Annotated in this window: 55 protein-coding genes and 2 tRNA genes (1 of these 57 cut by a window edge); 45 read left to right on the plus strand and 12 right to left on the minus strand. The window is 58.3% G+C overall.

The window, feature by feature from the left end; translation table 11 throughout:
• The first annotated feature begins 467 nt into the window (after nt 1-467).
• The 16 genes from AC3WP4_RS22375 to AC3WP4_RS22450 all read left to right on the plus strand — a co-directional run bounded on the left by AC3WP4_RS22375 (nt 468) and on the right by AC3WP4_RS22450 (nt 20,408).
• On the plus strand, nt 468-977 hold the full coding sequence (locus AC3WP4_RS22375) for a sigma-70 family RNA polymerase sigma factor (protein WP_008145604.1): 510 nt from the start codon (nt 468-470) through the stop codon (nt 975-977).
• Nucleotides 974-1,924 (plus strand): FecR domain-containing protein, encoded by a 951-nt coding sequence (locus AC3WP4_RS22380; protein ID WP_102615218.1) that lies wholly within the window; start codon nt 974-976, stop codon nt 1,922-1,924. Before AC3WP4_RS22375 ends, AC3WP4_RS22380 begins: the two co-directional genes overlap by 4 nt.
• Nucleotides 1,925-1,991: 67 nt before the next feature.
• Complete coding sequence (locus tag AC3WP4_RS22385) at nt 1,992-4,415, plus strand: TonB-dependent receptor (RefSeq protein WP_102615217.1); 2,424 nt, start codon at nt 1,992-1,994, stop codon at nt 4,413-4,415.
• A 352-nt stretch (nt 4,416-4,767) separates the two neighbouring features.
• Entirely contained in the window at nt 4,768-6,144 is a 1,377-nt protein-coding gene (locus tag AC3WP4_RS22390) for a diaminobutyrate--2-oxoglutarate transaminase (RefSeq protein ID WP_102615251.1), read from the plus strand.
• A 212-nt stretch (nt 6,145-6,356) separates the two neighbouring features.
• Nucleotides 6,357-8,141 (plus strand): IucA/IucC family protein, encoded by a 1,785-nt coding sequence (locus AC3WP4_RS22395; RefSeq protein ID WP_074875257.1) that lies wholly within the window; start codon nt 6,357-6,359, stop codon nt 8,139-8,141.
• Complete coding sequence (locus AC3WP4_RS22400; RefSeq protein WP_102615216.1) at nt 8,134-9,345, plus strand: type III PLP-dependent enzyme; 1,212 nt, start codon at nt 8,134-8,136, stop codon at nt 9,343-9,345. Before AC3WP4_RS22395 ends, AC3WP4_RS22400 begins: the two co-directional genes overlap by 8 nt.
• Nucleotides 9,342-10,769: a DHA2 family efflux MFS transporter permease subunit gene (locus AC3WP4_RS22405; protein ID WP_074880586.1), complete on the plus strand. Its 1,428-nt coding sequence runs from the start codon at nt 9,342-9,344 to the stop codon at nt 10,767-10,769. Before AC3WP4_RS22400 ends, AC3WP4_RS22405 begins: the two co-directional genes overlap by 4 nt.
• 25 nt (nt 10,770-10,794) lie before the next feature.
• Nucleotides 10,795-12,660, plus strand: coding sequence for an IucA/IucC family protein (locus tag AC3WP4_RS22410; protein ID WP_371916939.1), 1,866 nt, complete (start codon nt 10,795-10,797; stop codon nt 12,658-12,660).
• The gene (locus AC3WP4_RS22415; protein WP_173860488.1) at nt 12,654-13,427 is read left to right on the plus strand and encodes an HpcH/HpaI aldolase family protein; all 774 of its coding nucleotides are present in this window, start codon (nt 12,654-12,656) and stop codon (nt 13,425-13,427) included. The genes AC3WP4_RS22410 and AC3WP4_RS22415 overlap by 7 nt, the downstream gene beginning before the upstream one ends.
• A 4-nt stretch (nt 13,428-13,431) precedes the next feature.
• A complete protein-coding gene (locus AC3WP4_RS22420; protein ID WP_102615214.1) occupies nt 13,432-15,279 on the plus strand; it encodes an IucA/IucC family protein in 1,848 nt (615 codons plus the stop codon).
• Entirely contained in the window at nt 15,272-16,192 is a 921-nt protein-coding gene (locus AC3WP4_RS22425) for an ABC transporter substrate-binding protein (protein ID WP_102615213.1), read from the plus strand. Before AC3WP4_RS22420 ends, AC3WP4_RS22425 begins: the two co-directional genes overlap by 8 nt.
• Entirely contained in the window at nt 16,189-17,178 is a 990-nt protein-coding gene (locus AC3WP4_RS22430) for a FecCD family ABC transporter permease (protein WP_102615212.1), read from the plus strand. Before AC3WP4_RS22425 ends, AC3WP4_RS22430 begins: the two co-directional genes overlap by 4 nt.
• Complete coding sequence (locus AC3WP4_RS22435; protein WP_102615211.1) at nt 17,171-18,202, plus strand: FecCD family ABC transporter permease; 1,032 nt, start codon at nt 17,171-17,173, stop codon at nt 18,200-18,202. The genes AC3WP4_RS22430 and AC3WP4_RS22435 overlap by 8 nt, the downstream gene beginning before the upstream one ends.
• A gap of 12 nt (nt 18,203-18,214) precedes the next feature.
• Nucleotides 18,215-19,006 carry an ABC transporter ATP-binding protein gene (locus AC3WP4_RS22440; RefSeq protein WP_074875273.1) on the plus strand — a complete coding sequence of 264 codons (792 nt, stop codon included), beginning with the start codon at nt 18,215-18,217 and terminating at the stop codon, nt 19,004-19,006.
• Nucleotides 19,003-19,785 (plus strand): IucA/IucC family C-terminal-domain containing protein, encoded by a 783-nt coding sequence (locus AC3WP4_RS22445; protein WP_102615210.1) that lies wholly within the window; start codon nt 19,003-19,005, stop codon nt 19,783-19,785. The genes AC3WP4_RS22440 and AC3WP4_RS22445 overlap by 4 nt, the downstream gene beginning before the upstream one ends.
• The gene (locus tag AC3WP4_RS22450) at nt 19,776-20,408 is read left to right on the plus strand and encodes an RraA family protein (protein ID WP_102615209.1); all 633 of its coding nucleotides are present in this window, start codon (nt 19,776-19,778) and stop codon (nt 20,406-20,408) included. Before AC3WP4_RS22445 ends, AC3WP4_RS22450 begins: the two co-directional genes overlap by 10 nt.
• A gap of 60 nt (nt 20,409-20,468) precedes the next feature.
• On the opposite strand, the gene AC3WP4_RS22455 is transcribed toward AC3WP4_RS22450, so the two are convergent.
• A complete protein-coding gene (locus AC3WP4_RS22455) occupies nt 20,469-21,752 on the minus strand; it encodes an NAD(P)/FAD-dependent oxidoreductase (protein ID WP_102615208.1) in 1,284 nt (427 codons plus the stop codon).
• 184 nt (nt 21,753-21,936) lie between these two features.
• On the opposite strand from AC3WP4_RS22455, the gene AC3WP4_RS22460 reads away from it, so the two are divergent.
• The 3 genes from AC3WP4_RS22460 (at nt 21,937) to AC3WP4_RS22470 (ending at nt 22,784) form a co-directional block, all read left to right on the plus strand.
• Nucleotides 21,937-22,013 (plus strand) — tRNA-Val (locus AC3WP4_RS22460).
• Nucleotides 22,014-22,221: 208 nt separating this feature from the next.
• The gene (locus tag AC3WP4_RS22465; RefSeq protein WP_076030438.1) at nt 22,222-22,464 is read left to right on the plus strand and encodes a hypothetical protein; all 243 of its coding nucleotides are present in this window, start codon (nt 22,222-22,224) and stop codon (nt 22,462-22,464) included.
• A 125-nt stretch (nt 22,465-22,589) separates the two neighbouring features.
• A complete protein-coding gene (locus tag AC3WP4_RS22470) occupies nt 22,590-22,784 on the plus strand; it encodes a hypothetical protein (protein WP_074875283.1) in 195 nt (64 codons plus the stop codon).
• Nucleotides 22,785-22,882: 98 nt separating this feature from the next.
• Here the strand turns inward: AC3WP4_RS22470 and AC3WP4_RS22475 are convergent, their stop codons facing one another.
• Nucleotides 22,883-23,095 (minus strand): hypothetical protein, encoded by a 213-nt coding sequence (locus AC3WP4_RS22475; protein ID WP_074875284.1) that lies wholly within the window; start codon nt 23,093-23,095, stop codon nt 22,883-22,885.
• A gap of 172 nt (nt 23,096-23,267) precedes the next feature.
• Here AC3WP4_RS22475 and AC3WP4_RS22480 point away from each other — a divergent pair, with 172 nt between their 5' ends.
• Nucleotides 23,268-23,723, plus strand: coding sequence for a DUF2214 family protein (locus AC3WP4_RS22480; protein ID WP_102615207.1), 456 nt, complete (start codon nt 23,268-23,270; stop codon nt 23,721-23,723).
• Nucleotides 23,724-23,902: 179 nt separating this feature from the next.
• Here AC3WP4_RS22480 and csrA read toward each other — a convergent pair whose 3' ends face one another.
• Entirely contained in the window at nt 23,903-24,097 is a 195-nt protein-coding gene (gene csrA / locus AC3WP4_RS22485) for a carbon storage regulator CsrA (protein ID WP_007938114.1), read from the minus strand.
• 250 nt (nt 24,098-24,347) lie between these two features.
• On the opposite strand from csrA, the gene AC3WP4_RS22490 reads away from it, so the two are divergent.
• Nucleotides 24,348-24,713, plus strand: coding sequence for a penicillin-binding protein activator LpoB (locus AC3WP4_RS22490; RefSeq protein WP_102615206.1), 366 nt, complete (start codon nt 24,348-24,350; stop codon nt 24,711-24,713).
• A 213-nt stretch (nt 24,714-24,926) separates the two neighbouring features.
• Here the strand turns inward: AC3WP4_RS22490 and AC3WP4_RS22495 are convergent, their stop codons facing one another.
• The 3 genes from AC3WP4_RS22495 to AC3WP4_RS22505 all read right to left on the minus strand — a co-directional run bounded on the left by AC3WP4_RS22495 (nt 24,927) and on the right by AC3WP4_RS22505 (nt 27,171).
• Entirely contained in the window at nt 24,927-25,616 is a 690-nt protein-coding gene (locus AC3WP4_RS22495) for an endonuclease (RefSeq protein WP_074875290.1), read from the minus strand.
• Between the two features lie 4 nt (nt 25,617-25,620).
• Nucleotides 25,621-25,911: a DUF1654 domain-containing protein gene (locus tag AC3WP4_RS22500; protein WP_074875292.1), complete on the minus strand. Its 291-nt coding sequence runs from the start codon at nt 25,909-25,911 to the stop codon at nt 25,621-25,623.
• A gap of 171 nt (nt 25,912-26,082) precedes the next feature.
• The gene (locus tag AC3WP4_RS22505) at nt 26,083-27,171 is read right to left on the minus strand and encodes an asparaginase (RefSeq protein ID WP_074875294.1); all 1,089 of its coding nucleotides are present in this window, start codon (nt 27,169-27,171) and stop codon (nt 26,083-26,085) included.
• Between the two features lie 349 nt (nt 27,172-27,520).
• On the opposite strand from AC3WP4_RS22505, the gene AC3WP4_RS22510 reads away from it, so the two are divergent.
• From AC3WP4_RS22510 to AC3WP4_RS22545, 8 genes are all read left to right on the plus strand, one after another.
• Nucleotides 27,521-27,982 (plus strand): hypothetical protein, encoded by a 462-nt coding sequence (locus tag AC3WP4_RS22510; RefSeq protein WP_074875296.1) that lies wholly within the window; start codon nt 27,521-27,523, stop codon nt 27,980-27,982.
• Between the two features lie 195 nt (nt 27,983-28,177).
• On the plus strand, nt 28,178-29,134 hold the full coding sequence (locus AC3WP4_RS22515; protein ID WP_102615205.1) for a sugar ABC transporter substrate-binding protein: 957 nt from the start codon (nt 28,178-28,180) through the stop codon (nt 29,132-29,134).
• 56 nt (nt 29,135-29,190) lie between these two features.
• Entirely contained in the window at nt 29,191-30,744 is a 1,554-nt protein-coding gene (locus AC3WP4_RS22520) for a sugar ABC transporter ATP-binding protein (protein WP_102615204.1), read from the plus strand.
• A complete protein-coding gene (locus AC3WP4_RS22525; protein ID WP_008145645.1) occupies nt 30,741-31,718 on the plus strand; it encodes an ABC transporter permease in 978 nt (325 codons plus the stop codon). The genes AC3WP4_RS22520 and AC3WP4_RS22525 overlap by 4 nt, the downstream gene beginning before the upstream one ends.
• Before the next feature lie 3 nt (nt 31,719-31,721).
• Entirely contained in the window at nt 31,722-32,741 is a 1,020-nt protein-coding gene (locus tag AC3WP4_RS22530; RefSeq protein ID WP_102615203.1) for a LacI family DNA-binding transcriptional regulator, read from the plus strand.
• 57 nt (nt 32,742-32,798) lie between these two features.
• Nucleotides 32,799-33,716, plus strand: a complete 918-nt coding sequence (gene rbsK / locus AC3WP4_RS22535; RefSeq protein ID WP_074875303.1) for a ribokinase — start codon at nt 32,799-32,801, stop codon at nt 33,714-33,716.
• Entirely contained in the window at nt 33,713-34,117 is a 405-nt protein-coding gene (gene rbsD / locus AC3WP4_RS22540) for a D-ribose pyranase (protein ID WP_074875305.1), read from the plus strand. The genes rbsK and rbsD overlap by 4 nt, the downstream gene beginning before the upstream one ends.
• A 43-nt stretch (nt 34,118-34,160) precedes the next feature.
• A complete protein-coding gene (locus tag AC3WP4_RS22545) occupies nt 34,161-35,189 on the plus strand; it encodes a nucleoside hydrolase (RefSeq protein WP_074875307.1) in 1,029 nt (342 codons plus the stop codon).
• A 38-nt stretch (nt 35,190-35,227) separates the two neighbouring features.
• Here AC3WP4_RS22545 and AC3WP4_RS22550 read toward each other — a convergent pair whose 3' ends face one another.
• Nucleotides 35,228-35,434, minus strand: coding sequence for a hypothetical protein (locus tag AC3WP4_RS22550; protein ID WP_074875309.1), 207 nt, complete (start codon nt 35,432-35,434; stop codon nt 35,228-35,230).
• A gap of 132 nt (nt 35,435-35,566) precedes the next feature.
• On the opposite strand from AC3WP4_RS22550, the gene AC3WP4_RS22555 reads away from it, so the two are divergent.
• Both AC3WP4_RS22555 and AC3WP4_RS22560 read left to right on the plus strand, forming a co-directional pair.
• Entirely contained in the window at nt 35,567-35,872 is a 306-nt protein-coding gene (locus tag AC3WP4_RS22555; protein ID WP_102615202.1) for a hypothetical protein, read from the plus strand.
• Between the two features lie 165 nt (nt 35,873-36,037).
• Complete coding sequence (locus tag AC3WP4_RS22560; protein WP_074875314.1) at nt 36,038-36,358, plus strand: I78 family peptidase inhibitor; 321 nt, start codon at nt 36,038-36,040, stop codon at nt 36,356-36,358.
• A gap of 72 nt (nt 36,359-36,430) precedes the next feature.
• On the opposite strand, the gene AC3WP4_RS22565 is transcribed toward AC3WP4_RS22560, so the two are convergent.
• Entirely contained in the window at nt 36,431-36,643 is a 213-nt protein-coding gene (locus AC3WP4_RS22565) for a cold-shock protein (protein ID WP_003179963.1), read from the minus strand.
• 292 nt (nt 36,644-36,935) lie between these two features.
• Nucleotides 36,936-37,238, minus strand: a complete 303-nt coding sequence (locus AC3WP4_RS22570) for a hypothetical protein (protein ID WP_074875316.1) — start codon at nt 37,236-37,238, stop codon at nt 36,936-36,938.
• A 374-nt stretch (nt 37,239-37,612) separates the two neighbouring features.
• Here AC3WP4_RS22570 and thrS point away from each other — a divergent pair, with 374 nt between their 5' ends.
• The 9 genes from thrS (at nt 37,613) to AC3WP4_RS22615 (ending at nt 45,068) form a co-directional block, all read left to right on the plus strand.
• The gene (gene thrS / locus AC3WP4_RS22575) at nt 37,613-39,535 is read left to right on the plus strand and encodes a threonine--tRNA ligase (RefSeq protein WP_008145656.1); all 1,923 of its coding nucleotides are present in this window, start codon (nt 37,613-37,615) and stop codon (nt 39,533-39,535) included.
• Complete coding sequence (infC, locus tag AC3WP4_RS22580) at nt 39,535-40,086, plus strand: translation initiation factor IF-3 (RefSeq protein ID WP_169857083.1); 552 nt, start codon at nt 39,535-39,537, stop codon at nt 40,084-40,086. Before thrS ends, infC begins: the two co-directional genes overlap by 1 nt.
• 60 nt (nt 40,087-40,146) lie before the next feature.
• Nucleotides 40,147-40,341, plus strand: coding sequence for a 50S ribosomal protein L35 (rpmI, locus tag AC3WP4_RS22585; protein ID WP_008145659.1), 195 nt, complete (start codon nt 40,147-40,149; stop codon nt 40,339-40,341).
• 27 nt (nt 40,342-40,368) lie between these two features.
• A complete protein-coding gene (rplT, locus tag AC3WP4_RS22590; protein ID WP_007905879.1) occupies nt 40,369-40,725 on the plus strand; it encodes a 50S ribosomal protein L20 in 357 nt (118 codons plus the stop codon).
• A 109-nt stretch (nt 40,726-40,834) separates the two neighbouring features.
• Nucleotides 40,835-41,851 (plus strand): phenylalanine--tRNA ligase subunit alpha, encoded by a 1,017-nt coding sequence (gene pheS, locus AC3WP4_RS22595; RefSeq protein ID WP_007905876.1) that lies wholly within the window; start codon nt 40,835-40,837, stop codon nt 41,849-41,851.
• A gap of 26 nt (nt 41,852-41,877) precedes the next feature.
• Nucleotides 41,878-44,259, plus strand: coding sequence for a phenylalanine--tRNA ligase subunit beta (pheT, locus tag AC3WP4_RS22600; RefSeq protein ID WP_102615201.1), 2,382 nt, complete (start codon nt 41,878-41,880; stop codon nt 44,257-44,259).
• A gap of 3 nt (nt 44,260-44,262) precedes the next feature.
• Nucleotides 44,263-44,565 carry an integration host factor subunit alpha gene (gene ihfA / locus AC3WP4_RS22605; protein ID WP_002553164.1) on the plus strand — a complete coding sequence of 101 codons (303 nt, stop codon included), beginning with the start codon at nt 44,263-44,265 and terminating at the stop codon, nt 44,563-44,565.
• Nucleotides 44,546-44,902: a MerR family transcriptional regulator gene (locus tag AC3WP4_RS22610; protein ID WP_003179985.1), complete on the plus strand. Its 357-nt coding sequence runs from the start codon at nt 44,546-44,548 to the stop codon at nt 44,900-44,902. Before ihfA ends, AC3WP4_RS22610 begins: the two co-directional genes overlap by 20 nt.
• Before the next feature lie 89 nt (nt 44,903-44,991).
• A tRNA-Pro gene (locus tag AC3WP4_RS22615) sits at nt 44,992-45,068 on the plus strand.
• A gap of 793 nt (nt 45,069-45,861) precedes the next feature.
• Here AC3WP4_RS22615 and AC3WP4_RS22620 read toward each other — a convergent pair.
• Nucleotides 45,862-46,611, minus strand: coding sequence for an NADPH-dependent F420 reductase (locus tag AC3WP4_RS22620; RefSeq protein WP_074875476.1), 750 nt, complete (start codon nt 46,609-46,611; stop codon nt 45,862-45,864).
• A 101-nt stretch (nt 46,612-46,712) separates the two neighbouring features.
• On the opposite strand from AC3WP4_RS22620, the gene AC3WP4_RS22625 reads away from it, so the two are divergent.
• Both AC3WP4_RS22625 and AC3WP4_RS22630 read left to right on the plus strand, forming a co-directional pair.
• The gene (locus AC3WP4_RS22625) at nt 46,713-47,120 is read left to right on the plus strand and encodes a winged helix-turn-helix transcriptional regulator (protein WP_074875478.1); all 408 of its coding nucleotides are present in this window, start codon (nt 46,713-46,715) and stop codon (nt 47,118-47,120) included.
• A gap of 133 nt (nt 47,121-47,253) precedes the next feature.
• Complete coding sequence (locus tag AC3WP4_RS22630) at nt 47,254-47,874, plus strand: TetR/AcrR family transcriptional regulator (RefSeq protein WP_074875480.1); 621 nt, start codon at nt 47,254-47,256, stop codon at nt 47,872-47,874.
• A gap of 261 nt (nt 47,875-48,135) precedes the next feature.
• Here AC3WP4_RS22630 and AC3WP4_RS22635 read toward each other — a convergent pair whose 3' ends face one another.
• Nucleotides 48,136-49,596, minus strand: coding sequence for an efflux transporter outer membrane subunit (locus tag AC3WP4_RS22635; protein WP_102615200.1), 1,461 nt, complete (start codon nt 49,594-49,596; stop codon nt 48,136-48,138).
• A gap of 220 nt (nt 49,597-49,816) precedes the next feature.
• On the opposite strand from AC3WP4_RS22635, the gene AC3WP4_RS22640 reads away from it, so the two are divergent.
• Genes AC3WP4_RS22640 through fabF form a run of 3 tightly spaced genes read left to right on the plus strand, consistent with a single transcriptional unit; the run spans nt 49,817 to nt 55,417 of the window.
• Nucleotides 49,817-50,926, plus strand: a complete 1,110-nt coding sequence (locus AC3WP4_RS22640; protein WP_102615199.1) for an efflux RND transporter periplasmic adaptor subunit — start codon at nt 49,817-49,819, stop codon at nt 50,924-50,926.
• Entirely contained in the window at nt 50,923-54,072 is a 3,150-nt protein-coding gene (locus AC3WP4_RS22645) for an efflux RND transporter permease subunit (RefSeq protein WP_102615198.1), read from the plus strand. Before AC3WP4_RS22640 ends, AC3WP4_RS22645 begins: the two co-directional genes overlap by 4 nt.
• A gap of 46 nt (nt 54,073-54,118) precedes the next feature.
• Entirely contained in the window at nt 54,119-55,417 is a 1,299-nt protein-coding gene (fabF, locus tag AC3WP4_RS22650) for a beta-ketoacyl-ACP synthase II (protein WP_102615197.1), read from the plus strand.
• Between the two features lie 158 nt (nt 55,418-55,575).
• Here the strand turns inward: fabF and AC3WP4_RS22655 are convergent, their stop codons facing one another.
• On the minus strand, nt 55,576-56,317 hold the 3' portion of the coding sequence (locus AC3WP4_RS22655; RefSeq protein WP_074875490.1) for an AraC family transcriptional regulator. The gene runs 296 nt beyond the window's last position; only the last 742 of its 1,038 coding nucleotides appear in the window; its start codon lies off the right edge, out of view; it ends in the stop codon at nt 55,576-55,578.

Consider the following 56,317-nt stretch of genomic DNA (forward strand, 5'->3'; position numbering starts at 1 on the left):
GCGGTAGTTCAGTCGGTTAGAATACCGGCCTGTCACGCCGGGGGTCGCGGGTTCGAGTCCCGTCCGCTGCGCCATATCTGCCTCAAGGCCCACTGAACGCCTTGGAGCTACGAAGAAAGTTACTGCTAAAGCCAGTGCCTACTTCGAGTCGATAGCAAAGACCCTGGTCGAAAGACCGGGGTTTTTTGTGCCTGCGATTTGGCTTTTCTCCTTGTCTTCGCAACCAAGGGCATTTGCATCTGCCAGCCAAATGCCGCCGCGTGTCTAATTCTTCCTCCTCTCGACGATATCCCGCCATAAACGCCCAGCCCTGACTAGCCGGTGGCTGCGTGGCAGAAACCCCTGTCTTTCATTCGCGTAGTCAAATTTTTCCTGGGGGCAAAACGCATAAAGGGCTTGGTTTGAAGTATCAACACTAATTAGAATGAGTCGCATTTAAAATATTTCTTCGCGCAGGGTTCCTTTAGATGAGTGATGCAGCGATGCCGGCGGCGCAAACCTTTCACGACCTGTACCGCGACCATCGTGGCTGGCTCGAAAGCTGGTTGAGACGACGCATGAGCAATGGCCATGATGCGGCGGACTTGAGCCAGGATACGTTCGTGCGTTTACTCGCCAGCTCCCAGCACATCGCTGACCTGCAAGAACCCCGCGCCTATCTGGCGACCGTCGGCAAGCGACTGCTCACCAACTTCTATAAGCGCCGCAGCCTCGAACAGGCCTACCTCAGTGCGCTGGCGCTGCTGCCTGAGGATTGCGTGCCGTCTCCCGAGCAACGCTGGTTGCTGCTGGAAACCCTGCAAGCCCTGGATGAGTTGCTCGATGGATTGCCGACCGCGGTGCGACGAGCGTTTCTCTGGAGCCAGTTGGAGGGTTTGGGTTATCACGAGATTGCTGAACGCCTGCAAGTCTCGGAGCGCACAATCAAGCGCTACATGGCGCAAGCCTATGAGCATTGCCTGCTGGTGGAATTGTGATCGGTTCGCCACCTTCGGCTGAAGCCCGGCAAGTCGTGCGGGCCGCCGCTCAATGGCTGGCGCTTATGGAGTCAGGCGCCGCCAACGAGCGCGATCGTGCCAATCTGCAGCACTGGCGTGACAGCCACCCTAGTCACGAACAAGCCTGGCAGAAAGCCCAGCTCTTGCGTCAACGCTTTGCCGACCTGCCGTCGGCACTGGCCATGGCCAGCCTGGATCGGCCGCAGACGAGTCGGCGCACGGTGCTCAAGCGCGCCGTGGGGGCGGTGGCGTTTGTGCCAACTGTCTGGCTGATCAGCCGGCAGCTACCTCTGGATGTCTGGCGCGCTGACCTGCGAACCGCGACCGGGGAGGGCAAAAAAGTCCAGTTGGCCGATGGCAGCTCGCTGCAATTGAATACCGCGAGTGCCGTCGATATCGACCTGAAGAATCGGCGACTGACACTCGTGGAAGGCGAAATAGCGCTGAAGGTGCCTGGCACATCGCCACTGACGATCCAGACGCACTTCGGGCAAGTGGTCGTCAGTCAGAGCGAAGTGTGCGTTCGTCAGGGGCAGACGGGGTGCAAGGTTTCAGTGCTTAAAGGTGCGGTGCAATTGCAGCCGTTGCGCGGACCGGTCTTTTCATTGCGTGCAGGTCAGCAAGTCAGCCTTCAGGCGATGGGGGCGGGGCGCACCGAACCTTTCGATGTGCTTGCTCCAGGCTGGCGCGACGGCGTGTTGATGGCGCAGAACCAGCCTCTGGGCGATTTTCTGCGCGAACTCAGCACCCATCGGCCGGGATTGTTGCGCTGGGAACCGGAGCTCGAATCCCTGCGCGTCACCGGCAGTTTCCGTCTGGAAGACACCGATCGCATCCTGACGTTGCTGGCCGCCAGCTTGCCGCTGGAAGTGCAGAGGCGAACCCGTTACTGGGTCACGTTACTGCCGCGTAAAAATAATGTCTGAAGCTTGTCCCCTTTTTTCGCGTCGCTTGTCATTCAAGGCAAGTGAAACGAAATCAGAGAGATTCTCAATGCCCGTAGTGATGCCTTGCAATTCGCGTCTGGGTTCTTCCAGGTTGCGCCCGTTGTTGCACTTGAGTCTGATGCTGAGTCTGAGTGCCTGTCCGTTGTTCATCACTGCCGGTTGGGCCGAAGACGCGCCTCGACGCAGTTACCAGGTGCCGGCAGGAAGCCTCAGTGCAGCGCTGACCCGTTTCGCCGGTCTGGCCGGGGTCAATCTGTCGGTGGACCCGGCGCTGGTGGGCAGTCGCACCAGCCCTGGTCTTTCCGGCGAGTATGCGGTCGAGGAGGGCTTTGCCCGACTCTTGCAGGGTTCCGGTCTGCAACTGCAGCCAGTGGGTGAAGAGGCGTACATCCTGACCCTGGCGCCAGAAGGCGGCAGCCTGCAACTGGGCGCCACCTCGATTGTCGGTGCCACTGACTCGGAGCACGGTGATCCGTATGTCGGCGGCCAGGTCGCGCGTCGCGGGTCGCAAGGCTTGCTGGGCTCGAAAGACTTTATGGAAACGCCGTTCAGCATGACCACCTACACCAGCGAGGTGGTCAAAAACCAGCAGGCGCGTACCTTGGGCGACCTGATCGCCAGCGATCCTTCGGTTCGTGTCACCAACCCGGCGGGTGGGCGCTATGAGCAGTTCACCATTCGAGGGTTGAGCCTGTTCAACAGTGATGTTTCCTACAACGGCCTCTACGGCGTGCTGCCGACCTATACGATCGACATGGAGATGGCTGACCGCGTCGATGTCATCAAGGGCCCGACCCAGCTGATCAACGGCATCTCGCCGCGGGGCAGCGTGGGCGGCGGGATCAACGTGGTGCCCAAGCGCGCGACCGACAAACCTATCACTTCGTTTACCGGTATGTACGCTTCCGACAGCCAGGTCGGTGGTGCCGTGGATGTCGGCCGGCGCTTTGGTGAAGACAACAAGTTCGGTCTTCGTTTCAACGGCGTGAAGCAGTCCGGCGACACCGAATGGGATCACCAGAATGTCGACCGCGAGATGGCCGTGCTGGGCCTGGATTTTCGCGGTGAACGCCTGCGACTCTCGACAGACATTGGGCGCACCGAGCGGGATACCGACGCACCGCAGGAGCGCGTACAGGTTGGCCCTAACGCGCAGGTGCCGCATGCCAGCGATGTGCGACGCAACTATGCGCAGCCCTGGAGCAAGGCGAGCACCAACGACACGTTCGGCACGGTGAACGCTGAATTCGATGTCAACGACTCCGTCATGTTGTACGGCGGCGTGGGCGCGCGCAAAAGTAACCATGAATTCCTCCGACATGCCGTTTCAGTCATCAACGACGCCGGCAATTTCAGCGTTCTACCCCGTGACTTCACCCGTGACGAAAATGTCCGCACGGCCACGGCGGGTGTGCGCAACTGGTTCCGTACCGGCCCGGTAAGCCATGAAGTCAACCTGGCCGCCAGCTATTACTACATGGACTTCGAAAATGGCGGCGCCCGTTATGCCGCGGGCAACAGCAACATTTATAACCCCGTTGAAACACCAACGCCTGGCAGGCCCACGCGACAGGATTCGGAGGTCTATACCGAGAACCGGTCCACCGGCGTGGCGTTGTCCGACACCCTGGGTTTCTTCGATGACCGCTTGCTGCTGACCCTCGGCGCCCGCTGGCAGCGCGTGAAGGTTGACGACTGGACCGATAACGTCAGAGGCGATACCGCTTACGACGAGGAAAAGGTTTCGCCGTCGGGCGGCATCCTGTTCAAGGCAACCGACAAGCTGTCGCTGTATGCCAACTACATGGAAGGCCTGAGCCAAGGCAAGATCGCGCCGTCGACCTCGATTAACGAGGACCAGATCTTCCCGCCGTTCATCAGCCGCCAGGTCGAAGTCGGTGCCAAGTACGACGCCGGTGCGTTCGCCGTCACCGCCGCCGTGTTCCGGATCAAGCAGCCGGCCTACGAGACCAATGCCACGACCCGCGTTTTCGGCCCCAACGGCAAGCGTGAGAACACGGGTGTGGAACTGAGTATGTTCGGTGAGCCACTCGATGGCTTCCGCCTGCTCGGCGGCGTCATGTACATCGACAGCGAGTTGAATGACACCACCAATGGCACCTTCGACGGCAACCGGGCACCGGCCACGCCGAAATACAACGTCAACCTGGGCGCCGAGTGGGACGTGCCGACTGTTCAGGGCCTGACCCTGACCAGTCGCGGCATCTATTCCAGTTCGCAGTACCTGGACCAGTCCAACAACAAGGAAATCGACTCCTGGGAGCGTTTCGACGTGGGCGCACGCTATGCGTTCAAGGTCGAGGAAAAGAACATCACCCTGCGTGCCAATGTCGAGAACGTGGCGGACAAGCGCTACTGGAGTTCGGCCGGAGCCTCAGATGACAGCGAGCCTGGCTTGACGCTGTCGACCCCGCGCACCTACCTGCTTTCGGCGACCGTCGACTTCTGATTCACCCGTGTCATGCGCCCCAGGGAGCGGGGCGCCATTGTTGGATGACCTGATTCGTATAGAGGAAGGACATATGCACACCCTCAGTTAATGAACAATCAAGACACTTGCGTATAAGTCGCTATTTGTCGATAGCCTATATATAAGTTGTCAGTAACATTACAAGATCATGGCCAGACATTGGCACTTCCGGAATTCATACCAGGTTTATTAACTTGGTTTTTTGCGTGCCTGATTATTTTTAAAGTAGTTCAAATCGCTATATGTAAATTTCCAAATCGGTAGTAAGAATTAGTTGCAACAACTCTCAAATGAGAATAAGTTGCATATCGAATTTAACGAGGGTGAAGCGATGTTGAATGATGGCGTATTGCACTCTAATCCTTTGCAAAAGACCAATGCCGACTATTTGGCTCGACAAAGCAAGTTCGAATCTAATGTACGCAGTTATCCACGCAAGTTGCCGCTGGCCATTGCCAAGGCGCACGGGCTCTGGGTGACCGATGTCGAGGGCAATACTTACCTCGACTGCCTGGCCGGCGCCGGCACTTTGGCCCTGGGGCACAATCATCCGGCCGTCATGGCCAGCCTCGACAGCTTCCTCGCCTCAGGCCTGCCGATGCACACGCTGGACCTGACCACCGCGGTCAAGGACGCTTTCAGCGAAACCCTGCTCAGCCTGTTGCCGAACCAGGGCCGCGATTACTGCCTGCAATTTTGCGGGCCGTCCGGGGCGGATGCGGTGGAGGCTGCGCTGAAACTGGCCAAGACCTATACCGGGCGCAACAACATCATCAGTTTCTCCGGGGCCTACCATGGCATGACCCACGGCGCCCTGGCCCTGACCGGCAACACGGCGCCGAAAAATGCCATCGCCAGCCTGATGCCCGGGGTGCAGTTCATGCCGTACCCCCACGAATACCGTTGCCCACTGGGCATTGGCGGTGAGGCCGGGGTCGAGGCCTTGACCCACTATTTCACCCAGTTCATCGAAGACGTTGAAAGCGGCGTGTCACTGCCCGCGGCGGTGATCCTTGAAGCGGTGCAGGGTGAGGGCGGGGTCAACTGTGCCCCGGCGGGCTGGCTGCGGGCGATCCGTGAGGTGACGCGCAAGCACGGCATCCTGCTGATCCTCGACGAAGTGCAGACCGGTTTCGGTCGCACCGGCAAGATGTTTGCCTTCGAACACGCCGGCATCGAGCCGGACCTGATCGTCATGTCGAAAGCGGTCGGTGGCGGTTTGCCCATGGCGGTGCTGGGCATCCGTCGTGAATTCGACGCCTGGGAGCCAGGCAATCACGCCGGGACGTTCCGTGGCAACCAGATGGCCATGGCCGCGGGGCTGGCCACGTTGCAAGTGCTGCAACAGCAAAACCTCGCCGCCCAGGCCGAGCGCCAGGGCCAGTGGCTCAAGGACCGACTGGTCGAGTTGCAGGCGCATTATCCAGCCCTCGGCCAAGTGCGCGGTCGTGGCCTGATGCTGGGCATCGAGATCGTCGATGAGCGCCAGCCGGCTGATCGCCACGGGCATTTCCCGACGGACCCGGCGCTGGCCGTGGCCATTCAGCAACAGTGCTTCAAACAAGGCCTGTTGCTGGAACGCGGCGGTCGCAAGGGCAATGTCATCCGCTTGTTGCCGCCCTTGATTATCGACGATGAACAATGCCAGCAAGTCATCCAGCGTTTTGATAATGCAATGGCGGCAGCGTTATTGCAGTTGCGCCCTTGAATGAGTCAATCGAAGTTGCGCTGGCAGTCTGTCGAATCACTGTTTGATGGCAGTGCTGCGAGTAACTTTGATGTTCATCTGATTGTTTAAAAAGGTTCAATGAAGTGATGTCGTTACGTGGGGTTTCGTCGGCTGTTAAACAGATCGATCAGCAACTAATTTCTTCGCCATATAACGTGTCCAGTGGCCTCGCGGGCTATTGTGGAGCACCCATGAATCATCCAGATCGCAGTGTTTTATCGAATATGGTCAGTGAGTTGGCGACGACGCGCGCGTTGCTTAATTGTTTGATCAAAGAGTTCGCCTTGCCGGAAAACTGCCTCAGTTACAGTTGGCCGACACAGATGCAAGGTATCCCCCCGGGCAGTTACCTCGAGGGCCTGGAATGGAAGGGCATTCCCCTGACCATCAGCCTGCCCAACCAGCAGCAGTTCTTTGTGATGGTGGACCGCCGTGATGGTCTGGGCAGTCACCGTTACCTGTCGGACGTTTATGCCCGGCGTGGCGAGGGCGACTGGTCGTGCCTGAGATTCACCGAATTCGTCGAGCAGTTGCTCGCGGCCTGCGAACACATGACCCGTGCCAGCAATGATGAGTTGCTGGATCAGGTGTTGCAAAGCCAGTTGCTGACCGCGGCCATCGTCGGCCACAACATGGACGGTCAGCACCCGGCACCGCTCAGTGGTTACCTCGCCAGCGAACAGGGCTTGTGGTTCGGTCATCCGAACCACCCGGCACCCAAGGCGCGCCTGTGGCCAGCGCATCTGGCCCAGGAAACCTACGCCCCGGAATTCCAGGCTCGCACGCCGTTGCACCTGTTCGAGGTGCCGCTGGAAGGATTGAACGTCGGGGCCAACGGCCTGAGCAAGGCCCAAGTGCTGGCCGGTTTTGCCGATCAAGCGCAGGCACGGCCAGGGCGCGCGGTTATCTGCATGCATCCGGTGCAGGCGCAGTTGTTCATGCAGGATGGCCGGGTTCAGCGTTTGTTGAAATCCGCGGCCATTGTCGATCTTGGCGCCACAGGGCTGATGGCCAACCCCACGGCGTCCATCCGAACCTGGTACATCGAGGGCCATGAGTTCTTCATCAAGGGCTCGCTGAACGTGCGCATCACCAACTGCGTCAGGAAAAACGCCTGGTACGAACTGGAAAGCGCACTGATGATCGACCGGGTCTTTCGTAACCTCCAATTGACCCAACCCGAAACTCTGGGCGGGCTGTCGGTGGTGGCTGAGCCGGGCAACCTGAGCTGGGCGCCGCAACAGGCCAGCGAAGCCGATAACCACTGGTTCCGCGAACAGACCGGGGCAATCCTGCGGGAAAACTTCTGCCTCGACACCGGCACCGACTGCAGCATCATGGCCGGTACGTTGTTCGCTCGTGGCCTGCATTTGCCGCCGTTGGTGCATGAGTTCCTGAGCCGGTTCAACGGCAATGACATCGACGATCAAACGCTGTTGAGCTGGTTCGACGACTATCAGGCGCTGTTGCTACGGCCGGTGCTGGCACTGTTCTTCAACCACGGCATCGTCATGGAACCGCACTTGCAGAACAGCGTGCTGGTGCATGACAACGGTCGCCCGCAACGCTTGCTGCTGCGGGATTTCGAAGGGGTCAAACTGACCGACGAACTGGGGGCCTCGCGGATCGATGCAGACGTTCACCCACGGGTGCGCGAGTCGCTGCTGTATTCTCGCCAGCAAGGCTGGAATCGCATCGTCTATTGTCTGTTCGTCAACAACTTGTCCGAGGCTGTACTGGCCTTGAGTTGGGAACGTCCGCACCTGGCGCCGCTGATGTGGCAACGGGTGGAGCAGCAATTGGTCAGCATCCGCGCCGAATTGACCCGCGCTGCGCCGGAGCTGGATGCCCTGATCGCCGGTCAGCCGATTGCCTGCAAAACCAACCTGAAAGTCCGCCTCGCAGCCAAGGCCGATCGCCAGGCCAGCTACGTCAGTCTGGTGTCCCCGTGGGGCAAGGAAGCCAAGCATGGATAAGTTGCCCGAAACGGTATTGGCCGCCATCGACGAAGCCCGCGTTCAACACGAAGATCCGCTGGCGCTGTTCATCTATGACCTGGACGCGCTGAAACAGCACGTGACGCAGGTGATGGCGGCGCTGCCCGACGGCGTGGAGCTTTACTACGCGATCAAGGCCAACAGCGAACCGCAAATCCTCGCCGCCGTGGCGCCCTTGGTGCATGGCTTCGAGATCTCTTCCGGCGGCGAGATCGATCGCCTCCAAGCCTGCCCGACGCGCAAGCCATTCATCTTCTCCGGCCCCGGCAAACTGGATTCCGATCTGCGTTCGGCGCTGCAACATCAGGTCGAAGCGATTCACATCGAAAGCCTGAATGAGATCGTCCGCCTGCAACGGTTGGCACTGGAAGCGGGGCGCGTGCAAGACGTCTTGCTGCGGATCAATCCTGAACTGCCGTCACCACTCTCCAGCAAACTGGCGATGGCCGGCACGGCGACACCGTTCGGGATCGATGAGTCGCAACTGGCTCAGGCGGTGAGTTGGGTCGATAACGCCAGCCACCTGCGGCTCAAGGGCTTCCATGTGCATGCGATGTCCCATCAGTCGCTGGTGGAACGCCATGAACAATTGCTCGATCTGTACTTGCAGCGCTGGCCGCAATGGAAGGCGTTGTCGGCCGATCCCGCAGCGGTCACTCACCTCAACGTGGGCGGTGGCATCGGCGTCAATTACCTCGGGCCGCAGCAATTCGACTGGCAGCGCTTGTGTACGCATTTGGCGCAGAGCCTTGCCGCCTGTGCCGATGCGCCCATCGTGCGCTTTGAGCCCGGTCGTTTCATCAGCGCCTTCTGCGGCTATTACGCCATTGAAGTGCTGGACAGGAAAACCAGTCACGGCAAGCACTTCCTGGTCTGTCGGGGCGGCACTCATCAGTTCCGTTTGCCGGTTGCCCAGGGCCATGATCACCCGGTCATTCATCTGCCCCGGCATCGCGTCACGTCAACAGCGCCACAACAGCAGTGGACGGTCGTTGGGCAACTCTGTACGCCCAAGGATGTGCTGAGCCGCGATTGCCCGCTCACGGAGGTGGAGATCGGCGACATGCTGGTACTGCCCCTGGCCGGTGCCTATGGCTACAACATCTCCCACGCCGATTTCCTCTGTCATCCGCGACCACCGCAGGTGTTTGTGCAAGAAGCCGGAGTCGCACCGTGGGATTGACGTTTGCCGTGCCGCGCTGGTTGGTGGTGGTCAACGTGCTGTTGGGCACGTTGACGGTCAGCCTGAACAACAGCTCGCTGAATCCGGCGTTGCCAGCGTTCATGGAGGCCTTTGATATCGGCCCGCTGTTGGCCACCTGGATCGTGGCCGCGTTCATGGTGAGCATGGGCATGACCATGCCGCTCACCAGTTTTCTCAGCCAGCGGGTGGGGCGCAAATCCCTTTATTTGTGGGGCGTGGCGTTGTTTGTCTGCGGTTCGCTGCTAGGGGCGTTGGCCAACTCCATCGCGCTGGTGATTGCCGCGCGCGTGGTGCAAGGCATTGCCAGCGGGCTGATGATTCCGCTGTCGCTGGCGATCATTTTTTCGGTGTATGCCAAGGGCGAGCGGGGCAGGGTCACCGGCCTGTGGGGGGCGGCGGTCATGTTGGCGCCGGCGTTGGGGCCCTTGTGCGGGAGCCTGATGCTGGAGTGGTTCAGTTGGCGCTCGCTGTTCCTGATGAATGTGCCGATTGGCCTGTTGGCGCTGATCCTTGGCGTCGGCGTGCTGCCGGCTTGCGAAGCATTGGAACGCAAACCTTTCGACCTGGCGGGTTACCTGTTGATCGCGACGGGCATCGGCCTGCTGATGATTGCCGTTGGCCGCCTGCGCCATGCCGAGGCCCTCACTGATCCGCTCAACCTCGGCATGCTGCTGACAGCCATTGTGTGTCTGGTCGCGTTTGTTCGACTGGAACTGAACCGGACTTCGCCGCTGCTCAACCTGCGCATCTTTGCCCTGCGCGGTTATCGCTTGAGCGTGATCATCGCCGTGGTGCAGTCGGTCGGCATGTTCGAATGCCTGGTGCTGCTGCCGCTGCTGGTGCAAGTGGTGATGGGCTACAGCGCTATCTGGACCGGCCTGTCGCTGCTGTGCACGGCGTTGTTCGCCAGCCTGTTCGGGCATCTGGGCGGCAAGTGGCTGGACCGTCACGGCCCGCGCGGCGTGGTGTTCTGGGGGTTGCTGCTGACCGGGGGCGCCACGCTGGGATTGGGCATGCTGGGGGCTGGCGCTTCAATCGGTGTGGTGTTTTTCCTGATGATGGTCCGCGGCGCCGGGCTGGGCCTGTCCTACATCCCCATCACCACCGCCGGGCTCGATGCGCTGCCGGAACCGATGGTCACTCAAGGCGCGGCGATGAACAACATTTCCCGTCGTCTCGTCTCGTCGCTGGCCATCGTGATTGCGTCCCTGTGGCTGGAACTCCGGCTGACTGCCGAGACCGGGGGCGGGGTGGCTTCGATGGCCAGTTCGGGGGCGATCAGCGAGGTCTTCATGGCCACCGGCATCCTCATCCTGCTGGCATTGCCCTGTGCCTGGCGTTTTCCCGTTCACGCATCCGACGAGCCGGCCGAGGCATTGCCCTCGGCCCTCGAACACCGTTAATTCTTTCACGGACAAGGTTATGACTATGGCGACTTCTTCACAGGCAACACAACAGGCTGCGGATTCTGCGCCAGGCGTCTGGCTGGCGACGGCCGATCCGCGCCACTATCAGCAAGTGGAACAGCGCGTGGTGGGTCAACTGCTGCAAACGCTGTTGTATGAAAACGTCTTGCCGTATCGCCATTCGCCCCTCGATGGCGGCCAGTACCGTTTTGTTGTCAGCGGTATCGACGCGCAGCAACAACCGGTGGAGTACCACTGCAATGGATTGCTCAGCGAAAGCTTCGAGCTGATCCGCGTCGACTATGCCAGCCTCGAACGCGTTGACGCGTTGGGCGCACGCCGCCGGCCGCACCTCCATCAAGCATTGGCGGAGCTGCTGAGCGAACTCCAGGACAGCCCGCACCTGCCACGCTTCACCCATGAGCTTGAACAAACGATGCTCAAGGATCTGCAATCGCGCAGTCAGGGTTATCAAGCGGCCAAGCCATCCCATCAACTGGACGTCGATGCGCTGGAACAGCACTTCATGGACGCCCACAGCTATCACCCTTGCTACAAATCGCGCATCGGCTTCTCGCTGAAAGACAACGCGAGCTACGGACCGGAATTTGCCGCGCCTGTTGCCATCGTCTGGCTGGCAGTGGCGAAAACCTGCGGGGCGATGAACATCTCGCGGCACCTGAATTACGACGATTTTATCCAGCAGGAATTCGGACTTCAGCGCTGGCAGGAACTGGCTGAAAGCCTCACCGATCAAGGCAAGGCGATGGGCGATTACTGGCTGATGCCGGTGCACCCGTGGCAGTGGGAAAACATCATCGTTCCGGTGTTCTACCCGGAGCTGGTCAGCGGCGAAGTGATCCATCTGGGCACCACCAATGACCGGTATCAGGCGCAACAGTCGATCCGCACCCTGGCCAACGTTACGGAGAAAAAGCGGCCTTACGTCAAGCTCGCGCTGAGCATGACCAACACCTCCAGCACGCGAATTCTGGCCCGGCATACGGTGATGAACGGCCCGATCATCACCGACTGGTTGCAGCAGTTGATCGGCAGCGACAGCACCGCCCGCGACCTTGGCTTTGTGATTCTCGGCGAAGTGGTCGGCGTCAGCTTTGATTACGATCACCTGCCCGCCACGCGGATGTCCCAGGCCTACGGCACGATGGGCAGCCTATGGCGCGAGAGCATTCACCAATACCTGCAAGACGACGAGCAAGCGGTGCCGTTCAATGGTTTGAGCTCCGTGGACAACCGCTACGGCAGCGGTGAACAGAAGCCGTTTATCGATGCCTGGATCAAGCAATACGGCCTGCACGCCTGGACCCGCCAACTGCTGCAAGTCGCGGTGTCGCCGATCATTCACATGCTCTACGCCGAAGGCATCGGCATGGAATCCCATGGGCAGAACATCGTTCTGATCGTGAAGCAGGGCTGGCCGCAACGTATCGCCCTGAAAGACTTCCATGACGGCGTGCGCTATTCGCCGCAACACCTCGGTCGCCCCGAGCTGTGCCCGACCCTGGTGCCGCTGCCCGCCAGCCACGCCAAGCTCAATCGCAACTCGTTCATCCTCACCGACGACCTGGATGCGGTCCGGGATTTTTCCTGTGATTCATTCTTTTTCATCGCCCTGGCCGAGATGGCGATCTTCCTGCATCAGCACTATCAGCTCGAAGAGGCCCTGTTCTGGCAGATGACTGCCGAGGTCATCACGGCTTACCAGGCTGAACATCCGCAACACCGTCCGCGTTATGCCGCGTTTGATGTGTTTGCGCCGTTCTATGAAGTGGAAGAGCTGACCAAACGCCGACTGCTGGGCGACGGCGAACGTCGTTTCAAATCGGTGCCGAATCCGCTGCACGCGTTCCGGCCGCAATCATGCTGAGGACCAATCTGCTCAAGCAGAAGCTCAGGACAGGTGAGCCGGTCTACGGCCTGATCAGCTCGATTCCGTCGCCAGCGGCCATCGAACTGATTGCCGAAGCCTGTTTCGATTTTGTGATCATCGATATGGAACACGTGCTGATCAATCCCGAGACCGTGGAGAACATGATCCGCACCGCCGAAAGTTACGCGCTGACGCCGCTGGTGCGGGTGTCGGATCTCAACCCGAAAACCCTGCTGCGCCTGCTCGATGGCGGCGCCCAGGGCATTGTGTTGCCGATGATCGAAGGCCCCGAGCCTTTGGCCGAAAGCATTCGAGCCTGCAAATACCACCCGCAGGGCACCCGCAGCCTGAATGCCGGGCGCCCCGGTGCGTTTGGCAAACACAGTCTGGCGGAGTACGTCACGCTGGCCAACGAGCAAATCATGGTCGTGGCGATGATCGAAAGTGCCGAAGGTGTGCGGCGCGCGGCAGAAATTGCCGCCGTGCCCGGCCTCGACATGATCCTCGAAGGGGCTGCCGATTTGTCGCAATCGATGGGCATGCCCTGGCAGATCGACCGACCGGAGGTGCAGCAAGCGCTGCTCTCCAGTTGGCAAGCGGCGAGTGCCGCAGGCGTGCCGTATTGCGCGATTCCGCGTCAGCCGGGTGACCACCAACGATGGTTGGCGCGCGGCGTAAAAAGTTTTGTTTTGGGTGACGAGCGTGGCATCGCTTTTCGTGCCCTCCAGGCCAAATTGGCCGCCACTTCAGCAGAAGGAAAATAATCGGATGAACTTCACCACAATGGCCGCCGACAAGGTGATGCAGGATCTGGTCGATTGTTTGCTGGCCGAACATTTTTTCGGGGCCGAGCCGCTGAATCTGGTGGCGCCTTCGTCATCGGCCGATCAGCCGTTTACCGGATTGAGCGCCGAACAACGGATCTGGGAATGGCCTATCGATTCCCAAGGTTGCATCGTCATTGCCCTGCGCCCCGGCATTACCCAGCAATGGGAAAAAGTACCGGGCACGCCGGTTTGGGCGCGCCAGAATGACCAGCTGACCGCGCTGTCACCCGAGGCTTTCACGACCCAGGTGTTGGCCGGCATGACTGATCGCTACCCGGACAATGAAAAAGGCTTCGCCCTGTTTCTGGATGTGCTGCGCACCAGCGTCCGGCAAACCGAGTTGTCCCTGGCTCATCGCGTCGACAGCGAACGCTTGCTGGAAAAGAGCAACGCGGACTTCTTCCTGGCGATGGAACAGTGGGCTTCGCTGCGTGATCGTCCCTACCATCCGCTGGCCAAAGCCAAGCAGGGTTTGGACGACGCCGAATATCAGCAATACCAGGCGGAATTCGCCCGGCCGGTGGCGCTCAATTGGGTCGCGGTCGACCGCACGTTGCTGCAATGCGGCGGCGGTGTGACTGACCTGGCGCAGAGCTATCCCGCCCAGTACCTGTTGCCGCCGCCGTTGCAGGCCAACTTGCAACAAGAGTTGCAGCAGCGAGGGATTGCCCACAGCCACATCGCGCTGCCGGTGCACCCGTGGCAGTTTGAACATGTGCTGGAGGCGCAACTTGGCGACGCGTTCGCCAAGGGTGACTGCCATCGCCTGGACTTCAGCGACGCTGATTTCTTCGCCACTTCGTCGTTGCGCTCGATGACGCCGTGCTTCAACAGTGCCGATTACCTCAAGTTGCCGATGGCGATCTATTCGCTGGGCGCTTCGCGTTATCTGCCCGCGGTGAAAATGATCAACGGCGGCTTGAGTGAGGCGTTGCTACGCCAGGCACTGGGCAAGGATCAAACCCTGCAGCAGTCGCTGCACCTGTGCGACGAAACCAAATGGTGGGCATTCATGCCGCCAGACGCGACGCTGTTTGACGAAGCGCCGCGTCACCTGTCGGCCATGGTGCGCGGCTATCCGCCCGCGCTGCTGGAAGATTCGGATACCCGACTGGTGCCCATGGCCGCCCTCGGCACGCCGTTGCCCGGAAGCAATCAACACTTCTTCGATGACTGGATGGCCTACCGTCAACTGCCGGCCAACGCCGCGTCGGTGATGACCCTGTTCCGCGAGCTGTGCCACAGCTTCTTCGATATCAACCTGCGGATGTTCCGCATCGGCATGCTGGGTGAAATTCACGGGCAGAACGCGGTGCTGGTGTGGAAGGCCGGTTACGCCCAGGGCTTGCTGTTGCGCGATCACGATTCGTTGCGCATCTTCGTGCCGTGGCTGGAACGCAACGGTCTGGCGGATCCGGCTTACCGGTTGAAGAAGGGGCACGCCAACACGCTGTACCACGATCGCCCCGAAGACTTGTTGTTCTGGTTGCAGACACTGGGTATTCAGGTCAACCTCCGCGCCATCATCGATACGCTGGCTGAGGTCTACGCATTGCCGGCCACTCAATTGTGGAAGGCGATGGGCGAAGTGCTCAACGAGTTGATCGATACCATCGAATTTGATGCCGAGGCGCGGATCATGATCAAGCACCAGTTATTCGAATCGCCGCACTGGCCGCAGAAGTTGCTGCTCACCCCGATGATCGAGCGCGCGGGCGGCCCCGGCAGCATGCCGTTTGGCAAAGGCCATGTGGTCAACCCGTTTCACAGGCTCGATCGTAATGCCTGAACCGCGACATGAACCCTCCAGGCGCACGCTGTTGCGCCTGTCCCTGGGGGCGCTTGCCCTCAGGTTTTCTGCGCCGGCGTGGTCCGAGACCGGCCCCGCGCCGTTGCGGGTAGTCACCCTGTTTCAGGGCGCCACCGACTGCGCCGTGATGTTGGGCGTGACCCCGTGTGGCGTGGTTGATTCCTGGAGCGAAAAACCGACCTATCGTTATTTGCGCACGGCACTGGAGCAGGTGCCCCATGTCGGACTGGAGACCCAGCCCAGCCTTGAAGACATCGCGCTGCTCAAGCCGGACTTGATCGTTGCCTCGCGCTTTCGCCATGAGCGCATTGCGCCGTTACTCAAGCAGATCGCCCCGGTGCTGATGCTGGAGGAAGTGTTCGAGTTCAAAAAGACCCTGGCGCTGATGGGCGCTGCATTACACCAGCAACAGAGGGCCGACGAGATTTTGAATCGATGGCAGCAGCGCGTGGCACAGCTGTGCGAGCAACTGCGGCAGACATTTGCCGGACGCTGGCCACCCACGGTGTCGATTCTGGACATCCGCGAAGACCACATCCGCAGTTACCTGCCGGCGAGTTTTCCGGGCTCGGTGCTCACCGAGCTGGGGTTCAACTGGAGTGACAGCAGCCGGGAGGCGAGCGGGGTGTCGATCAAGCTCACCAGCAAGGAAAGCCTTGCCGTGGTGAATGCCGATATCTTTTTTGTCTTCCTGCGTGCGCAAAACGCGGCGGTGCAGCGCAACTACGAGAGCCTGGTGCAACACCCGCTGTGGAAGCAGATGCGTGCCCCGCAGCAAGGACAGGTGTGGCAGGTCGATGGCGTCGCGTGGAGTCTGTCGGGCGGGATGTTGGGGGCGAACCTGATGCTCGACGACGTGGCCCGTGTGGCCGCCGCGCAGGTGGCTTCATGAGTCCGGGAGTAAAACTGTGCAGCGCGGGTGTCGTGTTGCTGCTGTGCTGCGTGTTGAGCCTGGCGGTCGGTGCCACCTGGATTCCACTGCCACAGATAGCCGCGGCGTTTGTCGATCCCGACCCGTTGAGCATCAATCATGTGCTGGTGACCACCACGCGCCTGTCGCGCACCCTGATGGCGATTTCCGTAGGCGCCAGCCTGGCGGTCGCGGGCGCACTGATGCAGGCACTGACCCGCAATCCGCTGGCATCACCCGGACTGTTCGGGATCAATGCCGGTGCGACTTTTTTTATCATCCTGTTTTCCTCGATCTTCTCGCTGTCATCCCCGGATGCCTGGCTATGGTCGGCGTTCATTGGCGCTGGCGTGGCGGGTTGCCTGGTGTGGCTGATCGGCAACATGGGGCAAGGCAGTCTCAGTCCGCTGCGCATCGTGCTGGCAGGCGCGGCGATCGCCGCGTTGTTCTCCGCTTTCAGCCAGGCGCTGCTGGTGGTGAATCAGGATGGCCTGGACACGGTGCTGTTCTGGATGGCCGGTTCGTTGACCGAACGCAGCCTGTCGACCGCTGCGCCATTGTTGCTGTGCGCCGTACTCGGGTTGGCGGGGGCGCTGCTGCTGGCCGGGCAGCTCAATGTGCTCAACGCCGGGGAAGAGATTGCCACGGGGCTGGGGCAGCGAACCGGCCTGATCCGGCTGCTGATGAGCGTGCTGGTGATTTGTCTCGCGGGCAGCGCAGTGGCATTGGCCGGCAGCATTGGTTTTATCGGTCTTCTGGTTCCGCACATGGTGCGCAAAGGGTTGTCCATCGACCATCGCTGGTTGCTGCCCGGTTGCGCTCTGCTCGGCGCGATTCTGCTGCTGTTGGCGGATACGCTGTCGCGGGTTTTGATCCTGCCTCAGGAGGTGCCGGTAGGGGTGATGACGGCGCTGTTCGGCGCACCGTTTTTCATCCTGTTGGCCCGGCGTGGAGGTCGTTATGGATAAGGTGGTGACCTGGCGCCGGGGCGGGTATTCCCGGCGGGTCAACCTCTCCACGTGGCTGCGGTTGGCGGCGGCGCTGCTGCTGACGGCGTTGGTGATGCTTGGCTCGTTATCGCTGGGGAAAGTCATCCTTTCGCCCCTTGAGGTGATGCGAATCCTGTTTTCCAGCCAGGACGCCAGCCTGACGTTGATCGTCGAGCAACTGCGCTTTCCACGCATTGTGCTGGCGGCGCTGGTGGGGGCTGCGTTGTCGGTATCCGGGCTGATCCTGCAAAGCATCATCCGCAATCCGCTGGCATCGCCGGACCTGCTGGGCATCACCAGCGGTGCCAGCGCCGCTGCTGTGCTTTATCTGTCGTTCTTGTCCGCGACGTTGGGGCAACAATTTTTGCCTCTGGCCGCAATGCTCGGTGCGGCTCTGGCGACACTGGCCATTTATCTGCTGGCCTGGAAGCAGGGGGCCTCGCCGCTTCGGCTGGTGCTGATCGGCGTGGGCGTCTCGGCGATGTTGACGGCCGCGACCACCTTCATTCTGGTGTTCAGTCCGCTGACCACCACCCTGTCGGCCTACGTCTGGCTGACCGGCAGTGTGTACGGCGCCAGTTGGCCCGAACCGCTGGCGCTGGCTGGCTGGTTGTTGGGCATTTGTCCGCTGCTCGTGCTGCTGGCCCGTCAAGTGATGGTGCAACAGTTGGATGACCATCTGGCCCAGGGCATCGGTGTGCGCGTGCAATGGCTGCGGGCCGGTTTGTTGCTGGTGAGTGTGGCGTTGGCCGGTGCGGCCATTGCCTGGGGTGGCGCGATTGCGTTTGTCGGGCTGATCGCGCCGCATATTGCCAAGCGCCTGGTAGCCCCCGGTTTCGCTGGGCAGGCCGTGATGGCAGCCCTGATTGGCGCAAACCTGGTGATGCTGGCGGACCTGGTCGGACGCACGCTGTTCCTGCCCCTGGATTTGCCGGCCGGGATCTTCGTCGCGGTGCTGGGCACGCCCTTTTTTCTCTATTTGTTGATCAAACAGCGTCATTAAGGAATTCAACGTATGACGTCGATTGCAAGTCGCGGCCTGACCCTGAGTTATCAGCGCCAGGTGATTATTGACGCGCTGGACATGCAACTGCCCAAGGGCAAGATCTCGGTACTTATTGGCAGTAACGGCTGCGGCAAAAGTACCTTGCTCAAATCCTTCGCCCGACTGTTGAAACCGCAGCAAGGCTCGGTGATTCTCAACGGCGTGGATATCCAGCAAAAATCCACGGCGGCGGTGGCGCGCGAGTTGGCTATCCTGCCTCAGACACCAATGGCGCCCGAGGGCATTACCGTTCGCCAGCTCGTGGCCCTGGGCCGATACCCTTATCAAAGCTGGATGCAACAGTGGTCGGCCGAGGATGAAACCATGGTCAATCGCGCATTGACGCAGACCAGTCTGCAAGCGCTGGCGGATCGGCCGGTGGATGCCTTGTCCGGCGGGCAGCGCCAGCGTGCGTGGATCGCCATGACCCTGGCCCAGGACACCGGCATCGTGCTGCTGGACGAGCCGACGACCTTCCTCGACCTGGCTCATCAGATTGAAGTGCTGGACCTGCTGCGCGACCTCAACCGGCTCGAGAACAAAACCATCATCATGGTGCTTCACGACCTCAACCTGGCCTGTCGTTATGCCGATCATATGGTGGCGGTGCATGAGCGTACGGCATTTGCCCAAGGCCGGCCTGAGGACGTCTTGACTCAGGCACTGGTCAAAACCGTGTTCGACCTCAACTGCAGGATTATTCCTGATCCGTTCTTTGGTACGCCGATGTGCATCCCGTTTGGTCGGGAATTGCCGCAATGAGTCTGGCTCGCCACTTCACCGCACAAGAATGGAACGTGCTGGGCGGTGGGTTGCGGTTGAAGGACTGCGCCGAACGTGACCCATTACGCTCGCTGATGGCGCGTGACCTGTTGCAGGAAGAAGTGTGCGAGCGTTTGCTGGACGCATTGGGCCCGGTCATTGGCTCACCGTCGCGGAAAATCACTGCCTCGCTGCTGGGCAAACGCCTGTCGTTCCTGGCCACCGGCGCCTGTTTGTACGCCATGTCGGTGTACGACAAAGGACTGCTGCTGACCCTGGACAACACGGTGGTCGAATACGGCCACGATGACGGGCTGTGGACGTCTTCGATGCCGCTGGCTCATTCCCTGCCGCTGACGTACGGCGCAGGTGAGCGCGAGGCCTGGCGGGAAGCCGTGGTGCAGTCACTGTTTGCCGGGCTGTTGAAGCCGCTGTGGCAAACCTTCAACCGGGTGAGTGGTGTTTCACGGCGCATCCTGTGGGAAAACAGCGCCGTGCGCGTGTATTCGTTGTATGAAAAACGCATGGCGAAAATCGATGATCCATCGATACGCGAGCGCTATGAAGCGGACTTCAAATGGTTGCTGACCCAAGCAGAACCTGCGCTGTTCGGCCTCGATTACAACCCGCTGAGCCACTTCCGTCGTCCGCCGACGTTGGTCGACGAGGGGCAGCGCAGCATTCGCTTTCGGCGAACCTGTTGCTTCTATTACCTGGCAACTGAGCCCGCTGAATATTGCTCGACCTGCCCACTGCTGCGTCCGGGGAAATGCCGATGAGTTATCAGATCAACCCTCGCCAGCAGCTCGTTACCTCGGAGTTGCTCAACACCTACCAGGCGATCGCTTCGTCGACCATCGGCCATTTTTCCGATCGGGGTTTCCTGCGCGGGATCAAGCCGCTGTTCAACGACATCCGGATGGTCGGCCATGTCGTCACCGTCAAAGTCTTCCCGCCGGATGGCAGCATTTTACGTGAAGCGCTGTTGCTGAGTGAGCCGGGCGACGTGCTGGTGATCGAGTGTGTGGGCGACGAGGAGTGTGGCTGTTGGGGTGAGCTGCGCACCCTGGCCGGGCTGATCAAAGGGTTGGCCGGGGTGGTGGTGTCGGGTGCGGTCACGGATGTCAGTGCATTGCGTCGCCATGGGTTGCCGGTCTTTTGCCGGGACGTCAGTTCGTACACGACTCGCGGCATTGGCGCCCATGGGGAAGTCAATCAGTCGATCAATGTGGGCGGGGTTCAGGTACAGCCTGGCGACCTGGCTATCGGTGATGATGATGGTGTCTACATCCTCGATGCATCGCGTGCGGCCGAGCTGCTTCCCGAGCTCCTGGCCAAAGAGCAAATGGACCAGCAGCGCAGGGCCGAATTCTTGCAGAGGCTCAATCAGCGAAGGGGCTGACTTCCCGAGCGGAAATGAAAAGGGGCAACTGTGCAGTTGCCCCTTTTTTGCGTCGGTCGGTCAGAAGCCGAGTTTGTCGCGCAATCCGTAATACCAGGCGCCTAACGCAGCGAATGGTGTGCGCAGCAGTTGTCCACCGGGGAACGGGTAGTGGGGCAGGTCGGCAAACGCATCGAAACGCTCGGCCTGACCACGCAACGCTTCGGCCAGGACCTTGCCTGCCAGGTGCGTATACGTCACGCCATGGCCGCTGCAACCCTGGGAATAGTAGATGTTGTCGCCCAAGCGTCCGACTTGGGGAAGTCGCGACAAGGTCAGCAGGAAATTACCGGTCCAGGCGTAATCGATCTTCACGTCCTTGAGCTGCGGAAAGGCCTTGAGCATCTTCGGCCGAATAATCGCCTCGATGTTCGCCGGATCCCGCGCGCCGTATACCACTCCGCCGCCGAAGACCAGGCGCTTGTCGCCGGTCAAACGGTAGTAGTCGAGCAGATAGTTGCAGTCCTCGACGCAGTAATCCTGCGGCAACAGGCTCTTGGCCAATGCGTCGCCCAAGGGTTCAGTGGTGATCACCTGAGTCCCGCAGGGCATCGATTTGGCGGCCAGTTCCGGCACCAGATTACCGAGATACGCGTTGCCCGCAACGATGATGAACTTGGCCCTGACCTTGCCCTGAGGCGTATGCACCACCGGATTCGCGCCACGCTCGATACGCACCGCCGGCGATTGCTCATAAATGGTGCCGCCCAGCGACTCGACGGCTGCCGCTTCGCCCAACACCAGGTTCAGCGGATGAATATGCCCGCCGCTCATGTCGAGCATGCCGCCGATGTATTGATCGCACGCGACCACTTCACGGATGCGACGCTGATCCATCAGTTCAAGCTGCGTATGACCGAAGCGCTCCCAAAGGCGCTTCTGGGATTCCAGATGGCCCATCTGCTTGGCGGTAATGGCGGCAAAAACACCGCCGTCCTTCAAGTCGCACTGGATATTATATTTGGCAACCCGTTCACGAATGATCCGCCCACCTTCGAACGCCATCTGCCCCAGCAACTGAGCCTGCTTGGGACCGACACTGCGCTCGATCACATCGATGTCGCGGCTATAACTGTTTACGATCTGGCCACCGTTACGCCCCGACGCACCAAAACCTACCTTCGCCGCTTCAAGCACCGTGACCCGGAAACCGTTTTCCAGCAGAAACAGGGCAGAGGACAGGCCGGTGTAACCGGCACCGATCACACAGACGTCAGTCTCTACGTCATCCTGCAAAGCCGGGCGCGGCGGAACCGCATTGGCCGATGCGGCGTAATAGGATTCCGGGTAGGGGGTGTTCGCCATCCTGCAGCCTCTGTTTAATATATTTTACGAGTTGTATCGATCCTACCCGAGATAAAAATCGACCGCCAGCCACCGCAAAATCTTCTTTGCAGCCGCAAAATTAAATATTTTGCATATTCATAGGGTTAGCTCGAAAAAAGGTGTTGACACCCCTTCGGAATTCCGTAGAATGCCGCCTCACAGCAGGCACGTAGCTCAGTTGGTTAGAGCACCACCTTGACATGGTGGGGGTCGTTGGTTCGAGTCCAATCGCGCCTACCAAACAAAATCCGCTCTGCTGGGCGGTCTAGAAGGGCTCACCGAAAGGTGGGCCCTTTTTTGTTGCCTGCGATTTGCAAAACTCCCACCTCAAAACGTCAGCTCAACGCCCACCTCCAGGCAGCCTTTGGATTTGGCTTGTTGTATCTACCTTGTGAATCATTCAGCGGCCTCACGGTCATATCGCTGACTTTGCATTCAGGGCGTTCAAATGAAGCGTGCAGTAATAATGTTCATGGTTATTTCAGGTTCTCTCCTGCTGGGAGGCTGTGGGCCTCACTGGGACGACGGAGAAAGGTACGGTCGAGATCGTGATCGGGATCATGATTACCGTCGTGGATACGACCGCGGGTATGACGATGATCGCGGGTATGACCGCCGATATGATCGTCGTGACCATGATCATGGGTATGACCGCAATCGTGATCGTGATCGTGACGATAGAGACGACTGAAGGCGCTGGCCATCGGCCCTCGGACCGGTCAATGATCGCCCGGTTTGCCGATCAGCTTCAGCGGCACGGATTGCCAGTGATTCAGGCGTAAGATAGCGGTGCTACCTCATCAAAAGGAGCCGCATATGATCGCCGACCAAATGAACAAGCAGGTATCTGAGGACAGAGCTGTTTGGGATCAATACTTCTGCGCTGCGTTGATTGCGGAAAGCAATTTGACGGCACCGGTTGTAGGAGGCGCTACGCATGAAGACAGGCAGAATCTGTTGATTGAAAGGGCCAAAGCTCTCGCCGACAAGATGATGGAAAACAGAAAATAACCAGAGCCCAGCCATCGCGCTGGGCTCTTCACATCTGGATCTCGTGCAAGAAGATCCTGTCGGACCTGCTTGGTAGGCCCTACCAACTAAAACTAATCTTACTTGGCGTTCAGCTTCTTCAGTTCTTCATAAGTCGCCGACTGTACGAACCAGAAGCCGGAGATGATGCACCACGTCAGGGTGCCGGTAATGAAGACGCCTGCCCCGGACCAGAAGCCCTGAACGAAGATCATGACCACTGCGACGATCCAGATAACGGCCAGTGCGACGTACAGAACAACGTTGTTTACGCCAATTACGAACTCTTTCACGTCTATTCCCTTTTGAATGTTTATCCTCTGGCTCCTTACGCAAGGGCCAGTGGGCGGCATGATAGGGGGATAGCTGGCTCTTCGCCAGTCATGTCACGGCCTGCAGGCAGATTTCCAGATTCTGGACTACTACTGACAAGCCCGTTTCCTTGTCCCTGTCTGGAGCATCCCTATGCTGTTTCACTGGTTTCTTGCGGCGATCCATCTCTTGGCTGTTGCCTTGGGCCTTTGGGCGGTGCTCACCCGAGGTGCGGCGTTAAGCCGCCTGGCTGTCGGTACGGCGCCGGTTCGCAGTGTGCTGGTTGCCGATAACGTATGGGGCATCTGTGCGGGTATTTTGCTGATCACAGGTTTGATGCGGGCCTTCGGCGGGTACGAAAAAGGCACTGACTATTACCTTCATCAGCCATTGTTCCATTTGAAGATGACGCTGTTCGTGATCATTCTGCTGCTTGAAGTGGCCCCCATGATCACCTTGATCAAGTGGCGGATCGCCTTGGGCAGGGGCGCTTCGATTGACCAGGGTCGAGCCAAGCTGTTTGCACGCATCAGCCATGTCGAAGCGCTGTTGTTGATGTTGATGGTGATTGCGGCCACCGGCATGGCGCGCGGCGTGACCTTCGGCTAAGAACGGCGGGATTCGTCGGGGTTAAAGCGAATAATCTGACAGTCACGGCGTGGCCGAAGCCGGTAGCATCGGCTTCACGTAATCGGGGAGGAGGCGAGTGCCCAGCAAAATGCCGAGCATGAATCTTTAGCCAGCCATTGCGCTGTAACGAACGGGCTGGCTACTGACTGCAACAGGATTCAGGGAGTCTGCGGTTTGTCTGGAGCAGTGAGGCCAGCCTGAATGCGCTGATAGATTTCTTCGCGATGAACCGCAACGTCTTTCGGGGCATTGATGCCTATTCTGACTTGCTGGCCGCTAACGCCCAGAATGGTGATCGTAATGTCATCGCCAATATTTATGCTTTCACCGACTTTGCGGGTGAGTATCAGCATGGTCTTCTCCTTGATTGCTTTGTAGGGCACCTGATTCGGACAGTGCAGAGGTCGGTGGTATCTATAGATTAGTGCGAAGTCTCATGGTTTGGGTGCCTCTTTCTGACGCGCAGATGCTGCATTAATTCCCAAGGCGTAACTATACAGAGGCCGCAACCATCATTCTCGTTGTTTTAAGCCCATTTTGCGGCACTCGGGAAGTATTCATGGATGCTAAAATCGCCGCTTTAAGCATTCTGAGGGACGCGTTGTGCGCAAAATGGTCTTGGTAATTGCGGTATTGGCGCTGGCGGGATGCGGTGAAGGCAAGAGTGTTGACGCGCAAAAGCCGCAACCGGCAGCCGCGACTGCACCTTCGGTGGTCTCCGGTCCGCAATGGGATCTTGAAGTTCGAGGCGAAACACCTCAGGCGGTCAGCGATTTGAGCGGCTGGTTGATTGAGCACAGTTTCGTTTCCAATATCGTCAAGGAAAATGGAAAGACCCGGATTCTGCTCGGGCCATTCGGTTCGAAAGCAGAGGCCGAAGCCAAACAGACAGAAGTGCGCGCGGCGCTCACCCGGGCGAAGAAACAGAACATCGAACTGTTGGTTGTCGACCATCCCGTAGCCCAGTAACAATCCTTTTCCAGACGCAGTCCTCATTTGATGCGTGACGCTCTGGGAAACGGCCGAATCTGCCCGTGATGGCTTCTACGGCTGGATCGCCGTGGAGATGCCAAGAAGTCACTCAGCCTGATGGGCTACTGGCGCTACCACAAAGCCGGCGGTTAGAAACGAACAAAGGCCTCGGATATCAAGCCCGAGGCCTTTTGTGTTTTCAGCGAGCGCTTAACCGCAGGCTTTCATATCGACGGGGCCGACAAACTCGTTGCCGCGTCCCATGACGCACCCCACGCTTTGGTTGCGCTGTCGTTCCCAGGCCTCTACCGGATAGGTTTTATTCCAGGCTTCGTAGAGCTGTCGATCCTGTTTCGACAGGCGCAAACCATATTGCTTGCTCATGTAGAAATACGTTCGAGCGATCATGCCGCGTATGGACGGGCGGGGCATGACCTTCTTCGCCTTGAAGTCGACCTGGGTCAGGCACGAGCCATATTGGCCCGACTGCACCGGCAACCAGCCGAAACTGAAGTTGCTGCGATCGCCATTCACTTCGCCAATGCTCGGCACCAGGTTGTGCAGGTCGGCTTCGGCCTTCTGGTAGGCCGGATCATAACGCGTGCAGTTCTTGCGCCCACCTTCTTGCCAGCACTGACGCTGATGGCCGATCTGCCAGGCCGGAACAATGTGCTCCCACTCGATGCGGGAAGCGCGCTTGGCGTTTTTACGCGGTACATAACCGCAGGCTGCGAGGTTGACCTTGTTGCCGGTGTATTTGCACCCGCAATAGAACTCTGTGGATTGCGGTGCGTAGAGCTTCCAGGCCACTTTCTTGGCTTCGTTGAAGGTGCGTGGGGCGCCAGCCTGGGCGCCGAGGGTGATGAACAAAAACAGCAAAGCAAGCCAGCGGACACTCATTGACTCAATCTTCCTTCGGCACAACCCAAAAAATCTGCACGCCGCCATCGTCGCGATAGGCGAGGGTGACGTTGTCGTTCTCGTCGATTTCTTCGAGCAATTGTTCCCACTCATCCACGGGTTCGTCCGGCAGACGGAAGATCAACGCTGCTTTGGCTTTTTGGGCGGAGGGGGAATTGATGATTTTTTGAACGCGCATACCCATGCGTGCATAGGAGTCAGGAGAGGCAGAGGTGTTGGCCACGGAATTATCCTTATTAAGCTGTACGTGCATACAGTATTTAACTGTAAGCATTTTCGCAACTGCTTAAAATTCAAGAAAATCCTCTGACAGCAATTTTTTCCGTTTGGTGTAGGACGAAGGGAAAATTTTTATCGAAATATCGGGAGGGCTTGTAAGCCACTCGCCTGGGTTTGGCGAGTGGTGGAAGCGGTGCCCTACCGGAGCCGGTCGGGCGAGGGCCAATCAGTATTCCCAGAACATCCGCTGCAGCTCTTTGCTGTCGTTGGTCTTGGTCAGTGCGACCATGGCCAGGATGCGAGCCTTTTGCGGGTTCAGGTCGTGCGCTACAACCCAGTCGTACTTGTCGTCTGGTTGTTCAGCGTTACGCAGTACGAAACCGCCGGCGTTGACGTGGGACGAACGAATGATTTGCACGCCGTCCTTGCGCAGGGCTTGCAGTGATGGGACTACACGGGACGAGACAGAGCCATTGCCAGTACCGGCGTGAATGATGGCTTTGGCGCCAGACTGAGCCAACGCTTTGTAAGCGGTATCGCTGACATTGCCGTAGGAATAGGCGATTTCGACATCAGGCAGGCTCTTGATGTTTTTGATGTCGAATTCCGAGTCCATGGTGTGACGCTTGGCCGGCAAGCGGAACCAGTAGGATTTGCCTTCGACCACCATGCCCAGCGGGCCCCAGGCACTTTTGAATGCCTCGGTCTTGATGTTGATCATTTTGCTGACGTCACGACCCGACTGGATTTCATCGTTCATGGTCACCAGTACGCCTTTGCCGCGAGCCTCTTTGCTGCTGGCCACGGCCACTGCGTTGTACAGGTTCAGCATGCCATCGGCCGACATGGCGGTGCCCGGGCGCATGGAGCCGACAACGATGATTGGCTTGTCGGTTTTTTCCACCAGGTTCAGGAAGTAGGCGGTTTCTTCCAGGGTGTCGGTGCCGTGGGTGATGACGATGCCGTCGACGTCCTTGCTGTCTGCCAGTTCGGCCACGCGACGACCCAGTTGCAGCAGGTTTTCGTTGGTGATGCTTTCGGACGCGATCTGCATGACCTGTTCGCCACGAACGTTAGCCAGTTGGCTGAGTTCCGGAACCCCGGCGATCAATTGTTCGATGCCGACTTTTGCCGCTTGATAGGTCGCACTATTGGCGGCGCTGGCGCCCGCGCCAGCAATGGTGCCGCCGGTGGCCAGGATCACCACGTTTGCCAGTTTCTGTTGGGTTTCGACTTCTTTTGCCTGAAGGGCAGTAGGCAGGAGCAGCAAGAGGGCCAAAGCGCCCGGAACGAAGGTCTTGAAAGCAGATGTCATTATTTTTCTCTCTAGTAGTGAGACGGTGCTGATGCAGGTTCATCTAGATGCGCCCCCAGCGGATCTGAACGCTTGGGGTGAATGAGATGAGCAGGATCTGTACCAGTCGTACTTTGAATGAGAAAAACTTTTAACTTGATGATTTATATAAATATTTATCTGTGTCTCCGGAGGGAGTGCACCGCCGGTTGTCCGGGTTTCCGAACGCGTTGAGTGTTTGTGTTCGGCTCTCCGAAAAGTACTACAACCTCTGTCGAGCAAATCGTCTTGCAAGATTACGAATCATTGCTAAAGAAACCCGCGCTTCGGTCGATGCTCCTTTAAAGGATCTTTCTACTCAGGAGTTCACATGTCGTTATCCATTGGTATCTCAAACGCTGCAGGCGTCACCATTGGTGGCAAATCCGCCGCTACGATCCGAGCTTTGAATGACGCCACCGTAGAGGCTGCCGACAAAGCGCTGGGCACAATGGAAGGCGATGGTAATCAAGTCAAGACTGGCCCTTTGGGGTTGGATAAAAGCGCGGGCGCGCAGACCGAAACCCCAGACGAGAGCAACCAGAGTGTGGCGGTGAAAGTCCTGCTCAAACGCATGCAAGAGCTACAACAGCAACTGCGCGAGCAACAGCAACAATTAGCCGCAGCGCAGGCGGCGTCTTATCCGACACCGGAAGCCAAGGCCACTGTGGTCATGGCATTTCAAGGACAGATTGCCGACACCAATGGGGCGTTGTTGGAAGTGTCCGCGGCCCTGGTCAAGGAACTGGCCAAGGGTTCCAGCACCGGAACGGTGGTCAACACCACGGCATGACTTGAATGCCCGGCTTTTGCCAGCCAGTTCAAATAAATGGTCCTCTCTGCTCGTTGACAAATGTCGGCAGGGTTCGCATAGTTCGGTCTCGCAAACGTTTGCGCGGTGCTCGCGGTGGTTATCCATCTGTGAGCACAATGAAGCCTACGCCAGCGCAAGCGTTGCTCAAAATAATCATAAGATCGGAGTGAACCCATGAAGCTGCCATTCGCTGGACGTCTTCTCGCTGTCGCTATGCTGGCTGCCGCATCCGTCGCGTTACCCGTCTCTTCGGCCTTCGCCGAGACGCCTGAAAAACCCAAAGTCGCATTGGTCATGAAATCCCTGGCCAATGAATTCTTCCTGACCATGGAAGACGGCGCCAAGGCCTATCAGAAAGACCACTCCGGCGATTTCGAGCTGATCTCCAACGGCATCAAAGACGAAACCGACACGGCAGGCCAGACACGTATCGTCGAGCAAATGATTCTGGCCAAGGTCAATGCGCTGGTCATCGCGCCGGCTGACTCCAAGGCCATGGTTCCGGTGATCAAGAAAGCCATCGATGCCGGTATCACCGTGATCAACATCGACAACCAGCTGGACCCGGCTGTGGTCAAAAGCAAAAACATCACCGTACCGTTCGTAGGCCCGGATAACCGCAAAGGCGCGCGTCTGGTGGGCGAGTACCTGGCCAAGCGACTGAAGGCCGGAGACGAAGTCGGCATCATCGAAGGCGTTTCAACCACCACCAACGCACAGCAAAGAACCGCAGGCTTCAAGGATGCGATGGAAGCGGCGCAGATCAAGGTCGTCTCTTTGCAGTCTGGTGACTGGGAAATCGACAAGGGCAACAAAGTGGCTGCCTCGATCCTCAGCGAGTACCCGCAAGTCAAAGCCCTGCTGGCCGGCAACGACAGCATGGCCGTCGGCGCAGTATCTGCCGTGCGCGCAGCGGGCAAGGCCGGCAAGGTGCAAGTGGTCGGTTACGACAACATCAACGCCATCAAGCCAATGCTCAAGGATGGCCGTGTCCTGGCCACCGCTGACCAGTTTGCGGCCAAGCAAGCCGTGTTCGGCATCGAGACTGCGCTGAAGATCATCAAGGGTGAAAAAGTCGACAGCGGCACCAATGGTGTGATCGAAACTCCGGTAGAGCTGGTTACCAAGTAGTCCTTCTGGCGACACAACGGTGCTCGCCCGTCGGGGCGAGCGCATGGAGAGTTTTTATGTCAGTTTCCGCCCCGAACGCTGTCCTCTCGGTCAGCGGTATCGGTAAGACCTACGCCCAACCGGTCCTGACCGGCATCGACCTGACGCTGATGCGCGGTGAAGTGCTGGCGTTGACCGGCGAAAACGGCGCGGGGAAAAGCACGCTGTCGAAGATCATCGGCGGGCTGGTCACGCCGACCACCGGCCACATGCAATTCCAGGGGCAGGATTACCGCCCCGCAAGCCGCGCTCAGGCCGAAGACCTCGGCATTCGCATGGTGATGCAGGAGCTCAATCTGTTGCCGACCCTGTCGGTGGCGGAAAACCTGTTTCTCGACAACTTGCCCAGCAATGGCGGCTGGATCAGTCGCAAGCAATTGCGCAAGGCGGCGATCGAAGCGATGGCCCAGGTCGGCCTCGACGCGATTGACCCGGACACGCTGGTGGGCGAATTGGGCATCGGTCACCAGCAAATGGTGGAGATCGCCCGCAATCTGATCGGCGATTGCCACGTGCTGATCCTCGACGAACCGACCGCGATGTTGACCAACCGTGAAGTCGAGATGCTGTTCGAGCAGATCACTCGCCTGCAAGCTCGCGGCGTGTCGATCATCTATATCTCGCACCGTCTCGAAGAACTGGCGCGGGTCGCTCAGCGTATTGCGGTACTGCGCGATGGCAACCTGGTTTGCGTCGAGCCGATGGCCAATTACAACAGCGAGCAACTGGTAACGCTGATGGTCGGTCGTGAACTCGGCGAACACATCGATATGGGCCCGCGCAAGATCGGCGCTCCAGCCTTGACGGTCAAAGGGCTGACCCGCTCCGACAAGGTTTGCGATGTGTCCTTCGAGGTGCGCGCCGGCGAGATCTACGGGATTTCCGGCTTGATCGGGGCAGGGCGCACTGAGTTGCTGCGCTTGATCTTCGGTGCCGATAAAGCGGACAGCGGCACGGTTGCACTCGGCTCGCCAGCACAGGTTGTCAGTATCCGGTCGCCGGCTGACGCGGTCGGTCATGGCATCGCCTTGATCACCGAAGATCGCAAGGGCGAAGGCCTGCTGCTGACCCAGTCGATCAGCGCGAATATTGCCTTGGGCAATATGCCGGTGATTTCCAGCGCGGGCATTGTCAACAAGGGTGACGAGATGGCGCTGGCCCAGCGTCAGGTCGACGCCATGCGCATCCGCAGCTCCAGCCCGACGCAATTGGTGTCGGAACTGTCCGGCGGCAATCAGCAGAAAGTCGTGATCGGCCGCTGGCTTGAGCGTGATTGCTCGGTAATGCTGTTCGACGAGCCAACGCGTGGCATCGATGTCGGCGCCAAGTTTGACATTTACGCCTTGCTCGGTGAGCTGACCCGTCAAGGCAAAGCGCTGGTGGTGGTGTCCAGCGACCTGCGTGAGCTGATGTTGATCTGCGACCGCATCGGCGTGCTCTCGGCGGGACGTCTGATCGACACCTTCGAGCGTGACAGCTGGACCCAGGATGATTTGCTTGCCGCCGCGTTCGCCGGCTACCAAAAACGTGACGCGTTGCTCAACGAAGCAGCGCCTAGGGATCTCGCATGAATACTGCAGTGACTGCCGGCAAACGTAGTGGCAACTTTTATGGCCTCGGTACCTATCTGGGGCTGGCCGGTGCCTTGCTGGCAATGGTTGCGCTGTTCTCGGTTCTGAGCAGCCATTTCCTGTCCTATGACACTTTCAGCACCCTGGCCAACCAGATTCCAGACTTGATGGTGCTGGCGGTCGGCATGACGTTCGTGTTGATCATCGGCGGCATCGACCTGTCGGTGGGTTCGGTGCTTGCGCTCGCGGCGTCAACGGTCAGCGTGGCGATTCTCGGTTGGGGTTGGAGCGTGCTGCCTGCGGCGCTGCTCGGAATGGCGGCTGCAGCGCTGGCCGGGACCATCACCGGTTCGATCACTGTGGCGTGGCGGATTCCGTCGTTCATCGTGTCACTCGGCGTGCTGGAAATGGCCCGCGGTGTGGCGTATCAGATGACCGGGTCGCGCACGGCCTATATCGGCGACGCCTTCGCCTGGTTGTCCAATCCGATCGCCTTCGGCATCTCGCCGTCGTTCATCATTGCCTTGCTGATCATCTTCATTGCCCAGGCAGTGCTGACGCGTACCGTGTTCGGTCGCTACCTGATCGGCATCGGCACCAACGAAGAGGCGGTGCGTCTGGCAGGGATCAATCCGAAGCCCTACAAGATTCTGGTATTCAGTCTGATGGGGCTGCTGGCCGGTATTGCCGCGCTGTTCCAGATTTCCCGTCTGGAAGCGGCGGATCCGAATGCCGGCTCCGGGCTGGAGCTGCAAGTGATCGCCGCGGTCGTGATCGGCGGCACCAGCCTGATGGGCGGTCGCGGTTCGGTCATCAGTACGTTCTTCGGGGTTCTGATCATCTCCGTATTGGCGGCCGGTCTTGCGCAGATCGGCGCGACTGAACCCACCAAACGCATCATCACCGGCGCAGTGATCGTGGTGGCGGTGGTGCTTGATACTTATCGCAGTCAGCGCGCAAGCCGGCGGACCTGAGACATGGCAACAATCAAGGATGTGGCAGCGCTCGCGGGGATTTCCTACACCACGGTTTCCCACGTAGTGAACAAGACCCGGCCGGTGAGCGAAGAGGTGCGGGTCAAGGTTGAGGCCGCGATCAAAACCCTCGACTACGTGCCCAGCGCCGTGGCCCGGTCCCTCAAGGCCAAAACCACGGCGACCATCGGACTGCTGGTGCCCAACAGCCTCAACCCGTACTTCGCCGAACTGGCGCGCGGCATCGAGGATTACTGCGAGCGTAATGGCTACTGCGTAATTCTCTGTAACTCCGATGACAACCCGGACAAGCAGCGCAGTTACCTGCGCGTGCTGCTGGAAAAGCGCATCGACGGGCTGATTGTCGCTTCGGCGGGCGGTGACGCGGGGCTGGCGGAGGGCCTGGCGGGCGTGCGCACGCCGATGGTGATCGTCGACCGTGGACTGGAAGGTGTGAATGCCGACATGGTGCGGATCGATCACGAATACGGCGCCTATCTGGCAACCCGCCACCTTCTGGAATTGGGGCACCGGGACATCGCAACCATTGGTGGCCCGGCGAGTACCAGTGTGGCGCAGATGCGTCTGGCCGGTTATTGCCGTGCCCTGAAAGAGGCAGGTGTCGAAGTAGCACGCGAGCGCATGCTGGAAAGCGACTTCACCAGTACTGGCGGTTACAACACTGCCGCGATCCTGCTGGAAAACAACCCGCCCAGCGCAATCTTTGCCGGTAACGACATGATCGGTATCGGCGTGCTGCGAGCAGCGGCCGAGCGCAATATTCGCGTGCCGACGGAACTGTCGGTAATCGGCTTCGACGATATTCAAATGAGCCGCTATGTGTACCCGGCGCTGACCACCGTGGGGCAGTCGATCCTGCAGCTCGGCGAGATGGCGGCCGAAGTGCTTTTAAGAAGAATCGCCACGCCGGACATGGCCACCGATCAACGGATCGTGACGCCCAGTATTGTCCTGCGGGAGTCGACTGCGCCGCTGGCCGGCGTGTTCGCCCAGTTCCGTTGAAATAGAAAGCCGCAAAATCAACAGCACCGCTGAAACAGAATTGATGAGTAGTGACGCATGCCAGCAAAAGTAGTGGTTATCGGCAGTCTGAACATGGACCTGGTCACCCGGGCGCCACGGCTGCCCCGTGGTGGTGAAACGCTGATCGGCGAGTCGTTTGCCACGGTTTCCGGTGGCAAGGGCGCGAATCAGGCAGTTGCCGCGGCGAGACTGGGGGCGCAGGTGTCGATGGTTGGTTGCGTGGGCAGCGATGCCTACGGCGAACAATTGCGCGGGGCGCTGTTGGCTGAGCAGATCGATTGCCAAGCGGTCAGCACCGTCGACGATTCCAGTGGCGTAGCGTTGATCGTGGTCGATGACAACAGCCAGAACGCAATCGTGATCGTTGCCGGTGCGAACGGTGCGCTGACTGCAGAGGTAATTGATCGTTTCGACGCCGTGTTGCAGGCGGCGGACGTGATCATCTGCCAGCTGGAAGTCCCGGATGCCACGGTCGGTCATGCGCTCAAGCGCGGCCGTGAGTTGGGCAAGACCGTGATCCTCAACCCGGCGCCGGCCAGCCGTCCGCTGCCGGCGGAATGGTACGCGTCCATCGATTATCTGATTCCCAATGAAAGCGAAGCTGCGGCACTGAGTGGTGTGCCAGTGGATTCCCTGGCATCTGCCGAAACCGCTGCATCCCGGCTGATCTCGTTGGGCGCCGGCAAGGTCATCATCACCCTCGGTGCTCAAGGTTCGCTGTTTGCCAACGGCAAAGGCTTCGAGCACTTCCCTGCGCCGAAGGTGAAAGCTGTCGATACCACGGCGGCTGGCGACACCTTCGTCGGTGGTTTCGCCGCTGCGCTGGCGGCTGGCAAAAGCGAAGCCGACGCGATCCGTTTCGGCCAGGTCGCCGCCGCGCTGTCGGTGACCCGTGCTGGCGCGCAACCCTCGATTCCCAACTTGTCCGACGTACAGGCCTTTAACGCACCATGAAAAAGACCCCTTTGCTCAATGTCGCGTTATCGCGGCTGATCGCCTCCCTGGGCCATGGCGACATAGTAGTAATTGGCGACGCGGGTCTGCCGGTGCCGCCAGGCGTTGAGCTGATTGACCTGGCCCTGACCCACGGTATCCCGGACTTCGTCAGCACATTGAAGGTTGTGCTCAGCGAAATGCAGGTCGAGAGCCATGTATTGGCCCATGAGATCCTGGGCAAAAAGCCTTCGGCATTGGCAACGCTCGATGAGCTGAATGCCGACGGTGCGCTGGGTCGGCGTGAGCTGCTCAGTCATGACCAGTTCAAAGTCCTCAGCCGACAGGCACGGGCGATTGTTCGTACGGGCGAATGTCAGCCGTACTGCAACATCGTGCTGGTGGCAGGGGTTACGTTCTAACTCGCTGTTGTCTTTCTGTTGTCCCACGCACAAGGAGTGCGCTATGTACCGCTATGCTCAGAAACTGCACCACCTGCTCCGGAGTTTGCTGCTTTTGTCCCTGATTACCGCAACAAGCGCCCAGGCGGCGGAAAAGATCGACTTGATCATCGACACCGACCCGGGTGCCGATGACGTGGTTGCCTTGCTGTTTGCGCTGGCATCGCCGCAAGAGCTGAACATTCGTGCGCTGACCACCGTCGCCGGCAATGTGCGTCTGGACAAGACTTCGCGTAATGCGCGACTGGCCCGCGAGTGGGCGGGACGCGAGGAGGTGCCGGTCTACGCGGGCGCTCCGAAGCCGCTGATGCGTACGCCGATCTATGCCGAGAACATCCATGGCAAGGAAGGACTTTCGGGCGTCACCGTACATGAGCCGAAAAAAGGCCTGGCCCAAGGCAATGCGGTCAATTACCTGATCGACACTTTGAAAGCCGCCAAGCCCCACAGCATCACTATCGCCATGCTCGGTCCGCAGACCAACCTGGCCCTGGCGCTGATCCAGGAACCTGAGATCGTTCAGGGCATCAAGGAAGTGGTGATCATGGGCGGGGCGCACTTCAATGGTGGCAACATTACTCCGGTGGCTGAGTTCAACCTGTTCGCCGACCCACAGGCTGCAGAAGTGGTGCTGAAAAGCGGAGTGAAGCTGACCTACCTGCCGCTGGACGTAACCCACAAGATTCTCACCAGTGACGCGCGTCTTAAACAGATCGCGGCTATCAACAACAATGCCAGCAAGCTGGTGGGCGATATTCTCAATGAGTACGTCAAAGGCGACATGGAGCACTACGGCATTCCGGGTGGCCCGGTGCATGACGCGACGGTCATCGCCTACCTGCTCAAGCCGGAGCTGTTCACCGGTCGCTCGGTGAATGTGGTGGTTGATAGTCGTGAAGGCCCGACGTTCGGCCAAACCATCGTCGACTGGTATGACGGCTTGAAAGCGCCGAAAAACGCTTTCTGGGTAGAAAGTGGCGACGCCCAGGGCTTCTTTGACCTGCTGACCGAGCGTCTGGCTCGCCTGAAGTAAGCCATATACCCGCAGGTGCCAGCCTGCGGGTTTTACCTTTACTCGCTATCTATCAGGCCAATAAAGTCGGCAGGGTACTTCTCGAATACCTGTGCGATGAATATCTGGGCGGCTTGGGTTCCCAATTCCTTGACTAATAGATCGATACCAATGATCGCCAACTCTTCCGGACTGCCCGGGCTGTAAGAGCTGTGGCCCTGGGGCCACTTGGCTTTGATGTCGGCGTCGATGCTTACGGTGGTCATGATGGCGCTCGTGAAGTCGGGAAAGTCTGAGTGTCGAGTAAACCATTTTGGGCTGCTTTTGACACTCCGACTTAGGCATGAGGGGAGGGCTATGCGACACTTGGTCTTTGACGATTTTTCAAGGACTGTGCTGTGCAGATCGATTTGAACACTCCTGACGGCTTGACCCTTGAGGCGGTGCGTCAGCTGCTGGCCTCTTCCAGCGACGATGAGCACACTCAATTGCGAGTCACCAAGGGCGGCATCGCCTACATTTCGTCAGGCGTTGTAGGCGGTACTGATATCAGTGGACTGTTGTTTCGTCTGGAGACGTGGGCCAAGGGTTCCGGTTATGTAGGATTGGTCGCGGCCAGTGACGAGGTATGGGTCATGCAGATTTTCAACGCGCTGAAAGAGAACTGGCCGATTCCGCCGTTTGACTACATTGACGTCTATTGAGCGCTGTTCATATTCAGTCACGATTGAGTGGTAAACGGCAGGGCAATGCTCAGGCAAACTCGCCGCGTGTCCCAATAGAGGGCAGGGTGCTAGTACTCTCCGTGAAACAAAACGCCAGATTGGCGGTCGCACGATCTCAGCTTAACTATTGAAAAAGGAGGCTTCATGCCTTGGAAGCTCGCGTCATTGGGTACTTTGTTCGCCGTTGCCATGTTGGCCGGTTGCAGCACTACCTCCACCGAGTCGACAACAGACCCTGTCACCACGACTGACACGGGCCACAGCCGTTGTGAGGCAAAAGCTGCCGAATTCACCATTGGCAAAAAGGCTTCGCCTGAACTGCTGGAGCAGGCACGCACTCGCGCAGGTGCGCAAAATGCACGGTTCCTCTTGCCCACCGACATGGTGACCCTGGAGTACCGCTCCGATCGTCTTAACCTGAACACCGATGCCAGCCGGGTTGTGACCCGAGTCAACTGTGGCTGATCATTTCGCGCTTTTGTTTCGCCCATAAAAAACCCCGTCACATGGACGGGGTTTTTTTAGTGCGCCAGAAACTTACTCTGGGCGAACTTGTGCAGCTTGCATACCCTTTTGGCCTTTCTCAGCCACGAAGGAAACGGTTTGGCCTTCTTTCAGGCTTTTGAAACCGTCGCTTTCGATAGCTTTGAAGTGTACGAACAGGTCGTCACCGCCACCTTGAGGAGTGATGAAGCCGAAGCCTTTTTCATCGTTGAACCATTTAACGGTGCCGGTTTGGCGATTAGACATGGTGTATCTCCAAGAAACATATATTTTCAGTAGTGCTGTGCTGCTCAGGCCAACTGGGCACACCGGGGTATCATAGTCGAAATGTTCGCTTTGGGAGCCCCCCGGACGTGCTGTTTGCCCAGCAGTCGCGTTCCGTTTGCTGCTTGATGTAGCTGAAAGCCCCGTTTTACAAGGCTTTCAGCCGAAAGTAAAGACGATAAAAAAACCTGTAAAACCTGCATAAATTGTACGAAAAATCGGTTTTCAGAGGCTTTTTACTGTCGTTGCAGGCGAAAAAAGCGCTCTGTCGGGCTTATTTTTTCGCTTTGTTTTCGGCTTTACAGGACGAGATTTGGGTCAATGCTTTTTGTTTCAGGGCATCACTGGCAGTGTTGTCCATCAGGGACTGAATGTCTTTGGCAGGGTACGACTTGATCGCATCGGCGCCGCAAGCGCAGTGAGACTTCGCTGCAGCAGCTCCGATCTGTGGCGTAGCTGCTTCTGTGCACTGAGCCATGTATTTCTCGCGTTCGCCCTTCGGCCAATCGGCATGGGCGGCCAGTGGCAGCAGCAAAACGATAGGGGCGACTACTGCGAATAAACGTTTCAGATGCATGCTGGGATGCTCCTTGTGGGTCAATGTCTTGTTATCTGAGGGGTAAAACAGGGTTCTAGTTCAGCACTCTGGCATAAAATTGCCCGATTCGCCCCAAGACAAAGCCTCGGCGCATCGACGACCGTTCATCTGTGCTAGCATGCCTGCCTCGGGCGTTTGCAGGCTCCGGATGGCCTTCAGTCCCGGTAGCGGCAAATGTGCGAATAACCCTGATTTGAATCCCAGTCACTCTGGTTCGGTTTTCCGGTTGGCCGCAAGGCTCCTGCCGCTGTAAGGCAGGCGTTCGTCATTGAATGGCCTGGATCGGATCTTGTACTGGCTCATCCCAACCCACGTGACCTTTGGTAGGGGTCACCACTAGGAGAGGAGGCGCCATGCCAACTATTACTCTTCCCGACGGCAGTCAACGTTCATTCGATCACCCGGTATCCGTAGCCGAGGTCGCTGCATCCATTGGTGCAGGCCTGGCCAAAGCCACCGTGGCCGGCAAGGTCGATGGCAAGCTGGTCGACGCCAGCGACATCATCGGCAGCGACGCTACGCTGCAAATCATTACGCCAAAGGATGAAGAGGGGCTCGAGATCATTCGCCACTCTTGCGCCCACCTGGTTGGCCATGCGGTCAAGCAGCTGTACCCGACGGCCAAGATGGTCATCGGTCCGGTCATCGACGAAGGCTTCTATTACGACATCGCCTTCGAACGTCCTTTCACTCCGGACGACCTGGCCGCCATCGAACAGCGCATGCAGCAGCTGATCGAAAAAGATTACGACGTGATCAAGAAAGTCACTCCGCGTGCCGAAGTGATCGAAGTGTTCAAGGCCCGCGGTGAAGACTACAAACTGCGCCTGGTCGAAGACATGCCGAACGAACAGGCCATGGGTCTGTACTATCACGAAGAATATGTCGACATGTGCCGCGGTCCGCACGTGCCTAACACGCGCTTCCTGAAATCCTTCAAGCTGACCAAGTTGTCCGGCGCCTACTGGCGTGGCGATGCCAAGAACGAGCAATTGCAGCGCGTTTACGGCACGGCGTGGGCAGACAAAAAGCAGCTGGCGGCTTACATCCAGCGCATCGAAGAAGCCGAGAAGCGCGATCACCGCAAGATCGGCAAGCGTCTGGGTCTGTTTCACACCCAGGAAGAGTCGCCGGGCATGGTGTTCTGGCATCCGAACGGCTGGACTCTGTACCAGGTGCTCGAGCAATACATGCGCAAGGTTCAGCGCGACAACGGTTACCTGGAGATCAAAACTCCGCAGGTCGTTGACCGCAGTCTGTGGGAGAAGTCCGGGCATTGGGCCAACTACGCCGACAACATGTTCACCACGCAGTCGGAAAACCGTGACTACGCCATCAAGCCGATGAACTGCCCTTGCCACGTGCAAGTGTTCAATCAGGGCCTGAAAAGCTACCGTGAACTGCCAATGCGCCTGGCCGAATTCGGTGCTTGCCATCGTAATGAGCCATCGGGCGCACTGCACGGCATCATGCGTGTGCGCGCGTTCACTCAGGACGACGCCCACATCTTCTGCACTGAAGAGCAGATGCAGGCCGAATCCGCTGCGTTCATCAAGCTGACCATGGACGTTTATGCCGACTTCGGCTTCAAAGACGTCGAGATGAAGCTGTCCACTCGTCCGGAAAAACGCGTCGGTTCCGACGAATTGTGGGATCGCGCCGAAGCGGCCCTGGCTGCAGCCCTTGATAGTGCTGGCCTGCCGTACGATCTGCAGCCGGGCGAGGGTGCGTTCTACGGTCCGAAGATCGAATTTTCGCTGAAAGATTGCCTTGGTCGCGTCTGGCAGTGTGGTACCCTTCAGCTCGATTTTAACCTGCCTGTCCGTCTGGGAGCCGAATACGTCTCTGAAGATAACAGTCGCAAGCACCCGGTTATGTTGCACCGGGCGATCCTTGGCTCCTTCGAACGTTTCGTCGGAATCCTGATCGAGCACTACGAGGGTGCATTCCCTGCGTGGCTGGCTCCGACCCAGGCAGTGATCATGAATATCACTGATAAACAGGCTGATTTCGCCGCTGAGGTTGAAAAAACTCTCAACGAAAGCGGATTTCGTGCCAAGTCTGACTTGAGAAATGAAAAGATCGGCTTTAAAATCCGCGAGCATACTTTGCTCAAGGTTCCTTATCTCTTGGTTATCGGAGATCGGGAAGTCGAGATGCAGACTGTCGCTGTGCGTACTCGTGAAGGTGCTGACCTGGGCTCGATGCCCGTCGCCCAGTTCGCCGAGTTCCTCGCTCAAGCGGTTTCCCGGCGTGGTCGCCCAGATTCGGAGTAATTACTATTAAGCGTGAAATGAGACAAGATAAACGAGCTGCACCGAAGGCCCCGATCAACGAGAATATCTCGGCACGCGAGGTTCGGTTAATTGGGGCTGAAGGTGAACAGCTTGGGATTGTGTCAATTGAAGACGCGCTTCTTAAGGCTGAAGAGGCCAAACTGGATCTGGTGGAAATTTCCGCCGATGCAGTACCCCCTGTTTGCAAACTGATGGACTACGGCAAATCGATCTTCGAAAAGAAGAAGCAGATTGCCGCGGCCAAGAAAAACCAGAAGCAGATTCAGGTTAAAGAAATCAAGTTTCGTCCAGGGACGGAGGAAGGGGATTACCAGGTAAAACTGCGCAACCTGGTACGTTTCCTGAGTGATGGGGACAGGGCCAAGGTATCCTTGCGATTCCGCGGCCGTGAGATGGCCCACCAGGAGCTGGGGATGGAACTCCTCAAGCGAGTTGAAGGTGACTTGCTCGAGTACGGTTCGGTCGAACAGCATCCTAAGATGGAAGGACGCCAACTGATCATGGTCATCGCCCCGAAAAAGAAGAAGTAATCAATAGGGCACGGCAGGCCTTCTGATTATGTTTATCAACTGAATGCGGAGTATCCGAACATGCCAAAAATGAAAACTAAAAGTGGTGCTGCTAAGCGGTTTCTGAAAACTGCTAACGGTATCAAGCACAAGCACGCTTTCAAGAGCCACATCCTGACTAAAATGTCGACCAAGCGTAAGCGTCAACTGCGCGGTAGCAGCTTGCTGGCACCGTGTGACGTGGCAAAAGTCGAGCGCATGCTGCGCCTTCGTTAATTTAGTCAAGAATAGAGGAAGTAACTCATGGCTCGTGTAAAGCGTGGCGTCATTGCCCGTAAACGTCACAAAAAAATTCTGAAACTTGCTAAAGGCTACTACGGCGCTCGCTCGCGCGTATTCCGTGTTGCCAAGCAAGCGGTAATCAAGGCAGGCCAATACGCCTACCGTGACCGTCGTCAGAAAAAACGTCAGTTCCGCGCTCTGTGGATCGCTCGTATCAACGCTGGTGCACGTATCAACGGTCTGTCCTACAGCCGTTTCATTGCCGGCCTGAAAAAAGCGTCCATCGAGATCGACCGTAAGGTTCTGGCTGATCTGGCAGTGAACGAAAAAGCGGCGTTTGCTGCGATTGTCGAGAAAGCTAAAGCCACCTTGGCTTAAGTACCCCCGACAGTCACCCGGTCTCATCTCTGTGGGGTCAGGTGTTAAACGTCATAAATAGGGGAAGAGCCTTCAAGCTCTTCCCCTATTTTGTATCTGGAGTCTGTACATGGAAAACCTGGATGCGCTCGTCTCTCAAGCACTAGAGGCTGTGCAAAGCGCTGAAGATATCAATGCCCTGGAGCAAATCCGGGTTCACTACCTTGGCAAAAAGGGTGAATTGACTCAGGTGATGAAGACCCTGGGGAATTTGCCGGCAGAAGAACGTCCGCAAGTCGGCGCGCTGATCAACGTTGCCAAGGAGCGTGTCACAGAGGTTCTCAATGCGCGCAAGGCACTGTTTGAAGAGGCCGACCTGGCCGCCAAACTGTCTGCCGAGTCCATTGACGTGACCCTGCCTGGCCGTGGCCAGACCTCGGGTGGTCTGCATCCGGTCACACGCACTCTGGAACGAATCGAGCAGTTCTTCACCCATATCGGCTACGGCATTGCCGAAGGCCCTGAGGTTGAAGACGACTATCACAACTTCGAAGCACTCAACATCCCAGGCCATCACCCGGCCCGGTCGATGCATGACACCTTCTATTTCAATGCCAACATGTTGCTGCGCACCCATACCTCGCCGGTACAGGTCCGCACCATGGAATCGAAACAGCCGCCGATCCGCATCGTCTGCCCAGGCCGTGTGTACCGTAGCGACTCCGATATCACCCACTCCCCGATGTTCCACCAGGTCGAAGGCCTGCTGGTCGACCGTGATATCAACTTCGCTGACTTGAAAGGCACCATCGAAGAGTTCCTGCGCGTGTTCTTTGAAAAAGAACTGGCCGTGCGTTTTCGCCCTTCGTACTTCCCGTTCACAGAGCCATCCGCCGAAGTCGACATGGAATGCGTGATGTGCAGCGGTAAAGGCTGCCGCGTCTGCAAGCAGACTGGCTGGCTGGAAGTGATGGGCTGCGGCATGGTTCACCCGAATGTGTTGCGCATGTCCGGGATCGACCCGGAAGAGTTCTCGGGCTTTGCCTTCGGCATGGGCGTTGAGCGTCTGGCCATGCTGCGTTACGGCGTGAACGACTTGCGTCTGTTCTTCGACAACGACTTGCGGTTCCTCGCGCAATTTCGCTAGTCGTAACGAATTCTTAGGAGAGCAGGATGAAATTCAGTGAACAATGGCTGCGTGGCTGGGTAAGCCCGCAGGTAAGTCGTGACGAGCTGGTTGCTCGTCTGTCGATGGCCGGTCTTGAGGTCGATAGCGTTACGCCGGCCGCCGGCGAATTCACCGGTGTGGTAGTGGGCGAGGTGCTGAGCACCGAGCAACACCCGGACGCCGACAAGTTGCGCGTTTGCCAGGTCAGCAATGGCTCGGAGACTTTCCAGGTCGTGTGCGGTGCGCCAAACGTGCGCCCGGGCCTGAAGATCCCGTTCGCCATGATCGGTGCCGAACTGCCAGGTGACTTCAAAATCAAGAAAGCCAAGCTGCGGGGCGTTGAGTCCAATGGCATGCTGTGCTCGCAAGCCGAGCTGCAAGTCGGTGAAGGCAACGATGGCCTGATGGAATTGCCGGCCGATGCGCCAGTGGGTCAGGACATTCGTGAATACCTGAGCCTGGACGACGCCAGCATCGAGGTCGATCTGACCCCGAACCGCGGTGACTGTCTGTCCTTGGCCGGTCTGGCCCGTGAAGTCGGCGCGCTGTACGCCGCTGAAGTCACCCGCCCGGTGGTTGCTGTAGTGCCGGCCGTGCACGACGAAGTGCGTTCGATCGAAGTGCTGGCGCCAGCCGCTTGCCCGCGTTACTTGGGTCGTGTGATCCGTAACGTTGACTTGTCCAAACCAACGCCGCTGTGGATGGTCGAGCGTCTGCGTCGTGGTGACGTGCGCAGCATCGACGCTGCCGTCGACATCACTAACTACGTGATGCTGGAGTTGGGTCAACCACTGCATGCCTTTGATCTCGCCGAAATTAATGGCGGCATCCGCGTACGCATGGCTGAAGAAGGCGAGAAGTTGGTACTGCTCGATGGTCAGGAAGTCAGTCTGCGTAGCGATACGTTGGTGATTGCCGACCATACCCGCGCCTTGGCCATCGCCGGCGTGATGGGTGGCGAACACAGTGGTGTCAACACTGCGACTACTCGCGATGTATTCCTGGAAAGCGCGTTTTTCGATCAGATTGCTGTTGCTGGCAAGGCCCGTTCCTACGGGCTGCACACCGATGCCTCGCACCGCTACGAGCGTGGCGTGGATTGGCAACTGGCCCGTGAAGCCATGGAGCGTGCCACCGGCTTGCTTCTGGATATCACTGGTGGCGAAGCTGGCCCGATCATCGAAACCGTCAGCGAGCAGCACCTGCCGTCGATTGCGCCAGTTACCCTGCGGGCGCAACGCATCACTCAGATGCTGGGTATGGAAATGGATTCGGCCGAAGTCGAGCGACTGCTCAGTGGCTTGGGTCTGAAGGTTTCTGCCGATGGAGCAGGGCAGTGGCGCGTAGAAGTGCCAAGCCATCGCTTCGACATCAGCCTGGAAGTCGACCTGATCGAGGAGCTCGCCCGTCTGTACGGTTACAACCGTCTGCCAGTTCGTTACCCGCAAGCTCGTCTGGCACCGCAGGCCAAGGCTGAAGCACGGAGCGATCTGCCTGAACTGCGTCGTCTGCTGGTAGCCCGTGGTTATCAGGAAGCGATCACCTACAGCTTCATCGATCCAAAACAGTTTGAACTGTTTAATCCAGGTGTCGAGCCACTGTTGTTGGCCAACCCGATTTCGAACGACATGGCCGCCATGCGCTCATCTTTGTGGCCAGGCCTGGTCAAGGCGCTTCAGCACAACCTGAACCGTCAACAGGATCGCGTGCGCCTGTTCGAAAGCGGCCTGCGTTTCGTCGGTCAGCTGGAAGGCCTGAAGCAAGAGCCGATGCTGGCAGGTGTTGTTTGCGGTAGTCGTTTGCCGGAAGGTTGGGCGCAAGGTCGCGATGTAGTGGACTTCTTCGACGTCAAAGCCGATGTGGAAGCGGTGCTGGGCTTTGCCGGGGCGCTTGATTCGTTCACTTTCGTACCAGGTAAACACCCTGCGTTGCACCCGGGTCAAACCGCTCGTATTGAGCGTGAAGGTCGTTTGGTCGGTTTTGTCGGCGCTATCCATCCCGAATTGTCTAAAACCCTCGGTCTTGACCGCCCAGTCTTCGCCTTCGAGCTCGTTCTTGCGGAAGTGGCATTGGGTAAAATGCCTAAATTCCAGGAGTTATCGCGCTTTCCTGAAGTGCGTCGTGATCTTGCACTGATCGCCGAAAAAGACGTCGCAGCCAGTGCAGTACTGGACGTAATCCGTGAAAATGCAGGGGAATGGCTGACGGACCTCAGGCTATTTGACGTATATCAGGGTAAAGGCATTGATCCTGATAGAAAAAGCCTTGCAGTCGGCTTGACCTGGCAGCATCCATCGCGCACTCTTAATGACGATGAGGTGAATACCACGACGCAAAACATCCTCACCTCGCTCGAACAAAGGTTGAACGCCACGTTAAGGAAGTGACGTATGGGGGCTCTGACGAAAGCTGAGATGGCGGAACGTCTGTATGAAGAGTTGGGCCTGAATAAACGGGAGGCCAAGGAATTGGTCGAACTGTTTTTTGAAGAAATCAGGCACGCTCTTGAAGACAACGAACAAGTCAAATTGTCCGGTTTCGGCAATTTCGACCTTCGGGACAAACGCCAGCGGCCTGGCCGCAATCCGAAAACGGGTGAAGAAATCCCGATCACGGCTCGCCGTGTGGTCACCTTTCGTCCAGGGCAGAAGTTGAAGGCCCGAGTTGAGGCTTATGCTGGAACCAAGTCATAACGACGAACTACCCGTCATCCCAGGTAAACGCTACTTCACCATTGGTGAAGTCAGCGAGCTGTGTGCGGTAAAACCACACGTGCTGCGCTACTGGGAGCAGGAGTTTCCTCAACTCAACCCCGTCAAACGCCGCGGAAACCGCCGGTATTATCAGCGACAAGACGTGCTGATGATCCGGCAGATCCGCGCGCTTCTTTACGATCAGGGGTTCACCATCGGCGGCGCACGCTTGCGTTTATCCGGCGATGAAGCCAAAGATGACACGACCCAATACAAGCAAATGATCCGCCAGATGATTGCCGAGCTGGAAGATGTTCTGGTGGTACTCAAGAAATAAATTCCTGCTTTTAAATACTTCCAGTTTTCAAAAGCTTGCGATATATTCTTGAGCGTTCTTCGAGAAGAGGAACGGATTTAACGCCTAGTCGGGGCGTAGCGCAGTCCGGTAGCGCACTAGCATGGGGTGCTAGGGGTCGAGTGTTCGAATCACTCCGTCCCGACCATATTTTTCAAGGGGTTGCGAGATTTTATCTCGCGACCCCTTTTTATTATTCGGCGTTTTTACCCCCACAAAACCACTGGCTCTGGTGTGAGTTCACGCCGTTTTTGGCCCTTTTTCGCGCTGCCTTTGGCACCAATCCTGTTTGATATTTCTCTTCCTTTCTCAGCTTTTTCGTATGTCAGATGGTCTTGCCTAACGCCTTGTTTCCGGGCAATTAGGGCGTTTTCCCTCACCCGCTCCGCGACGCTAAACCCTGGAAGCTCAGTTCCGATTCTTCGTTCTTAACGGTCACCATCCCAAATCAGCGAAACCGGCTGTACGTCACGCGGGTCGTGCCTTTGAAGACAAACGGAAGCAGCGAAAGCCGGACTTCCGATTGTGCGCTAGGGAAACGGAATAGAGCGCAGGGAGGGCGCATCTATTCGAATTGATTGCTGACGGGCTGTGGGCCTTGTGAAGCCTCGTTGATTACAAAGCCCAGGGGCCGATATGGAATCAAACCATCGCGTCCGAGAGCCTGACTCAAACCTCCAAATTCGACGTTTTTGGGCCCAAATCGCAGTGCCAAACAGACCGCAAATTCACCCGATTTCTTGCTGTTTTGGTGACAAACCATTTTGCAGGTAGTTGGCACCGATTGAGTGCCGCTGAACCCTCGAAAGATCCGTCGGCCGCGGTTTCTAGCGGTCAGCTCGGAATCTCTTGCAAGGTCCTGGTCGATGCCAAATCCGCTGCTAACTCACAAAAACCACTGGCTCTGGGTGGGGCCTATGGTTAGATCGGTGGCGACGAATTCAGCTTGCCGTGTTGAAGCTCCGATTAAATTCAACTACGTCATGATGAGAGGGATTTTTGGCGAACAGGGCAGAGAGTTGCGCATTGAATGCCTCTCGCTTCTGCGCTGCGACTCCCTTGACTGCGGCATTCAACATGGGACGCATCTCATCAGCGGTGTAATCGCAGCAGTACGCTGGCGTACAAGGTTGTTGACGCCATGAGTCCTCCAGGCGGCCACTGTCGACTGGCTCGAATCCAACTTCATTGACAAGTTGCATCACGAGACGCTTGTGATTTGCATCGTCACCAGCAACGGCGACTCCCAGACGGTTTTCCGCACCTTTTGGCTTACCAAGATTTTCTAGCGAATAAGCCAGAATATTATTGAATGCCTTGATCACCGGTCGGCCAAGCTGCTCGCTAACCCAGACGCTCTCCGTTTGACCATTTTCCAAAGCAGCGATGCGCTCGTCTCTCAGGCCAGGGTAGTAATTACTCGTGTCGATCACTGGAACCGAAGATGGCAATGCCGCCAGCAGGTTATTGGGAAGAGCTGCCATGGCTGGTTGGGGGATGGAAACAATCACAGTATCGGCGCCGTCGAAGACATCGTTCAGATCGCAAGCAATAGCACCCGCTTCCTTGGCAAAAGTGCTTACCGAGTCTTTTCCGCGAGAGTTGGCGACGCTGACCTCATGGCCAGCAGTGACGAGCTTTCGGGCAAGGGTTCCGCCGATAGACCCAATACCAACGATCGCGATTTTCATAATGCCTCCAGAGATTCAAAGTCTGGATACGTTAGTATTCGCACTGCAGGTTCCGCAAGAACCGACGATTTAGTCTGTAACCCACCAAAAGGTAAGTATCGATGGCGCGTGAGTGGGAATGTGAGAACCCTTTACGACGGCAGGCCTGGTCTGCCGCTATAAACGCTACGCTTCGCGTTTTGGAGGGCAAATGGAAAATTGTGATTATCAATGAGTTGATGGCCGCTAAAGGCCGGCCGCTTCGGTTCTCCGAACTGGAGAAGCTCATTCCCGATGTCACGCAGAAGATGCTCATTCAGCAATTGAAAGGGCTTCAGCAGGACGACATCGTTCAGCGTACCGTATACCCAGAGGTGCCGCCGCGGGTGGAGTACGCGCTAACGGCGCTGGGGCATGCACTCGGCCCGGCTATGACTGCCCTTATAGACTGGGCTGAGCTTCGTCATCAGCACGAGGCAAAGGGCATAAACCTGTCTAGCGTTAGCGACAATGAGCTGTTGGAACGCTAATGCGCCATGTTGGGCTACCCAAAACGTCAGCTCGTTTCAAATCTGATCAGCTGTGGTTTCAAAACGTAGATTTGTGACTATGTATTTGTTTGGTCACATTGTAAGTCCTCGATAGGGTGAGTAAGCTATTTCCATGAATCAGCCATCAATATCTTCGCCTAGCCCCCGTGGCCCAATCGATCACGAGATTCGCGATCAAATTGTCGCGGCGGCCAACGAACACTTCAGTCAATACGGCTATGGCAAAACCACGGTTTCCGACCTGGCCAAGGCCATCGGGTTTTCAAAGGCCTACATCTACAAATTTTTTGATTCCAAGCAGGCGATCGGTGAAGCCATCTGCGCAAATTGTCTGGCAGAAATCGTCGTGGCTGTGGAGAAGGCTATCAATGTAGAAGACCTGTCGCCGACGGAGCGCTTTCGACGTTTGGTCAAAACGGTGATCGCTACAGGTGTGAATTTGTTCTTTAACGACCGAAAACTCTATGACATTGCAGCGTTCGCAGCGTCGGAAAGCTGGCCCAGTACGCAGGCTTATGAGGCACAGATCAAACGCTTCGTGTTGCAAATCGTGCGAGAGGGGCGAGAGATTGGCGAATTTGAACGCAAGACTCCGCTGGACGAGACAGTAGAAGCGATACATCTCGCGCTGCGGCCATTCGTTAACCCCTTGCTGCTGCAGTACAACCTCGATTTTGTCGAGGAGGCGCCCACGCTCACCTCCAACCTCATCTTGCGTAGCCTCATGCCTTGACCTTCGGCTAAGGTTTATCGCATATCGCGGGTACCCGTCAGAATCTTCAATGGCTTTTCACTTTGCCCTTCTTCCATCCGTCGAAGGGCATTTTATTTATCTGCGATGTGACCATTTGTCTATTTAGTCACATGAATAAACAGGGCGGTTCCTTTCTTCTAATGCTTCATCTCGTCAGTTAGTGAGCGAAGCCCGCTCTCGGGTTTTGGTAGTAGCTGAAAGAAGAGGGGCGTGCATTAAGTGCCGCGTCATCCGGTTAAGTCATCGGGTCGCTACAGGCTGGGCGTCAGGCGGTTGCCAGCCGCCACCAAGCGCTTTGAATGCCGCGACCGCCGCCCGTGCCGATTCCGTTCGTGCTTGCGCCCTTGCATCGGAAGCCTGCAGCATCGTCTCGTCGGCATGAAGGACATCGATCAGGCTGGCCGTACCTTTCTGATAGGCAATGAACGACGATTGGCGAGCTTGCGTCAGAGACGCCTCTCCCCCGGTGAGGGTGGTTGCTTGAGCTTCCCGATTTACCAGTGCGGAGAACGCGTTCTCGACATCCTCGGTGGCGCGCAGCACAGACTGACGGTAAGCGGCCAGGGTTTCGGCTTCCTGTCCCTTGGCTTGGTCGATCTGGGCGTTTATGCGACCGAAGTCGAAGAGTCTCCAGCGTAGCCCCAATACGCCCGCCGACTGGCTGGCTCCGCCGGTAAAAAGGTTGCCTGCGGATACAGCCGTGGCACTGCCCAGCAATGCGCTCAGGGAGAATTTCGGGTAGTACTCGGCAATCGCCTCCCCGATGCGTGCATTTGAGGCTGCGAGATGGCGCTCAGCAATAATGAGATCTGGCCTGCGGCGCAGCAGATCGGCCGGCGATCCCGTGGCCTTTATCTGCGGCGCTACAGGAATGTTCCCCGTATTTGCCAATTGCATGCGGTGAGTGCCTGGCGGCGTGCCGAGCATGACGTCCAGTGCATTCATGGCAGCATCCAGGCCGGTCTGCAGGGCCGGTACTGTCGCTTGGACCTGCGATAGTTCCCCCTCAGTCTGACGAACCTGATAGTTGGCGGCGAGGCCCTTGCTGTAGAGCAATTGGACTTTCTCTAGTGGCTCCTGCTGCGTTTTGACTTGTCGGTTCGCAATGTCCAACCGGGTCTGCAATCCGCGGATAGTGATGTAGATATCGGCGGTCTGCGCGGCGATGGTCAGTCGTGTGGCAGCGACACCCGCTTCGGAAGCCTGGTACTCGGCCAGTGCAGCCTCGCGTCCGCGTCGCAATCCGCCAAAGACGTCCACCTCCCAACTGGCATCGAGATTGACCTCGTAGGAACTTCCGTACCGATCATAGCCAGGGGTTGAGTTCAACACCTGGCCGAGCGGGGTCTCGATTGACTGGTAGGAACGCGCGGCTTGGCCGCTGATGTTTCCCGAGGGTAATAAAGCGGCATTTGCGGCGCCTAGTCCTGCCCGTGCCTGGGTTACTCGCGCCGACGCCTGCGCCAGATCTAGGTTCTGCTCAAGTGCCTTGGAGACGAAGTCGGCGAGCAGTGGATCACCAAAGCCTTCCCACCAGGCGACAAGACTGGCAGGCGTCACCCCAGGCCTCTGTTCGACAGAAGGCTGACCCAAGTAACGGTCCGAAAGCGGGGCGTCCGGACGGTGATAGTCCGGACCGACCGCGCAACCTGTCATCAAGCTGGCACTCACCAAGAGAGCAACGGGGCGGAGGGGAGGCATTGAGGCTCCTTCAATTGAGCATGTTTGTGACCATATTACGTTATGGTCACTTCCTGTCAATCGACGCTTGTTCAGTCAAGTTCGAAATTGACTCAGCGTATACGGCGAATTAGCCGCTGAGGTGGAAGGGCTTAGAACTTCATAGCGTGTGACCGTTGACATAAATGGTCACTAGACTGAGAATATGACGCCTGTCCTATTTGTTTAAGTAAGGGAACCTATGCGCCGGCTTCGACCTTTCCCCATTGCCGCTTGCTTGTTGCCTCTCGTCCTGACGGCATGTGGCGACTCATCCACCGTTGACGATCCACGCACGCATGCCCCTTTGGTGAGGTCCACTGCTGTTCAGGCTTCGTCCGATGTCTCGCGTTCTTTCAGCGGTGTCGTGGTTGCCCGCGTCCAGGGCGACCTGGGCTTTCGGGTATCAGGCAAGGTGCTTGAGCGTCTGGTTGACACCGGTCAGACCGTTAAGCGTGGTCAGCCACTCATGCGCCTTGACCCAATCGACCTGGGGTTGCAGGCGCGAGCGCAGCAAGAGTCGGTCATAGCCGCACGGGCCCGAGCCAAGCAGACAGCAGATGACGAGGCGCGATACCGCAGTCTGGTTGCCGCAGGCGCTATTTCTGCATCGGCCTACGACCAGATCAAAGCCGCAGCGGATACCGCAAAGGCGCAGCTTGGCGCTGCAGAAGCGCAGGCTGACGTTGCCCGTAATGCTTCTGGTTATGCGGTGCTGCTTGCCGATTCCGACGGCGTGGTGGTGGAGACGCTCGCCGAGCCAGGACAAGTTGTCAGCCCGGGACAGCCCGTGGTTCGACTGGCGCGGGCAGGACAGCGCGAAGCCATCGTGCACCTGCCCGAGACGTTGCGCCCCGCAGCAGGATCCACTGCGCAGGCGACGCTTTATGGCAATTCCACGGATGCTGTTACAGCAAAGCTCAGGCTGCTGTCTGACTCGGCCGACCGAATGACACGCACCTTCGAGGCGCGGTACGTGCTTGAGGGCGCGTTGGCCAATGCACCGATAGGTTCGACCGTCACACTTCGGATCGCTGAAGTCGTCACGCAAGGGCAGGGGCTGCAAGTACCGATCGCTGCCGTTTATGACCCAGGCCAAGGCACGGGCGTGTGGGTGATCGCCGGTACGCCGGCGAAGGTGACCTGGCGACCTGTACAAGTCCTGGGCTTGAGCGACGACACAGTGCGAGTCGCGGGCGACCTCAAAGTCGGCGAGCAGATCGTAGCGTTAGGCGCACATCTGTTGCGCGAAGGTGAAGAGGTGAGATTGCCTCAACAGGATGACGAAAAAGTTGCCGAGGGGCGTCCATGAGCGAGGGTCGCTTCAATCTTTCCGCGATCGCCGTTCGTGAGCGCTCCATTACGGTGTTTCTGATCTTCCTGATTGCCGTTGCAGGCACCCTGGCGTTCTTCCAGCTGGGGCGTGCGGAAGATCCGCCGTTTACGGTCAAGCAGTTGACGATCATTACCGCGTGGCCGGGCGCCACGGCGCAGGAGATGCAGGATCAGGTAGCAGAGCCACTTGAAAAACGCCTGCAAGAACTGAAATGGTACGACCGCACGGAAACCTATACGCGGCCCGGTCTCGCTTTCACCATGGTGTCGTTGTTGGATCGCACGCCACCCTCACAGGTGCAGGAAGAGTTTTATCAGGCGCGCAAAAAGCTCGATGACGAAGCCACCAAGCTACCGGCGGGTGTGATCGGGCCATTGGTCAACGACGAGTATTCGGACGTGACGTTTGCGCTGTTCGCCCTCAAAGCCAAAGGCGAGCCGCAGCGACTGTTGGTGCGTGATGCTGAGGCGTTACGCCAACAACTGTTGCATGTGCCGGGTGTAAAGAAAGTCAACATCACCGGTGAGCAAGCCGAGCGCATCTTTGTGTCCTTTTCCCATAACCGACTGGCCACCTTGGGCGTTTCTCCCCAGGACCTCTTTGCCGCGCTGAATAATCAAAACGTGCTCACACCCGCCGGTTCGATCGAAACCAATGGGCCACAGGTCTTCCTCCGGCTGGATGGCGCCTTCGATAAGGTGCAGAAGATTCGGGACACACCCATTGCGGTTCAGGGGCGCACGCTCAAACTCGCCGACGTGGCGACAATCGAGCGTGGTTATGAAGATCCCGCAACCTTCCTGGTGCGCAATAAGGGCGAAGAGGCCTTGTTGCTGGGGGTCATAATGCGCGAGGGCTGGAATGGCCTGGACCTGGGCAAGGCGCTGGACGCCGAAACGACGAAGATAAATGAAGGCATGCCGCTGGGCATGACGCTGACCAAGGTCACCGACCAAGCCGTGAACATTGACTCGGCTGTCGGCGAGTTCATGGTCAAATTTTTTGTCGCGCTGCTGGTGGTGATGCTGGTCTGCTTTCTCAGCATGGGCTGGCGGGTAGGTGTCGTGGTCGCAGCGGCGGTTCCGTTGACGCTGGCGATCGTGTTTGTGGTGATGGCGGCCACCGGAAAAAACTTTGACCGTATTACCCTCGGCTCGTTGATTCTGGCGCTGGGACTGCTGGTGGACGACGCCATCATTGCTATCGAAATGATGGTAGTGAAAATGGAGGAGGGCTACGACCGAATCAAAGCTTCCGCGTATGCCTGGAGTCATACGGCCGCGCCGATGCTTTCCGGTACGCTGGTAACGGCGATTGGCTTCATGCCCAACGGTTTCGCCCAGTCCACTGCCGGCGAGTACACCAGCAACATGTTCTGGATCGTCGGCATTGCTCTGATCGCTTCCTGGGTCGTCGCGGTGGCTTTCACCCCTTACCTGGGAGTGAAGTTGTTGCCGGACATCAAGAAGGTCGAGGGTGGGCATGCGGCTATCTACAACACTCCCCATTACAACCGCTTCCGCCGGGTTCTGACACGCGTCATCGCCCGTAAATGGCTGGTGGCCGGCACGGTTATCACGCTGTTTTTCGTGGCAGTTCTGGGCATGAGCCTGGTGAAGAAGCAGTTCTTCCCGACCTCGGACCGTCCCGAGGTGATGGTCGAGGTGCAAATGCCCTACGGAACCTCCATCGAGCAGACCAGTGCCACTGCGGCAAAGGTCGAGGCCTGGCTGCAACAGCAGGAAGAGGCAAAAATCGTCACGGCTTATATCGGGCAGGGCGCGCCGCGTTTCTTCCTGGCGATGGCGCCAGAACTGCCCGATCCATCGTTCGCCAAGATCGTGGTGCTAACGGACAGTCAGGAGGCGCGTGAAACCCTCAAGTTCCGTCTTCGCGAAGCGGTCGCTGCAGGCCTCGCCCCAGAGGCCCGAGTCAGGGCATCTCAAATTGTGTTTGGTCCGTATTCGCCATTCCCGGTGGCCTACCGGGTGATGGGGCCGGACCCGACGAAGCTGCGCGAGATTGCGGGTCGTGTGCAAGATGTCATGCAAGCCAGCCCGATGATGAGGACGGTCAACAGCGACTGGGGCCCTCTGACGCCGACGCTGCATTTCAGCTTGGATCAGGATCGCTTGCAGGCGGTTGGACTGACATCCAGTGCAGTCGCCCAGCAGTTGCAATTCCTGCTGACCGGAGTGCCGATCACGGCGGTTCGTGAAGGCATTCGTTCAGTGCAGGTGGTGGGGCGCGCCGCCGGGGACATCCGGCTCGATCCCGCCCGGATTGAAGGCTTCACATTGGTGGGCGCGGCGGGTCAGCGTATCCCTCTGTCCCAGGTCGGAGAGGTGGATGTGCGTATGGAGGATCCGATTCTTAGGCGCCGTGACCGCACGCCGACCATTACCGTGCGCGGCGATATTGCCGAAGGCTTGCAGCCACCGGACGTCTCGAGCGTGATCATGAAGGAGCTGCAGCCGATCACAGACAAGCTGCCTGCCGGGTACCGGGTCGAGCAGGCAGGTGCGATCGAGGAATCGGGCAAGGCCGGTCAGGCGATAGTGCCGCTGGTTCCCATCATGATTGCCTTGACGCTGCTGATTATCATTGTCCAGGTGCGTTCTATCTCGGCAATGATCATGGTGTTCTTCACCTCGCCGCTGGGATTGATTGGCGTGGTGCCAACGCTGCTGATCTTCCAGCAGCCGTTTGGTATCAACGCCCTGGTCGGGCTGATCGCGCTGTCGGGCATTTTGATGCGCAATACGCTCATTCTGATTGGGCAAATTCATCACAACGCGCAAGAAGGGCTGGACCCGTTTCACGCAGTGGTCGAAGCCACGGTACAGCGTGCCCGCCCGGTACTGCTAACGGCGATGGCGGCCATCCTGGCATTCATCCCGCTGACCCATTCTGTTTTTTGGGGCACGCTGGCCTACACCCTGATCGGCGGCACTTTGGTCGGAACCATCATGACATTGGTGTTCCTGCCAGCGATGTACGCCATCTGGTTCAAGATCCGTCCTGACAATACGGGTCAAACCGAAACAGCGAATAAGCAAGCACGCCTGGTGGATAGGACGCCATCCCGTCCTCTCGCCGCTCACCTCACCACAAAGCTTTAGCCATAGGCCATAGCGTGGGCGTCGACTGAAAAATGAAGAGGGTTCAATGATTAATCTCGAAGGTCAAAAGCGAATCGTGGTCACGGGCGTCGGAATTGTCGGGCCTCTGGGGTGCGGAGTAGAAGAAGTCTGGAAGAGACTGCTGGCTGGGCGCTCTGGCATCCGTAAGCTGCCCGACGATATTACTGAGGGTACGGGCGTTGCAGTAGGCGGCCAGGTGCCGTCTCTGGAAGATGATGCCATCGCGGGTTACGACCCGGAGCGCATCATCTCGGCCAAGGATCGCAAGAAGATGGATCGCTTCATCGAGTTTGCACTTGTGGCAGCGCACGAAGCTCTGGAGCAGGCAGGCTGGCATCCGACAGAAGTCACAGACCAGGAGCGGACCGCCACGATCATTTCATCGGGCGTGGGTGGCTTTGGCGCGATAGCCGACGCTGTCCGCACTACCGATGCGCGTGGTCCTCGCCGATTGTCGCCATTCACTGCGCCGTCTTTTCTCGCCAACATGGCGGCCGGGCACGTATCCATTCGGAACGGATTCAAAGGCCCGCTCGGCGCTCCGGTAACAGCCTGTGCTGCTGGAGTACAAGCCATCGGCGATGCGGCCAGAATCATCAGAAGTGGTGAGGCGGATATCGCCATATGCGGCGGTACCGAAGCCGCGATAGACCGTGTAACCCTGGGTTGTTTTGCGGCGGCCCGCGCGCTATCAACAGGCTTTGCCGAGTACCCGCAGCAGGCTTCACGTCCCTTTGATCGCGACCGTGACGGCTTCGTCATGTCCGAAGGTGCCGGGTTACTGGTGATCGAGTCACTGGAGCATGCGTTGGCTCGTGGAGCCAAACCACTGGCGGAACTGGTCGGTTACGGCACCAGCGCCGATGCCTATCACTTGACGGCGGGCCCGGAGGACGGCAGCGGTGCACGCCGCGCCATGGAACAGGCACTGCGCCAGGCGGCTGTGAGTCCTGCCGATGTTCAGCATATCAATGCACATGCGACCTCTACGCAGGTCGGTGACAAAGGCGAACTGGCAGCGATTCGTTCGATATTCGGGAGCGACTCAAGCGTCGCGATCAGCTCGACCAAGTCCGCCACCGGGCATCTGCTTGGAGCGGCTGGAGGCATTGAAGCTGTGTTCACCGTACTAGCGCTTCGCGACCAGGTGGTGCCGCCCACACTGAATCTCGATCATCCCGATGAGGCGGCCGGCGGCCTTGATCTGGTCGCACTCAACGCTCGGCAGTTGTCGATCACGCATGCGCTATCAAATGGGTTCGGTTTCGGCGGTGTTAACGCCAGCGTGCTGTTTCGCCGTTGGGAGCCTGAGTCTGAAGTGTGACGCTCAAATGACGACAACCGGAGCTGAGCAGTGGGTGCAGGGGATCCAGACCGCTTTACTGCATCAATTATTGGGCTGATGACAGCTTATGTTCGTATTACGGCGATCTGGTTTGGCTCCATGTGCATTCTGTCGCACACACACACACAAATCCGACCTCAACGGGTATTGAACATCTCGCGAATCAGGTTGGGCGTGCTGCCGGTCCAGCGTTTGAAGGAGCGCCGGAAGTTAGCTGCATCGTTGAATCTCAGATAGTCCGCCACTTGTTCATTACTGAATCCCTTTATCTGATACAGGTAAAGCGCCACGTGCTTGCGCACCAAATCCACCTGCTGTTGAAATCCTGTGTCGTGTTTTTGCAGTTTGCGCTTGAGCGTGGCGGGACTCATGGCGAAGGCCTGGGCGGCTTGTTCGAGGTTGGGAGCTTGGCGCACGTGGCTTTGCAGGTAGCGGTTAACACAGTCGATGAAGCTTGAGGCAAAGCCCAATTGTTCGATTTGTCGGTGGGCTTCCTGGCGGGCGACCTGGCCCGCGGTGGCCGAGGCGTCGGGCCAGGATTGGGCGAGAAATTCCCGGGGGATGCGCATGAGGTCCAGCGGGCGTTTGAACTGTGTGTGCTCGCCCAGGTGCACCCAGTACTGCTCGACATAACGCGGTTCGGCATGGCTGAAGCTGCATTCCCACGGCAGGCGCTGGCCGCTCTGTGACCGGCTCATGGCAACGATTGAGGTCATGCTCGCCTCCAGCAAAAAACGCCATTGCTCGCCCGCGCCGCAGCTGTCCAGCCAGTAGAAATAGGCATGCTTTTCGTCCAGCACCAGCCGCGGCGTGGCCAGCGGGCAAAGCACCGCCTGCTGTTGCACCAGAGTGTCGAGGGCCTGGTGCAGGTTTTGCGCG

This window comes from Pseudomonas sp. FW305-20, from assembly GCF_058788075.1.

Coding starts and splice junctions, on each gene's coding strand:
- AC3WP4_RS22375 (WP_008145604.1), top strand. CDS start 468: ATGAGTGATGCAGCGATGCCGGCGGCGCAAACCTTTCACGACCTGTAC.
- AC3WP4_RS22385 (WP_102615217.1), top strand. CDS start 1,992: ATGCCCGTAGTGATGCCTTGCAATTCGCGTCTGGGTTCTTCCAGGTTG.
- AC3WP4_RS22390 (WP_102615251.1), top strand. CDS start 4,768: ATGTTGAATGATGGCGTATTGCACTCTAATCCTTTGCAAAAGACCAAT.
- AC3WP4_RS22395 (WP_074875257.1), top strand. CDS start 6,357: ATGAATCATCCAGATCGCAGTGTTTTATCGAATATGGTCAGTGAGTTG.
- AC3WP4_RS22400 (WP_102615216.1), top strand. CDS start 8,134: ATGGATAAGTTGCCCGAAACGGTATTGGCCGCCATCGACGAAGCCCGC.
- AC3WP4_RS22410 (WP_371916939.1), top strand. CDS start 10,795: ATGGCGACTTCTTCACAGGCAACACAACAGGCTGCGGATTCTGCGCCA.
- AC3WP4_RS22415 (WP_173860488.1), top strand. CDS start 12,654: ATGCTGAGGACCAATCTGCTCAAGCAGAAGCTCAGGACAGGTGAGCCG.
- AC3WP4_RS22420 (WP_102615214.1), top strand. CDS start 13,432: ATGAACTTCACCACAATGGCCGCCGACAAGGTGATGCAGGATCTGGTC.
- AC3WP4_RS22425 (WP_102615213.1), top strand. CDS start 15,272: ATGCCTGAACCGCGACATGAACCCTCCAGGCGCACGCTGTTGCGCCTG.
- AC3WP4_RS22430 (WP_102615212.1), top strand. CDS start 16,189: ATGAGTCCGGGAGTAAAACTGTGCAGCGCGGGTGTCGTGTTGCTGCTG.
- AC3WP4_RS22435 (WP_102615211.1), top strand. CDS start 17,171: ATGGATAAGGTGGTGACCTGGCGCCGGGGCGGGTATTCCCGGCGGGTC.
- AC3WP4_RS22440 (WP_074875273.1), top strand. CDS start 18,215: ATGACGTCGATTGCAAGTCGCGGCCTGACCCTGAGTTATCAGCGCCAG.
- AC3WP4_RS22445 (WP_102615210.1), top strand. CDS start 19,003: ATGAGTCTGGCTCGCCACTTCACCGCACAAGAATGGAACGTGCTGGGC.
- AC3WP4_RS22450 (WP_102615209.1), top strand. CDS start 19,776: ATGCCGATGAGTTATCAGATCAACCCTCGCCAGCAGCTCGTTACCTCG.
- AC3WP4_RS22455 (WP_102615208.1), bottom strand. CDS start 21,752: ATGGCGAACACCCCCTACCCGGAATCCTATTACGCCGCATCGGCCAAT.
- AC3WP4_RS22465 (WP_076030438.1), top strand. CDS start 22,222: ATGAAGCGTGCAGTAATAATGTTCATGGTTATTTCAGGTTCTCTCCTG.
- AC3WP4_RS22470 (WP_074875283.1), top strand. CDS start 22,590: ATGATCGCCGACCAAATGAACAAGCAGGTATCTGAGGACAGAGCTGTT.
- AC3WP4_RS22480 (WP_102615207.1), top strand. CDS start 23,268: ATGCTGTTTCACTGGTTTCTTGCGGCGATCCATCTCTTGGCTGTTGCC.
- csrA (WP_007938114.1), bottom strand. CDS start 24,097: ATGCTGATACTCACCCGCAAAGTCGGTGAAAGCATAAATATTGGCGAT.
- AC3WP4_RS22495 (WP_074875290.1), bottom strand. CDS start 25,616: ATGAGTGTCCGCTGGCTTGCTTTGCTGTTTTTGTTCATCACCCTCGGC.
- AC3WP4_RS22500 (WP_074875292.1), bottom strand. CDS start 25,911: ATGCTTACAGTTAAATACTGTATGCACGTACAGCTTAATAAGGATAAT.
- AC3WP4_RS22505 (WP_074875294.1), bottom strand. CDS start 27,171: ATGACATCTGCTTTCAAGACCTTCGTTCCGGGCGCTTTGGCCCTCTTG.
- AC3WP4_RS22510 (WP_074875296.1), top strand. CDS start 27,521: ATGTCGTTATCCATTGGTATCTCAAACGCTGCAGGCGTCACCATTGGT.
- AC3WP4_RS22515 (WP_102615205.1), top strand. CDS start 28,178: ATGAAGCTGCCATTCGCTGGACGTCTTCTCGCTGTCGCTATGCTGGCT.
- AC3WP4_RS22520 (WP_102615204.1), top strand. CDS start 29,191: ATGTCAGTTTCCGCCCCGAACGCTGTCCTCTCGGTCAGCGGTATCGGT.
- AC3WP4_RS22525 (WP_008145645.1), top strand. CDS start 30,741: ATGAATACTGCAGTGACTGCCGGCAAACGTAGTGGCAACTTTTATGGC.
- AC3WP4_RS22530 (WP_102615203.1), top strand. CDS start 31,722: ATGGCAACAATCAAGGATGTGGCAGCGCTCGCGGGGATTTCCTACACC.
- rbsK (WP_074875303.1), top strand. CDS start 32,799: ATGCCAGCAAAAGTAGTGGTTATCGGCAGTCTGAACATGGACCTGGTC.
- rbsD (WP_074875305.1), top strand. CDS start 33,713: ATGAAAAAGACCCCTTTGCTCAATGTCGCGTTATCGCGGCTGATCGCC.
- AC3WP4_RS22545 (WP_074875307.1), top strand. CDS start 34,161: ATGTACCGCTATGCTCAGAAACTGCACCACCTGCTCCGGAGTTTGCTG.
- AC3WP4_RS22550 (WP_074875309.1), bottom strand. CDS start 35,434: ATGACCACCGTAAGCATCGACGCCGACATCAAAGCCAAGTGGCCCCAG.
- AC3WP4_RS22560 (WP_074875314.1), top strand. CDS start 36,038: ATGCCTTGGAAGCTCGCGTCATTGGGTACTTTGTTCGCCGTTGCCATG.
- AC3WP4_RS22565 (WP_003179963.1), bottom strand. CDS start 36,643: ATGTCTAATCGCCAAACCGGCACCGTTAAATGGTTCAACGATGAAAAA.
- AC3WP4_RS22570 (WP_074875316.1), bottom strand. CDS start 37,238: ATGCATCTGAAACGTTTATTCGCAGTAGTCGCCCCTATCGTTTTGCTG.
- thrS (WP_008145656.1), top strand. CDS start 37,613: ATGCCAACTATTACTCTTCCCGACGGCAGTCAACGTTCATTCGATCAC.
- rpmI (WP_008145659.1), top strand. CDS start 40,147: ATGCCAAAAATGAAAACTAAAAGTGGTGCTGCTAAGCGGTTTCTGAAA.
- rplT (WP_007905879.1), top strand. CDS start 40,369: ATGGCTCGTGTAAAGCGTGGCGTCATTGCCCGTAAACGTCACAAAAAA.
- pheS (WP_007905876.1), top strand. CDS start 40,835: ATGGAAAACCTGGATGCGCTCGTCTCTCAAGCACTAGAGGCTGTGCAA.
- pheT (WP_102615201.1), top strand. CDS start 41,878: ATGAAATTCAGTGAACAATGGCTGCGTGGCTGGGTAAGCCCGCAGGTA.
- ihfA (WP_002553164.1), top strand. CDS start 44,263: ATGGGGGCTCTGACGAAAGCTGAGATGGCGGAACGTCTGTATGAAGAG.
- AC3WP4_RS22610 (WP_003179985.1), top strand. CDS start 44,546: ATGCTGGAACCAAGTCATAACGACGAACTACCCGTCATCCCAGGTAAA.
- AC3WP4_RS22620 (WP_074875476.1), bottom strand. CDS start 46,611: ATGAAAATCGCGATCGTTGGTATTGGGTCTATCGGCGGAACCCTTGCC.
- AC3WP4_RS22625 (WP_074875478.1), top strand. CDS start 46,713: ATGGCGCGTGAGTGGGAATGTGAGAACCCTTTACGACGGCAGGCCTGG.
- AC3WP4_RS22630 (WP_074875480.1), top strand. CDS start 47,254: ATGAATCAGCCATCAATATCTTCGCCTAGCCCCCGTGGCCCAATCGAT.
- AC3WP4_RS22635 (WP_102615200.1), bottom strand. CDS start 49,596: ATGCCTCCCCTCCGCCCCGTTGCTCTCTTGGTGAGTGCCAGCTTGATG.
- AC3WP4_RS22640 (WP_102615199.1), top strand. CDS start 49,817: ATGCGCCGGCTTCGACCTTTCCCCATTGCCGCTTGCTTGTTGCCTCTC.
- AC3WP4_RS22645 (WP_102615198.1), top strand. CDS start 50,923: ATGAGCGAGGGTCGCTTCAATCTTTCCGCGATCGCCGTTCGTGAGCGC.
- fabF (WP_102615197.1), top strand. CDS start 54,119: ATGATTAATCTCGAAGGTCAAAAGCGAATCGTGGTCACGGGCGTCGGA.